Genomic DNA, 57,671 nt, shown 5'->3' on the forward strand with positions numbered 1-57,671 from the left:
GAGAAAAAAGTAGATTTCAGGTTAGATTTCGATAAATTCTAAAAATAAAAACGTTGATATATCAAGGTTTATAAAACCAAGATAATCAACGTTTTTTGTAATTTAAGAGTTTTTTCCAGACTCTTTTCTTAAATAAAAAAATGTTATTACTAAATTAAAGACAATTTTTCAAAAGCGTGCTGCAGCCCGTCATCCATAACGCTATCTGTAACCAAATCTGCCTGTTCTTGGGCTTTTTGACCACCGTTACCCATACATACTCCAACCTTGCAAAGCTCAAACATTGGGATATCAACTTGAGCATCACCAAAAGCAATTGTATCTGTTAATGACATATTCAAATATTGCAACAATTTCTTAATAGCATTTGCTTTACTAATTCCCTTGGGACGTAAATCACCAAAAAGAGGTTGTTCATCTTTTCCACCCCAAGTTCCAAATTCAAGATGTGGAAATTGACTTTTAACTATCTCAGGTTGAACTTGTTTAGTCAAAATAAAGCTTATTTTATTTACATCATCTCGAATTAGCTGCTTACCATATTGCATTGCCGGAAAGGCTGTTTCAACAGTTACATGACTTACATCTTCCTGACCCTCGCCTTGAACATAGGCTCGGACAACTGGTAACCCTTGCTCTTTAAAATGCTCACTGGCAAATAAACCATTGTTACTTTCTAAGAAAAACTCGCTATGTTGCTCCCCAAGCCACTTAACTATTTTTGCTTCAATATTTTCAGGTAGTGGCTGATGTAAAATTACTTTCTGTTCTACTTCAACATAGTTTCCATTTCCACAAATCATGCCATCAAAACCAATATTGAGTAAATCATCATCCATTTCCGCCTTACTGCGTCCAGTATTTAAGAAAATTAAATGCCCATTTTTTCTAGCTAACCGAACAGCTTGTTTAGCCGATCTAGGAATAACACCGTTATAATCGCACAGCGTTCCATCGATATCTAAGAAAACGACTTTTTTATCACTTTTGTCGAGCATAGGCTTCATATCTCCTAAAAAACTTATCTTCATTACGTTCAATCTGACTAATATGATGTAAACTCCAGATCCCAATAGCCAAGCCTAAAAGTAAAAGCATAAAGAGAAAACTAAAAGCAGCAGAATCTACAAAAGGATAAAAAAAGCTAAAGGCTGGTGTAAAGTAACAAATTCCCAATAAAATATTTATTACTACTTGAAACAAATAATAATGCTTAGTTTGCGGTAATTCATTATCTTCTCCTTGATCAAATTTTTTCTTTTGTTCCCAAATGGCTGGTATACAAAGCAATAAGAGTGCTAGTGGCAATAAAACGACTTCACTACCACCCATTGCAAGTACAATTAACCACCAAAAATTAACAAAGAAATATCCTGCTGTTAAATACCGTAAACTAAAATAACGATTATAATATAAACTTTTCTCTTTGAATTCTTTTTTACTTTCTGCTTTAGCCATTGTCTTTATCCTTTTTTTAACCTGAAACAATATCATAGGAGTTAACAATTTTTACACTTCTACAATAAAATTATTTTACATTTGCAGCTGGTTCATAAATATTTATTAATTGTAGTCTTTTATTTTCTTCTTTAACTTCAACTACACAGCAATTTCCCATACCTTTAAGATCTTCACCACCTAAAAGGCTACGAGTAAAAACTGCTAGAAAATTACCATGACTAGAAACTAATATTGTATCGTCATCTTTTGTTTCTTCAAAAATAGTTTTTAAAGCTGAATTCATTCTTTTTAGCATAGAATCATATGTTTCAATAGTAGGATCTACTTTATCATGCCCTAATCCATGTCCCCAAGGAAGTAAGTCATCAGCTCTAGCTTCAAATACTCCATAACTTCTTTCTCTTAAATCCTTTAATCTTTTATATGGAAAATTATGTCCTACAATTAACTCTAATGTGTCACAAGCACGTTCTTGAGTGGAACTAAAAGCCGCATTTAATCTAATATTCTTATCTTCAAAAAATTTTTTTACTGCTTTAGCCTGTCTAATACCTAAATCCGTTAAAGGAGAATCTACTCGCCCTTGTGCACGATGCTGCGTATTAAAAAGCGTTTCACCATGACGCACAAAATAAATAGTTCTTGCCACTTTATCTTACTTCTTTCTTAAATTCCAGATACTTAGTATTTTTATAGACTTTTACTTATTATTCGATTTCTGCACCATTTGATCTAATGACTTTTTGATACCAGAAAAATGAATCTTTTCTTGAACGAGCTAAGGTACCTTCACCTTTGTCATTTTTATCGACATAAATAAAGCCATAACGCTTATCCATTTGACCTGTTCCTGCGGAAACCAAGTCAATGCAGCCCCAAGGAGTATAACCCATTAGGTTAACACCATCTAAGGCAACGGCTTTTTCCATTTCGCTAATATGTTTACGCAAATAGTCAATGCGATACTCATCATGAATTGAGCCATCTGCTTCAACCTTGTCATAAGCTCCCATACCATTTTCAACAATGAATAATGGTTTGTGATAGCGATCAGTTAGCCAATTAAGACCATAGCGTAGCCCTTCTGGATCAATCTCCCAATGCCATGCAGTAGTTGGTAAATATTCATTGTGAACTTTAGCGGCATCTAAATCAGTCACACTGTCGGCATCTACTTTGCCACTACCGACCGTCATTGAAGCATAGTAGCTAAAGCCAATATAATCAACTGTACCTTCTCGTAAAATTTGACGATCTTCTTCCGTAATATCTTGACGATATCCTTTACGCTTCAAGTACATCTCAATTTCTTCTGGATATTCACCATTAACATGAACATCACTAAACCAATAACGTCTATCAGCCACTCTTTGAGCTAATAAACAATCGCTTGGCTTGCAAGTTGCTGGATAAACTGAAGCATAGTTAATCATGCATCCAATCTTAAAATCAGGATTAATTTCATGACCTATCTTCACAGCTAAAGCACTAGCAACTAATTCATAATGCGCTGCTTGATACATTGCCGCTTCACGATTTTGGCCATCTTTAAAGACAATACCTGAATTAGTACACATCAAAAATTGATTATTAAATGCTGCTTGATTATCAATTTCATTAAAAGTCATCCAGTACTTAACTTTATTTTTGTAGTGCTTAAAACAAACTCTTGCAAAACGAGTAAAGAAGTCTATTAACTTTCTATTTTCCCAACCACCATATTCATTTACCAAATGTAGCGGTATTTCAAAGTGGTGGAGTGTTATTACAGGTTCAATACCGTATTTATGACATTCATCAAATAAGTCATCATAAAACTTTAAACCTGCTTCGTTAGGTTCATCTTCATCACCATTAGGAAAAATTCTCGTCCATGCAATGGATGTTCTAAAACATTTAAATCCCATTTCAGCAAATAATTTAATATCTTCCTTGTAATGATGATAAAAATCAATTGCCTCATGATTAGGATAATTCTCACCAGGTAAAACTTTCCCTGTAAATTCTCGATCTTTTTCAGTTGATCCTACAGTCATCACATCTGCAACTGAAGGACCCTTTCCATCAATATTCCATGCACCTTCTAATTGATGAGCAGCAACTGCGCCACCCCAAAGAAAACCATTAGGCATTTTCGTTTCAAACATATCATTGACCTCGTATTTCTAATGGTAAGCGTTTACATTTTAAATATAATTTGTTGGTACAAATTAGTCAAGTGCTTACAAATAAAAAAGGAAGTAAGTAAAATACTTACTTCCTATATTGCCCGGGAAATGATAGTAGATTCAACTACTCTAATGGTTGTTTAGAAGGTTGCAATCGTAAAATCAAACAAATAGAGCGTACTGCTCTTATGGTTACTCAAATTACATTAACTTACTAACAAGAATTAGATTAGAAGAAAACAAGGTTAAAGAAAAGAACCAAGCAATTTATATACTGCTTGATTCTTTAAATCACTCCTTATCAACAGGATTTGACAAAGAGCCATTTATTTAGCATCTGAACTCTTACCAGGCCAGGCACTAAATTCAGATACAGCATTCTCGCCATTACCCGCTTGTAAAGATATGTGATACCACTTTTTATTTTTAGGAGAATATACATTATATTTTCCATCATTATCCAATATGGTACCATTCTCATCTTCTTTATCATTACCATATTTTAGATGCTCATCATGTAATATTCTTTCAGACAAATAACCTTGAACTGTAACGAAATTACCACCATCTCTTAGTACAACTTTGATTGCAGTTATTTTATTATCACTATCTACAAAATATCTAATTCTACTATCGGTTTTATCTTCATAATAAAAGCCATTAGATTCTTCTTTTACTAAATGCTTAATAAGTTGCTTTCCTAGAGTATTATCATCATCACTATCTTTATCATCTGAATCATTAGTATCACTATCTGAATCGGTATCGGAATCCGAGTCAGATGAATTATCTTCCATCTCGTTATTGAATTCTACATAAGTTTTCTTACCATCAGGATCAACTATCACAAGTTCAATCTCAACATAGTCACTATTTTTCATAGCAAATGATAATGTTTTTGTTTCACCTGCACGTAATTCGATTTTTCGTGTTTTAACTGATTGATCGGTATCTTTATCAAAATCTGGGGAATTTTTGATAGTAACTGTACAATCTCTCAAACCTTTTAGTTTCAGAGATACTTTACCTTTAGAATTAGTATCAATTGAAAACATTTTATTTTCAGTATCCCAATTATCTTTAGAAGTTAACACTTCGAAGTATTTTGAATTGGTATGATTACCTTTATCTTTTGCTATTACTTCATCAGTATGCAACATAAAATCCTTAGGTGAAGATATTCCCATGACTGCAAACAGTAAAGCAAGTATAGTTATTGCAAATATAGTCTTATTATATCTAGGCTTTTTACCTTTTTTATTCAAAAGAACTAAATATGCAAATATACCTAAAGCTCCAAGTGTTGTTACACCCATAATTACTTGAAACAACAAAATATTAGTAATATCTGCTGTAAACCCTAAAAAACAACAAAGAGCAAAAATCAAACACAATAAAAACCATATATATTTTTTCTTACTATAAAAAAGGCTAGATAACAAACCTGATACTACTAATAAAACTATCCCTACTATCATAAATTCCTCCAAATAAATTAAAAGTCATACAAGGCGCATTTTACCCCCCCCGATTTATTCCTTGTCAAGATTACCTATATGTGAAATAAAACAAAAAATCCTCAACTTATGTTGAGGATTACTAACTATTATTCAAAAAAGTTCAAAATAATATTCTTATATGCTTCTATTACTGCTAAATATGAAGAAATCGTCGTATATTCATTTATTTGATGCGCTAATTTCCACTTATCAGGACCTAAAATAAAGACTGGCAAATCTGGTCTACGTTTAACAAAAACAGACGCATCTGTTGCTCCATTAATAATTCTGAGCTTGGGCTTTCTTAGATTGGCAAAGGCGTCGGTAGTAGCGGCTAACCCCTTCTTAACAAATGCATCATCGGGGCTAGTAACCACTGGATAAAAGTTATGAATCAATTCAAATTCTAAGTGAGTAGCTTCAGCTTGATTTAGCTTTGAAACTAATGCTTTCAATGATTTAATCACTTCTTCATTGCTGAAAGCCTTGGTTGGTCTAATATTGCCTTCTAACTTAGCTTCAGCGGGAATAATATTAACCTGCTTTCCACCTTCAATGACCGTAATGCTGTGCTTAATTTCGCCTAAATATGGATCTTTTGGTGCATTATTAAATAACTCTTGTTCAGCTACATAAAACTTAACTAAACCAGTGATTGCATTCTTTCCTTCTTCCGGTCTAGATGAGTGAACAGCTTGACCATGACTTTTAATGCGATAGTTCAAACTACCAGAATGAGCATATACAATGTCACCACCAGTTGGTTCACCAACTATTAAGGCCGCTAAATCTGCCGCATAACTCTGTTCTTCTAACCGATTAGCACCCGGAGTTCCATATTCTTCTCCAGCCGTAGCTAAAAAGCGTACATGCCCTTTTATCCGCCCGGATTCAACAAGTTCAATCAAAGCAATAACTTCTGCTGCCAGCCCACTTTTCATATCTGCACTGCCGCGACCATAAAGCTTATCACCGTCAAGTTTAGGTTCAAACGGATTGCTCTGCCACTTGGCTTCATTTACTAAGTCAACGGTGTCCATATGCCCAGTAAGACCTAAAATCGGCCCTGAAGCTTGCGGATTTAGTTCCATAATTAGATTCGCCCTCTTATCGCCAAAAGCATCAATCGCAGCTTCAATATTGTGTTTAGCAAATAATGCTTTCAAATAAGTTGCTACCTCAAGTTCATTGCCATTGATGGAGTTAATTTTAATTAAATCGGTTAAAACCTGAATTCGTTCCTGTTTATTCATAGTTTGCATCTCTTTTTAATTTTTATTTCATATTCTACAGTGGTAGAAGTGCAGATTGCAAATAATAAGGATACTGAATCACCGATAAATCATTTATTACACCGAAAATTAGCAAATGGATTTAGATTTTTTTGAATTTCTCATATAAGTGTAGGCAATAAAAAAGGCGGTTCTAACGAACCACCCGCAAAACGTCGACGACGGATTGAGTAACCAGCTCATCCTTTGCACGTCAATCATATTCTTCATTACATCACTATTATATCATGATCAAATAGCTTAAAATGACACCAGTTTAATCCTGTGCTTTTCTCATTGCATATAACTTTAGACAACAAAAAAGACACCGAACGTATCGGTGTCCCAACTTCATTCATTCCAATGCTGACTAAAGGGTTCGAACCTTCGACCTCCTCATTACTAGTGAGGTGCTCTGCCAACTGAGCTAAGTCAGCAACTTTTCGTGTTGCCTTAACACAATTAATAATTTAACCATAAAAATTAGGTTTGTGCAAGCTTTTATTTGAAATTTTTTTCTGTTTTTTGCCTAATTTTATATTAGAATGGAAGTTGTATTGATTTACTACAAATATAAGGGGAGTATCAAAATGACAATTTTGGCTATTGCCGGTTTTACCACTCAAGTTGAATGGTTAATTAGAATTATCGTTGCTGCACTTTGTGGTGCAGTAATTGGTTATGAACGTGCTATCCAGCGTAAAAGCGCTGGTGTAAGAACTCATATTGTTGTCGCTGTTGCTTCTGCTTTATTTATGATAGTTTCTAAATATGGCTTTTACGACTTATTGACAACAAATGAGATTGCTCTAGACCCTTCAAGAATTGCAGCTCAGATTGTTACAGGTATTTCCTTCATCGGTGCCGGAACTATTTTAGTTCGCCGTGAACAAATTTCTGGTTTAACAACCGCTGCTGGTGTCTGGGCTACTTCTGCTATTGGTATGGCCGTTGGGTCCGGTTTATACACCATTGGAGTTTTAGCAACAATTTTCATCTTCTTTATTCAAATGCTATTTCATGATGATTCAATTATTTCCAGAATTATTATCCATGTTCGTTTTAACGTTCAAATTGTTTGTGTTAATACGCCTAATATTCTTAACGAAATTCAAAATGAACTCGAAAATAATCATGTTGAATCTATCGCTATTAAGATTTTAGATGTCGATGATGAACAAATTGTTTTTAATGCTGATGGAATTATTAATAATAAAATTGATGAAAATAATATCATCATGCATTTGCGCAAATATCCAGATATCAAACGAATCATTTACACCCGTGGTGGTAAATAAGATTAAGGAAGAGTCAAGTTTTGGCTCTTTTTTTCTTTATTAAAAAATAAAGTATTAAAATATAGCTATTATACTTTGAGAGGATGGATAAAATGGCAGGTCCACTTGATTATTTGCGTTGGCGCGGTGATTTATCATTTAAGCAAAGGCAATATAATAGCGTTGATGGGGCTATTTTAGCTTCTATTGCTTATTTACCTTTTGATGAGTCAATTGTAGGCCATAGCCTAAAAGAAGCATGTGAACGTATTTTAGCGCTTTACAGTGGCTCTTTGGATTTGCACCGAAAAACAGAAACTAGACTTTTAGTAAAAAGCCCTCGTTTTGCAGATTTAAAAATTCTAGATTGGACATCCCGTTTAGAGGCTGAACCAGCTCCTTTACAATTTGCTGCTTTAACTTTGCAATTAGATAAAAATACTATTTTAATTTCCTTCCGAGGAACTGATAGTTCTGTCGTTGGATGGAATGAAGATATGATTATGAATTACAGTTATCAGATTTATGGTCAAACTGTAGCACGTGATTACCTTGAAGCAATGGCAGATAAATTTAAAAATTGTAAAATTTATATCACAGGTCATTCAAAAGGTGGCCACTATGCAATTCATTCACTAGCTGCTGCACGCTACGATGTTCAAGATCGAGTAATAAATGCTTTAAATTTTGATGGACCAGGTTATCGTTCAGTATTTGCAGAAAGTGCGGGCTTTAAACGCGCAATTGATAAAATGCGGACCTACGTACCTGAAAGTTCTGTTTTTGGAATTATGCTCGATCACCCCGAAAGGACATTAGTAGTAAAAAGTGTCTATCCGATGATGCACCAGCATACTCCACTCAATTGGAGTGTGGGACGTAATAGTTTTGTATTAGCAGAAGGATTAACGACTTCAGCCCGTATAATTCGGCACGCCTTAATTCAATTCAATCAATCTATTCCAGCAGAAAAACGTGGTCAACTCTGGTCAGCTATCTTTTTAGCATTCGAAAATATGGATATTACAGATATGAATGTATTTACTGAGCATCGTATTCGCGGTACTTGGACTTTAGGAAAGGTTGTAATGGGCATGGATCCTGAAGTGCGCCAAGTAGCAACTGAAATGATTAAGCTTATTTATCAAAGTGCCAAAAATAATTACTTACCATTTTCTGAAGGTGATTTCAGTGCTTGCCCTAAGAGTAATGACTCAAGCAAGGCTCCAATCTTTTTTGAAAGTTATAATTTTAAAGACTAAAAAGGATGTTTCATGAGAAACATCCTTTTATCTTACTCATCATGAGCATAATCCAAATTTGAAAAACGGTTATACGGTTTTGAAAACATTAACTTAACTGTACCACGACTACCAGAACGGTTCTTTTCAATGATAACTTCAACTTCTCCATTATCATCATCCCCCTGCTGGTCGTTATCTTCGCTACCTTCTTCATCACGGTAATAATCATCCCGATATAAGAAAGCAACAATATCCGCATCCTGTTCAATTGAACCTGATTCACGAATATCTGATAATACAGGCCGTTTATCCTGGCGCTGTTCAACTGACCGTGATAACTGTGATAAAGCTATTACTGGTACGTGCAATTCTTTAGCTAATTTTTTTAATTGCCGCGAAATCGCAGAAACTTCTTGCTGACGTGATTCACTCTTAGGACCTTCAATTAGTTGCAAGTAGTCAATTACTATTAAACCTAAATTGCCATCCTCTTTAGCTAATTTTCTAGCTTTTGCACGAATCTCACTCATCTTAATACCTGGAGTATCATCAATAAAAATCGATGCTGTAGCTAACGCTCCTGCTGCAACAACTAATTTATTCCACTCTTCATTATTTAATTGCCCAGTTCTTAAATGCATAGAATCAATTAAGCCTTCTGATGCTAACATTCTTTGGACAAGCTGTTCGCCACTCATTTCTAGTGAAAAAACAGCTACCGTCTTATGGTCATGAAGCCCCGCATATTGAGCAACATTCATTGCAAATGAAGTCTTACCCACACCAGGTCGTGCTGCTAAAATTATCAACTCATCTTCATGAAGACCTGTTGTCATTTTATCTAAATTAACAAAACCTGTAGATAATCCTGTTACATCTGTATCAGCGGCTGTTGCAGCATTGATTTCATCAAGAGCTTTTTGAACAACTTCTTTGATATTTCTAAACCCAGCTGAATTAGTATCAGATGACACATCCATGATTTGCTTTTCAGCATCATCCAAAATATTAGCAACATCATCGCTACCTTCCATAGCATTTTGAATGATTTTTTGACTAGCTGCAATTAAGCGACGCAATTGAGATTTACGGTGAACAATTTGAGCATAATAAGTAACGTGAGCACTCGTCGGTGTTGCTACCGCTACATCACTTATGTAAGCAATGCCACCTATATCTTCTAATTGTTTTCGCTTAGCTAATTCATCACGAATAGTCAAAGGATCAATAGCTTCGTCCCGATCTACTAAATCTTTCATAGCAGCAAACAAAATTCGATTAGCTCGCTCATAGAAATCATCTGCAGTGACTATAGCTTCTGCATCAGCAATTGCCTCAGGATCAATAAAAATCGCCCCAAGGACGGCTTTTTCAGCCTCTGAGTCATGAGGAATTTGTGGTGAAACTACGTTATCCATTTCTTATGTACTACCCTATTCTTCAGTAATATGTACTCTAATTGTTGATTCAACACCCTTGAATAATTTAACTTTTACGTTAGTATAACCAAGAGCTTTAACTGGTTCAGGTAATTCAAGTTTACGTTTATCAATCTTTAAACCAAATTGTTGTTCCAAGCCTTCAACAATCTTCTTTCCACTGATTGAACCAAATAAACGGCCATCTGTGCCTGCTTTAGACTTGAATTGGACAACTGTGTTATCACTCTCAAGTTGCTTCTTGATTTTGATTGCATCAGCTTTCTCAGCTTCATATGCTGCCTTTTCGTTAGCTTCAACTCGCTTCAAAGTATTAAGGTTACCCTTGTTAGCTTCTTTAGCTAAGCCTCTTTTGATTAAATAATTTTGTGCATAGCCATCTGGCACATTTTTAACTTCTCCACGTTTACCACGACCACGAACATCTTGTACAAAAATAACTTTCATAAGAAACCTCCTAAAATAATTATTCGTTTTCTTCTAGATAATCTTCTATTGCTTTTTCTAGTTTTTCTTTTGCTTCATCAATCGTAATATCTTTCAATTGGGTTGCTGCATTAGATAAGTGACCTCCACCTCCCAATTTTTCCATAATTACCTGGACATTGATATCTCCCATTGATCTAGCTGAAATACCAATTGTATCTTTTTTGCGCCTAGTAACCGCAAAGCTAGCATCAACGTGTTCTAGTGATAATGCCATATCAGCTGCCTGAGCTGTCACAATTGGGTCTATTATTTTATCGTCTGGCCCCAAAAGTAAGGCTATATCATCTTTATACATCTTTAAACTAGCTACTAACTTAGCCTTTTGGGTGAAACTTTCTATATCTTCTTTTAACAAATCTGACACAATTGCTGAATCTGCCCCAATTGACCGCAAATAACTTGCCGCATCAAAGGTTCTAGTACCAGTTCTAAGAGAAAATTCTTTAGAGTCAACGGTAATTCCGGCCAACATTGCTGTAGCTTCCAAATCTGTCAATAATTGTTCCCCACGCTGTGGCTGATATTCTATCATCTCAGTAACTAATTCACATGTAGATGAAGCATATGGCTCAATATAAATAAGCATTGGATTTTCAGGGAATTCTTCCCCTCGACGGTGGTGATCAATAATTACTAAACGATTCTTTAATTTATCATATAATTTTGCATCATATGTAATTGAATATTTAGAGTGATCCGCCATTACCAATAAAGATTGATCTGTTGCTTGTGCTAGCGCATCTTCAGGACTAATAAATAAATCTAAGTCCTTTTCTTTTTCTAATCGTGCAACCAAACGTCCTACATCATAGTTAGTATGATTAGTATCTAAGACTACATGCGCTTTTACACCATGTGCACGAGCAATTTTGACAATCCCTATACCACCACCAATGGCATCCATATCTGGGCGTTGGTGTCCTACAACAAAAATTTGATCTGCATCTTTAAAAATTTCTTGTAAGGCTTGAGAAACCATTCTTGCACGAACTCGAGTCCGTTTTTCCATTGGATTAGATTTTCCACCAAAGAAACGAGCTTCTTTACCAGGTTCACGTAAGACCACCTGATCTCCGCCTCGTCCCAAAGCAAGGTCCAAATTAGACTGTGCTTGATCTGCTACTTCATTTAATGAGTCGCTACCATAAGCTAATCCAATAGAAAGCGTCAATGGAGTATTATTACGACTAGTTTCTAACCGTACTTTATCAAGTACAGAAAACTTATCACCCTCCAATTTCTTTAAATCTTGCATATGCGTAAGCAACAAGAAATGGTCTTCATCTATTCTCTTTAAATATGCATGGAACTTAGCCGCATATTCACTCAAGGTATTTTGAACATATGAACTCATTAAGGCTAACTCTTGATCATGCATCCCTTGACTCAATTCATCATAATTATCAATGAATATTAAACCAATTGCCAATCTTTCAGCTTCATATTTTTCTTCAATTTGGGCATAGCGTGTAATATCTAACAAATAAATAACGCCTAAATTATCTTGAACAATCATTTCAAATTGTCGACTGCCCCATTTTACGAGCTGATTTTGAGATGTTTTTTTATTAGATAAAATAGTTTCAAAAATTTTACCCAATTCCGGATCAACTGATGAAATAGAACGTCCTAAAACATCCTCATCTTCCAAATACATTTGTAAATATGGGTTTACCCACTGAATATGATGATCAGAATCATAAAGCAAAATGCCTAATGGCATTTTTATCATAGCTTCTTGTTCACTACGCTTAATACGATACGATAAATTAGCTGCAAAATTACTTGCATTACCGGCTAAAATATATGCCCCATAGACTGTAAAAGCTACAATTAAAACGAAAATTAATACCATCGCTAGTCCAAAGAAAGGACTAATCATAACTCCCACTACAGCACTAAAGAGTGACAAAAAGATAACGATTAGAACTGAAGAACTTAATCGTGAGTCTTTTATAAACTCCGGTAATTCTAGTTTTCTAAAAAAATCTTTCATGAAGATCCTCTCTAGTTTGAAAATAAACTACATCAAGTTTATTATACCGTATCTTTACTTATAGACCACTTATCAAGACATAAAAAAATCGCAGTTAGCGATAAAAGCTAACTGCGACAGTTAATATCTGTTTTAGTCTTCTGCTACGAATGGCAATAAGCCCATAATACGAGCTCTCTTAATTGCAATAGTCAACTTACGTTGGTTCTTTGCACTAGTGCCAGTGACACGACGTGGTAAGATTTTACCTCTTTCAGAGATAAAACGTTTCAACAGATCAACATCTTTGTAATCGACGTAGTCGATGTGGTTTGCGGCAATGAAGTCAACCTTACGGTGACGACGGCCGCCTCTTCTTTGTTGAGGCATGTCTCTAGATCCTTTCTATAAATTTAGAATGGAAGATCATCATCCGAAATATCAATTGTTGAACCTGAATCAGCAAATGGATCCTGTGGTGCAGCATTATTGGTATTTGGAGCACTATTATTCGCTTGGAAATTAGTATTTTGATTACTATTTCCAGCATATGAACTTCCGTTATTTTGTGGCGCATAGCCACCATTTTGGGAACGAGCTTCACGATCTTTACGTGATTCAAGTAGTGAGAAATTATCAACAATAACTTCAGTCACATAAACTCTTTGCCCATCCTTATTATCGTAGCTTCTGGTTTGGATTCGGCCATCAATACCAACTAATGAACCTTTATTAGTGAAATTGCAGAAATTTTCTGCAGCCTTTCTCCAGATTACACAGCTAATAAAATCAGCCCCGCGTTCACCTTGTGCATTAGCATATTGACGATCAACTGCCAATGTAAAAGTAGCAACGCTAATCCCACTACCAGTAGTGCGTAAATCAGGATCACGTGTTAAACGGCCAACAAGTACAACTCTATTAATCATACCTATTTCCTCCTCTTCCTAATTCACGAAAACAAACTACTTATCTAACTTAACGGTCATTGAACGTAAAACTTGGTTGTCGATTCTTGAAAGACGACCAAATTCATCGACTGCTTTAGCATCTTCTGCAGTGAAAGTCATAATGTGGTAAGTACCTTCACGATACTTGTTGATTTCGTATGCAAAACGACGCTTGCCCCAGTCTTTTGATTCAACCATTGTAGCACCGTTATCAGCGATAACTTTATCGTATTTATCAACAACGGCTTTCTTTGCTTCATCATCAATATCAGGCTTGATAATGTAAGTTACTTCATACTTGGTTGTCATTGACTATTGCACCTCCTTCTGGACTAAATGGTTCTTACTAAATGTTTAAGAACAAGGAGTAATCGAAAAAATATTACTCACAGTTCATCATTCTAGCACAGAACAAAAAAATTACCAAACTTTTTATACGTGATCCTGATAGTTTTTTCTATCACTAATTAGATACACCAAAAAGTTGGTAATTTTATTTTTTATTCAAAAATTTTATTCTTCAGATTTAGAATTTTCGTCTTGATCTTCTGTATCATCATCTTCATTAGGAACTGCGGTCAAACTTGCGACACTATCGCCTTCGCCTAACTTAATCAAGCGTACACCCATAGTTGCTCTACCAGTTTGTGAGACATCCTCAGTCTTAAATCTGATCATAATTCCATCAGTGGTAATTAGCATGATATCAGTTGTACCATCAACCACAGTCATCCCGGCAAGTGGGCCATTCTTCTTACCTAACTTGGTCGTTAAAATACCTTTACCGCCACGACCCTTAATTGGGTATTCACTAACAGCCGTCCGCTTACCATAACCATTTTCAGAGATTACTAAGACTTCTGCACCTGGCTTAAGCACTTCACTGCCGACAACATAGTCATTTTCACGCAAGTTAATTCCGCGAACTCCGGCAGCTGATCGTCCCATTACACGAACATCACTTTCTTTGAAGCTAGCTGCATAACCCATGTGAGTGCCAATAATAATATTTTGCTTGCCATCAGTAGTTAAAACGTTACTTAATTCGTCCCCATCGCGTAAAGTCAAAGCAATTAACCCTGAATTACGGATATTGCTAAATTCTTCAACACTAGTCCGCTTAACAACACCCATCTTAGTAATAAAGAACAAGTTTCCATCTTCATGCCCTTCAGGAACATTAATCATAGCTTGAATCTTTTCACCTTTATCAAGTTGAAGCAAGTTAATAATTGGTAATCCTTTAGCGGTTCTGCTATATTCAGGAATCTCATAAGCTTTCTTAGAATATACTTTACCCTTATTAGTAAAGAACAATAAGTAATCATGCGTACTTGAGTATGTTAAGCGTTCAATAAAGTCATCATCTTGCACACCCATACCCTTAATTCCACGACCACCACGATTTTGAGTTCTAAATTCACTAACTGGCATCCGCTTAATATAGCCATTATGAGTTAAAGTCAAAAGCACATTTTGCTTTTCAATTAAATCTTCATCTTCAATTGAAACAACTTCACTAGCTGTAATCTCAGTTCTTCTATCATCACCAAAACGTTTTTGAATATCAAGTAATTCAGTATAGATAATATGATCAATTCGTTCAGGCTTGGCCAAAATATCCTTGTAGTCAGCAATTTTGACTAATAAGTCTTGATATTCTTGTTCTACTTTATCACGTTCTAATCCTGTCAAACGAACTAGTCGCATATCCAAGATAGCTTGCGCTTGCTTATCATCTAGTTCAAAGCGTGAAATCAAAGTTGCCTTAGCAATATCGCTTGATTCAGAATTACGAATAATATTAACAATTTCATCAATATGATCTAAGGCAATTCTTAATCCTTCTAGAATATGAGCACGAGCTTCTGCCTTATCTAATTCAAACTTAGTTCTACGTCTTACAACGTCTTCTTGGTGATCAAGATAGTATTGGAGCATTTGTTTCAAAGTTAAGAAGTGTGGTGCTCCGTTAACAATTGCTACCATGTTCATTCCGAAGTTAGTTTGCATTTGGGTTTCTTTAAATAGATTGTTCAAAACCACGCTAGCACTAGCATCACGACGAATATCAATTGTAATTCTCATCCCATGACGGTCTGATTCATCACGGACTCCAGTAATTCCATCAATTACTTTGTCCCGTGCTAATTCTGCAATTTTTTGTACCAACATTGCCTTATTAACCATAAATGGAATTTCGGTAACGATAATTCTTTCACGGCCACTCTTTTCTTCTTCAATGTTAGTTTTTGCACGTACAACAACATTGCCTTTTCCGCTTTCATAAGCGTGCAAGATTCCACTTCGGCCCATAATTACCCCACCAGTTGGGAAGTCAGGTCCTGGTATTACCTTCATCAAATCCATTGTAGTTGCGTCTGGATTTTTCATTAAAAGATGTAGGCCTGAAATAACTTCAGACAAGTTATGAGGTGGAATATTAGTTGTCATACCAACAGCGATACCACTAGCACCATTAACTAATAAACTAGGAATTCTAGCAGGCAATACTAATGGTTCGTTTTCAGTATCATCATAGTTTCTTTGCCAATCAATTGTATTTTTATTAATATCACGGAGCATTTCTAGAGCAATTTTACTCATTCTAGCTTCGGTATAACGCATAGCTGCTGGGCGGTCACCATCGACTGACCCAAAGTTACCGTGACCGTCAATTAACATATAACGGTAACTAAAATCTTGCGCCATGTGTGCCATTGCTTCATAAATTGAGGAGTCACCGTGTGGGTGGAACTTACCCATAACTTCCCCAACAATTCTGGCACTCTTTTTGTATGGCTTATCAGGAGTAACTCCTAATTCATTCATTCCATAAAGAATCCGCCGTTGCACAGGTTTCATTCCATCGCGAACATCAGGTAAAGCCCGAGCAACAATAACACTCATTGCGTAGTCAAGGAAAGAGCTACGCATAGTATGAGTTAAATCGACATTTCTAATTCTGCGATCTTGACCTTGATTATCCATCTAGCTCCTCCTTATGCATCCAAGTTTTCAACATATTTAGCATTCTTAGTAATAAAGTCACGTCGTGGTCCAACTTCATTACCCATTAACATTTCAAAAACTGCATCAGCATCTTCAGCATACGCTGGATCAACACGGTCAAGTCTTCTGTTTTCAGGGTCCATAGTGGTTTCCCACAATTGATCAGCTGACATCTCACCTAACCCCTTGTAACGTTGAACAGTTGGCTTAGGACTTGGTTGAAGAGAACCTAAGTAATCGTGTAATTCTTCGTCACTATCAAGATACTTTATAATTTTGCCTTGTTTTACTTGGTAAAGAGGTGGACGAGCAATATAAACATATCCTGCCTTAATCATTGGCTTCATGTAGCGGTAGAACAATGTTAAAAGCAAAGTTCTAATGTGGGCACCATCGACATCGGCATCAGTCATAATAATTAACTTATGATAACGCGCTTTTTTAACATCAAAATCAGCTCCAAATCCTGTTCCTAAGGCCGTGAACAAGGTTCTAATTTCTTGGTTAGCTAAAATTCGATCCATTGAGGCCTTTTCAACGTTCAAAATCTTACCTCTGATTGGCAAAATAGCTTGCGTCAATCTTGAACGTCCCTGCTTTGCAGAACCACCAGCAGAGTCCCCTTCGACGATAAATAATTCTGAAATTTCTGGATCGTTACTAGTATTATCGGCCAATTTTCCAGGTAAGTTAGCAATTTCAAGGCCTGACTTCTTCCGAGTGACTTCACGAGCACGTTTAGCTGCTATTCTAGCTTTTTCAGCTAATTGCCCTTTTTCAACTATTTTTCGACCAACACTAGGGTTTTCTAGTAAGAATTTACTAAAAGCTTCAGAAAAAGCCTTATCTACCGCAGCTCTTGCATCTGAATTACCTAATTTGGTTTTTGTTTGACCTTCAAACTGTGGGTTAGGGTGCTTAATTGAAATAACTGCAGTCATTCCTTCACGAATATCTTCACCAGATAGGTTAGTATCGCTATCTTTAAAGATTTTGGCCTTACGTGCATAATCATTAATTACCCTAGTCAAAGCAGTCTTAAAACCAGCTTCATGCATCCCACCTTCGTAGGTATGAATATTGTTGGCAAAAGTCATCATAGTGGTTTTATAACCAGTAGTATATTGCAAAGCGACTTCAACATTAATACCATCATAGTCACCTTCAACATAAACTGGTGTATCAAACAACTTTTCTTCTTTTTTATCTAAAAAGGCTACGTACTCTTTAATTCCGCCTTCGTAATGGTAGACATCTGTTTCAGCTGAGCTTTTACGTTTATCGGTAAAAGTTAACTTGAGCCCTTTATTCAAGAAGGCCAATTCTTGAATTCTCTTTTTCAAAATTTTGTCGTCAAAAACAATAGTTTCAGTAAAGATATCGGGATCTGGGTAAAAATGCACTATTGTTCCGTGTTGTCCTGGATCAACAGTACCAATTTGCTTCAATTCATGTTTTACTCGGCCGTGATCAAAATCAATAAAGTATTTTTTGCCATCACGCATAACCGTTACTTCAACTTTAGTGGATAAGGCGTTTACTACTGAAGCACCTACACCGTGTAACCCACCAGATACCTTGTATCCGCCACCGCCAAATTTACCACCAGCGTGCAAAACAGTATAAACAGTTTCAACTGCAGGACGGCCTGTTTTTTCTTGAATATCAACTGGAATACCACGACCATCATCTTGTACAGTTACACTGCCATCTTCTTCAACAGTAACCTCAATTTTAGTCGCAAAGCCGGCTAAACATTCATCGATACCGTTATCAATGATTTCCCAAACTAAGTGGTGTAAACCTTGAGAACTGGTAGATCCGATATACATCCCTGGTCTTTTTCTTACGGCTTCTAGTCCACCAAGAACTTGGATTTGACTGGCATTATACTTATCTGCTTCTTTTTCGTATTCTTTGACATCTTTCATTTTGTCATCTGCCATTATTAATCGTCTCCTTCACTGATAACTCCGGCTTTTAATCTAAAAATCTTAGGCGTTTTTACTATTTCCCAGGAAATACCTTCTAAATCTGTAGTGGTAATAAAAGTTTGAGTCTTTCCATGGATGTAATTTAGTAAAGCTGACTGTCTTGTGTGGTCAAGCTCACTCATTACATCATCCAAAAGTAATGTAGGGTATTCTCCTGTAATTTGATGAATTAGCTGAATTTCAGCCAATTTTAAGCTTAAAGCAATTGTTCTTTGTTGGCCTTGTGAGGCATATAAATGGGCATCTTTTTTATCTAACAAAAATTGCAAGTCATCACGATGTGGCCCGGCTAATGTTGTACCAGTTCTAATTTCTCCAGCTTCATTTTTCTTAAAGCATGCTAACACTTCATGATAAATACTTTCACTTGATGTTTGCCCAGAAGTCAAAGTAACTGATGGGTTATAAACCACTTCTAACCGCTCTTTTTCATTACTAATAGCTGCATAAGCCTCTTTGGCATACTCACTTAAATAAGCTAAGTATTTTAACCGTCTAGAAATTATTTCGGCTGCAAGACCAGCTAATTGATCTGATAAAACTTCTAAAAAAACTTTATCCTTACTTTTTCCATTTGCTAACTGCTTCAAATAATTATTTTTTTGTTGCAAAACTTGTCGATATTGACTTGAAAAATATAAATACTCTGGATTTATCTGTCCAAATTCTAAATCCATAAACCTTCTTCGCAAGCTAGGCGCTCCTTTTACCAAGGCTAAATCTTCTGGTGAAAATAAAATTGCGTTTAATTGACCAACATAGCGTGATAGCTTACTTTGTTCAATTCTATTTATCCAAGCTTTTTTTCCTTTAGTATTGATTCGAACCTGTAAATCAGTTTCTACCTGACTTTTAACCACATGTCCTGATAAAATTGCGGCTTTTTGACCAAAGCGAATCAACTCTTTATCACTATTAGTTCTATGTGATCTAGTCAATGCTAAAAAATAAACGGCTTCTAATAAATTCGTTTTTCCTTGAGCATTTTGTCCGATAAATATATTTACATTTGGAGAAAAATCCGTTTCAAGTTCTTCAAAATTACGCCAATTTTGCAATTTGAGTTGTTTTAAATACATCTCTATTCAAACTTATAAATCTGCCCTTGTACTTCTACTTCATCACCAACATGAATTTTTTTACCACGTCGATTTTCTTCTTGACCATTCAATATTACAGGGCTTTCTGCCAGAAACCATTTTGCTTGACCACCAGAGCCAACATAGGTTTCCTCTTTTAGAAACTGTCCTAGAGTGATAAATTCACCTTTTATTTTGAAAATTTTTATTTTACTCACCTCAAACCTTACTATTACTTATATATTATAAGCGTTTCACGATACAAAAACAAACCTCTTCGCCCATATAAGCCGTTTTAAGCTTAATTTTTTTATAGTGTGTAAGTTATATTCAAATCACTAAACAGCTTCTTATTCTCTTAAAAAAGGCGTAAAACACTAAATATAAAAAAAAGAACACTTAAAGTGCTCTTTTTTTATTCCACTTTTTTAATTTTTAATAGGTTCTTACCGGAGTGATTAACTGAATAAATTCAACATCTTCTTTTCCAGGTACTACAGTAAATGGACGAAGTGGTTCAGTAAAGTTCATGATAACTGTATCTGTAATTGAAGCACGTAAAGCAGCTTGCAAATAGTCTGGATTGAAAGAAATTTCCAAATTTTGACCCGTAATTTGCTTAGCCCAAGGCTTTTCTTCTACTGTACCAATTTCTGGTGAATCACCTTCTAATTGAGCTACTCCATTTTCAGTATCTAGTGTTAACTTCACAACGTTATTTCTACCTGCATGTGTCAACAAACTTACGCGATCAAGAGCTTGTGACAAACTAGCACGATCAAATTCAGCTGTGGTAGTGCTAGTAGTTGGCAACAAACGATCTGTATCAGGGTAAGTACCTTCAAGTAAACGTGAGTAAAATGATACATTTCCAATTACAAATAAAACTTGGTTATCTCCTGGATTTACAGTTACTTTTGGATCTTGATCTCCAATAATTCTAGATAATTCAACTAAACTTTTACCTGGGATAATTAAGTCAGCTTCTACTTGAGGTCCATTTTCTAAATCAATTATTCTTTGTGATAACCGATGTGAATCAGTTGCAACAGCCTTTATCTTGGCTTGGTTAAAGACAAAGTGAACCCCTGTTAAAATGGGGCGACTTTCTTGAGTGGATACTGCAAAATTAGTTTCGTTAATAATTTCTCTAAATGTTTTACCAGAAATTTCAAATGCTGTCTCAGATGCAATTTCAGGCAAACGTGGATAGTTATTAGCATCTAAACCATTAATAGTAAATTCACTATTTTCAGATGAAATTTGAGTTTGTAAACCTTCTTTTACTTCAAAACTAAAATCCTTACCAGGTAACTTTTTGATAATTTCGTTAAAAAAGCGTGCTGGTAAAACGATAGATCCAGTTGATTCTACTGTTAAATCAGCACTGACTGGTATTTTAATTTCAATTGAAATATCTGTATCACTACCAGTTAAAACAAGTTCTTCATTGGATAAATCAACTTTTATTCCGCTAAGAATTGGAATAGTTGCCCGTGAAGATATTGCTCGCATAACATTGTTTAAATTATCAAGAAACAAATTACGATTAATTGTAAATTTCATAATATCCTCCTGAGAGTTCTTTATATTCATATTTATATTTATAAATAGTAGTCGTAGTAGGGCCTGTTAATTTTGTTGAAAACTAACCTTAACCCTTAAAATAACGGAATCGGTGCGGTGAAAAAGCTGTGGAAAGTTTTTTGACTTATCCACATTTTATCAGCACTAGCGATCTAGAAGTTGTTTTAATTCATAGACGGCTGATTTTATTTCTGCATCAGTTCGAATATCTTTTTCAATTTTTTCGTAGGCATGCATAACTGTAGTATGATCCTTACCACCAAATTCTTGGCCTATTTTTGGCAAACTAGCATCTGTTAAATCACGGGATAAATACATTGCTATTTGCCGAGGTACAACAATTTGGCGAACACGCTTTTTACCCTTTAGCTCATTAACCGTTGTTTGGAAGTAATTGGCAACCACTTCTTGAATCTTTGATATTTGTAGTCCACGACTTTTTTGAACTAATTTTAAATCAGTCAGTGCGTCACGAGCTAAATTTACATTAATATCTGCTTTTTCAATTGTGGCATGAGCTTGAACTTTTACTAATGCTCCTTCAAGTTCACGAATATTAGTTGAAACTTGTGAAGCTATGTAATCAAGGGTGTCATCGTCAATTACTAAACCTTCAGATTCGGCTTTTTTCCTTAAAATAGCAATACGTGTTTCCAAATCTGGCGGTGTAATTTCTACTTGTAGGCCCCAAGCAAAGCGTGAAACCAAACGCTCAGAAAGATCTGGGATTTCTGTTGGTAAACGATCAGAAGTCATGACAATTTGCTTTTGATCGTTGTAGAGCGTTTCAAAGGTATGGAAGAATTCTTCCTGAATACCTTCTTTTTTAGCGAAAAATTGAATATCGTCAACTAACAGCAAGTCAGCGGTTCTGTATTTTTCGCGAAATTCATCTTGGGTTTTATTTTTTATTGAATTAATGAAATCATTAACGAAAGTTTCACTTTGAATGTACACTACTTTAGCATTAGGTCGCTCACAAAGCATTTGATGTCCAATAGCTTGCATTAAGTGAGTTTTCCCTAAACCTACGCCCCCAAAAATAAATAGTGGGTTGTAAAAACTACCTGGATTATCGGCAACGGCAAGAGCGGCCCCTTCAGCTAATTTGTTGCCTTCACCTTGAACGAAAGTATCAAAAGTATACTTTTCGTTTAATTGTAAATTTTTAGCAACAAAATCATCTTTTACAGGACTAACACTGCGTTCCGGTACTTTTTTTGGAGGTTGTGGTGCTTTAAAGCGTTCAGTAGGTTCATCGCCATCAACTTCAAAAATAGGTAAAACTTCAAAATTTCCATAAGCATAAGCTGTTTGGATTAACTTTGTAGAAAGGTTAGCTTCCCAATAACCTTTGGCAATAGGATTTTTAACGGCAATGACTAATTCATTTGTTTCTTTATTATAAGAAACAGGTTTTGTGTTTTTGAACCAGGCATTATATGCGACCTCGTTGTATTCTTGGCGCATTTGTTTGTTAAAGTAATCCCAAAATTTCTGTAAATCGAACACAAAAAATTCCTCACTTTAATTGTAAAAACATAACATATTGTAGCATTGCTTAGAGAAGTTTTCCACAAGTGAATAAAAGAAATTAAGAATTCACAGGTTGTGGAAAAATAAACAAAAAGTAATCCACATTTCTATCAAAAAAATAGATACTTTAAAGTTATTAACATACTAGACTGTGTATAACTTTTCTTTGAAGTACAAAGCTTAGATGGCAATTTAAAAAACGTTATTCACATGCTGTGGATTTGTTTTTTAACAACTTGTTATTTGTGGAAAAGTGTGAGAAAAAGAATGTTAATATAAAAAAAGGACAAAAAAATTAGTAAAAATTTTCCACAAAAAAGATTTTTACTTTGAAAAAAATACTCCTTTTTATAAAAAGAACTTGGTTTTTCGCGCTAAACATGCTATCCTTAATAATAAATTGTGCTGTTAGCATTATAAAAAAATGGAGGTGCTAGACTAATGACAACTAAGAGAACTTACCAACCTAAGAAACGTCACCGTCAACGTGTACATGGTTTCATGAAACGGATGAGCACATCAAACGGCCGTAAGGTTTTAGCAAGACGCCGTGCAAAAGGTAGAAAAGTCTTATCTGCTTAAACCACTGAATTTTCCAGTGGTTTTTTTAATGTTTGGATGGAATGTGAAGCACTTTGAAAAAGTCTTATCGAGTAAAATCTGAAAAAGATTTTCAAACTGTTTTTAATAAGGGCGATTCAGTTGCTAATCGCGCCTTTGTTGTCTATAAGTTAATTCGCCCAGAAAACAAACATTTTCGGGTAGGAATATCTGTAGGCAAGAAAGTAGGACATACGGCAGTAGTTAGAAATCGACTTAAACGTTACATCCGTGCGACACTTACTGAGGTAAAGGATGAAGTTGATGTAAAAGCTGATTTTTTAGTAATTACTCGTCCTTATGCTCGTAAGTTTACGATGGCTGAAGTTAAAAAGAATTTAATACATGCAATGACTTTGGCTAAGTTGATTAATCAGGATTCTGAAGAAAATGAAGGAATATAGGATGAAAGACATTTTAACGAAGAAAAATGTCAAGCGATTCATAGCCTTTTTGGCAGTGTTAACTATTGCAGTAGTGTTAACAGGTTGTGCTAATAATACAGGCAATGTGTCACATACAAGTGGTAGTTGGTGGGATCGCTACGTCATTTATTACTTTTCGCAATTTTTGCTTTGGTTAGCTGATTTATTAGGGAAGAATTATGGTTGGACAATTATCGTATTTACGATATTAGTTAGATTATTACTCTTCCCACTTAATGCAATTTCAATTAAAAGTACGACTAAGCAACAACAGTTGCAACCAGAAATTGATAAATTGCGTGCTAAGTACCCAGGCAATGATGCTGAAAGTAGACAATTATTAAATGCCGAAACGCAAAAGCTCTATAAAGAGGCAGGAATTAATCCATATTTGGGTTGTTTTCCTATGCTTTTGCAATTGCCATTCATGTTTGCCTTGTACCAAGCAATTTATTCAACTAAACAATTGCAAGATGGTACATTTCTTTGGATGAACTTAAGCAAGGCAGATCCATATTACGTTATGCCGATTTTAGCAGCTGTATTTACATTTATGTCTTCTTATGTGGCACAAATGTCAGCCCCTGAATCATCTAGTCAAAGTATGACTAAAGCGATGATGTGGATTACACCATTGATTGTTGCTGTACCAGCTATTAGCTTCCCAACTGCGATTACACTTTATTGGGTAGTTTCAAGTATTTTCTCGGTAGTACAAACGTTTATTTTACAAAATCCGTTTAAGTATGCTCGAGAACAAGAAGCTAAAAAGCAAGCTGAAAAAGAACGTCAACGTAAGATTAGACGCGCTTATAAGAAATTAAATCGAAAAAAATAAATCTAATTTTGGTTAGATAAAGTAGTGAAAGTGCTTTATCCATCACACAGTGGTGGAAATTGCGCTTTTTTTAATACAAAAAGGAAGATAATAATGCCGACATTAACTGAGTTTGATACGATTGCTGCAATCTCAACGCCAATTGGTGAAGGTGGAATTTCGATAGTTCGATTATCTGGTGAAGATGCAGTCAAAATTGCAAATAAGCTTTTTAAAGGAAAAGATTTGAGTAAAGTTGCTAGTCATACAATTAATTATGGGCATATCATTGATCCTGAAACCAGTAAAGTAGTTGATGAAGTAATGGTTTCAGTTTTACTTGCACCTAAGACTTTTACCAAAGAAGATATGGTAGAAATTAATTGTCATGGAGGAATTGTTGTAACTAATAAAATTCTGCAATTATTGTTAAAGCATGGTGCTCGAATGGCTGAAGCTGGTGAATTTACGAAACGAGCTTTTGTAAATGGACGAATTGACCTAACTCAAGCAGAAAGTGTGATGGATATTGTTCGTGCAAAAACTGATAAAGCGCGACAAGTTGCAATGAACCAACTTGAAGGTGGTTTGCTCGACAAGATTAGAAATATGCGCCAAGAAATTTTAGATACTTTAGCAAATGTAGAAGTGAATATTGATTATCCAGAATATGATGCTGATCAAGTTACAGCAACTCAGATGCAAGAAACTTCAAAAAAAGTAATTGAAGCAATTAATCGACTATTAAAAACAGCTAATCAAGGAAAAATTATGCGTAATGGTCTTGCAACAGCAATTGTAGGTCGCCCCAATGTTGGAAAAAGTTCTTTACTCAATTATTTGACACAAGATGACAAGGCAATTGTTACTGATGTGGCTGGTACTACGCGTGACACCCTTGAAGAATATGTTTCAATTAGGGGTGTACCTTTAAAACTAATTGATACAGCAGGGATTCATCATACAGAAGACAAAGTTGAGAAAATTGGGGTAGAGCGTTCCAAAAAAGCAATTGAGCAAGCTGATTTAGTTTTACTGTTGCTTAATGCGAGTGAAGCCTTGACTACTGAAGATGAAAAATTAATAGACTACACCAAAAATAAAAAAAGAATAGTTGTTTTAAACAAGGCTGATTTAGGGATAAAACTAAATAAAGAGGACCTTAAAGTCCAAACGCAAGCTTCAATTGTTGTAACTTCAATTCTTAAAGAAGAGAACTTGAATGAATTAGAGGAAGCTATCAGTAAGTTGTTCTTTAGTGGTATTCACAACTCAAATGATGAAGTTTTAGTAACTAATCAGCGCCAAGCAGGCTTGCTTGAAAAAGCTAAAGACCAACTAACAGATGTAGTAGATGCAGTTGATAATGATGTTCCACTAGATATTGCTCAAATTGATTTTACAGGTGCTTGGGATACCTTAGGAGAAATAACTGGAGATAGCGCACCTGATGAATTAATAACGCAACTATTTAGTCAATTCTGTTTAGGTAAATAGGAGAAAAAAATGCTGAAAACATATAGTTCAAATGAATACGATGTAATTGTCGTAGGAGCTGGGCATGCAGGTTGTGAAGCAGCTCTTGCTAGTGCAAAGATGGGGCAAAAAACTTTATTAATTACAATTAGTTTGGACATGGTTGCTTTTATGCCATGTAATCCATCTGTTGGTGGGCCTGCTAAAGGAACGGTTGTTAGAGAAATTGATGCTTTAGGTGGCCAAATGGGAAAAAATATTGATGCCACTTATATTCAAATGCGTATGCTTAATACTGGTAAAGGACCGGCTGTTAGAGCTTTAAGGGCCCAAGCAGATAAGGTTCAATACCATGAAACGATGAAGCGGACAATTGAAGATACTCCTAACTTGACTTTGCGCCAAGCAACAGTTGATGAATTAATTGTTGAAGATGGTGTGTGTCACGGCGTTGTCACTAATACTGGTGCAAAATATTTAGCTAAAAGTGTTGTTTTAACTACTGGTACTTCTGCTCGTGGACGAATTATTATCGGGGAACTTACTTACTCATCAGGTCCTAATAACACAATTGCGGCGATTAAACTCTCAGAAAATCTTGAAAAGTTAGGCTTTAAATTGCGTCGTTTTAAGACCGGTACTCCACCGAGAGTTAATGGAAATACAATTGATTTTTCAAAAACAGAAGAAGAACCTGGCGATAGTGAACCAAGACATTTCTCATTTGAAACAAAAGATGAAGATTACTTGAAAGATCAACTATCTTGCTGGATGACATACACAAATGAAACTACTCATAAAATTATTCGCGACAATCTAGACCGAGCTCCAATGTATACTGGGGTAATTGAAGGAATTGGACCGAGATATTGTCCATCAATTGAAACTAAGATTGTGCGTTTTGCAGATAAGCCACGCCATCAAATCTTTTTAGAACCTGAAGGCAAGCATACTGATGAATATTATGTTGGTGATTTCTCAACCTCAATGCCAGAAGAAGTTCAACAAGATATGGTTCATTCAATTGCTGGACTTGAAAATGCTGAAATGATGCGCCCAGGCTATGCAATTGAATATGATGTAATTGAACCATGGCAACTGAAACATACGCTTGAAACTAAGAATATCAAGAATTTATTTACTGCTGGCCAAATGAACGGAACTAGTGGTTATGAAGAAGCTGGTGGGCAAGGAATTGTTGCAGGAATTAATGCAGCTTTACGTGCTCAAGGGAAACCAGGCTTTACTTTAGGTAGGGATGAAGCTTACATTGGCGTCTTGATTGATGATTTGGTTACTAAGGGTACTAATGAGCCATACCGTTTGCTTACAAGTCGAGCAGAATATCGGCTACTTTTGCGTAATGATAATGCAGATTTACGGTTAACTGAATATGGTCATAAACTGGGGTTAATTAGTGATGAACGTTATCAAAAATTTGAAGAAAAAAAGGCAGCAATTAAGCAAACTTTAGCAGAACTCTATGATATTACTATCCATCCAAATGATGAGGTACAAGAATATTTAGAATCAATTGGGCAATCACCGTTAAATGCCGGATTAAAGGCCAGTGCTTTTTTGCGTCGTCCGGGTGTGACAATTGCAGCTATTGAAAAACTTTCAGGTACCAAGCTTAATAGTGACCGTTATGTGCGTGAACAAGTTGAAATTGATGTAAAATATGCCGGTTATATTAAGAAGCAAGAATTACAAGTTCAAAAATTGCGCCGTTTAGAATCAAAAAAGATTCCAGAAGGAATTGACTATAGTAAGATTGCCGGTTTAGCTACGGAAGCACGTCAAAAGTTTGAAAAGATTCGACCTGAGTCAATTGCTCAAGCCGAAAGAATTTCAGGAGTAAATCCAGCAGATATTGCAATTTTAACGGTCTATATTCAACAAGGAAAATATTCAAAAGTTGAAGATAAAGGTTAAGAAAAAGAGGAGAAATCCTCTTTTTTGTTATAAACCTTATGAAATGTTTAAATTTAAAAAATAATAAGTTAGGCGCTTACAATTTAAATTTTGAAAAAAGTTGGCTTAAATAGTATCTTTGATAAAGCAATCACAAATGTAAATCTTATTTTAGCAATAAGTAAATAATAAATAGCTTCACTTTGTGAATTTATTATCTTTAAAAAGCGCTTACATGTGCGGTATAATGGCGATAGCAATCACTTGCAATTGTGAAAAAAAGTGCTTTAATACAAGTGTAAGTATATTTTTAAGGAGATGCACAATATGGCAAAAATTAATGGCTCAGACGCTATGTTTAAAGTTTTATACGACTGGCATATTGATCACATTTACGGTTTTCCTGGCGGTTCATTTGACTCAAGTATGAATGCCATTCACAACTGGAAAGATAGAATTAAGTTTATTGAAGTTCGTCATGAAGAAGCTGGTGCTTTAGCTGCTTCTGCAGAATACAAATTGACTGGTAAAGTTGGTGTATGTTTTGGTTCAGCTGGACCTGGTGCAGCACACTTATTCAACGGTTTGTACGATGCTAAATTTGACAAGACTCCTATGGTAGCAATTGTCGCTAACGTTCCAGAAGGTCGTCAAGACATCGACTTCTTCCAAGCATTCGACGAAGATAAGTGGTTCTTGAACGCTAGTGTATTCTGCCGTCAACCTAAGACCGCAGCACAAATTCCTGTAGTAATGGATGAATGTATTCGTCAAGCTTACGCAAGAAAAGGTCCTGCAGTAATGATTATTTCTAAGGACTTAGGTTGGGAAAAGATTGATGACAATTTCCGTGTAAATTACGATGCACGTGTTGAAGATAATTACGCAGCACCAACTAAGTCATCAGTTGAAGAAGCAGTAAAACTTCTTAAAGAAGCTAAGAATCCTGTTATGTACTATGGTAATGGTGCAAAGGGATGTGGTGAAGAAATTAAGGAATTTGCTGAAAAATTCAAGACACCACTTCTTACTTCATACCTTGGTAAGGGTATCGTAGAAGATGAATTCCCTGCATACATGGGTACTATTGGTCGTATTGGACCAAAGCCAGCTAACGAAATTCAAGGTCACACTGACTTAGTAGTTTGGGTTGGTAACAATTCACCATTCTCAGTATTATGGTTCCCAAAGGATGCTAAGGTAATCCAAATTGATGTTGATCCTGCTAAGTTTGGTAAGCGTCACAAGGTTGATGTATCAATGCTTGCAGATGCCAAGAAATCACTTCGTGCCATCATTGATGCTGGTGAAGCACGTGATGAATCTCCATTATACAAGGCAGCTATTGCCGACCGTCAAAACTGGGATGAATGGCTTGATAGCTTTAAAGATTCTAAGGAAAGCCCAGTTCGTCAAGAACCAATCTGGGATGTAATCAACAAAGAAGCTGCAGATAACGCAGTATTTGCTATTGATGTTGGTAACGTGAACATGGACCACACCCGTCTTCTTAAGATGCACGGTGACCAAAAGTGGACTACTTCAGGTCTTCACGCAACTATGGGATATGGTGCCCCAGCAGCTCTTACTGCAGCAACAGTTTACCCAGACCGTGAAGTATGGCAATTAGCTGGTGATGGTGGCTTCGCAATGATGTGTGAAGAATTATTAACTATGGCCCGTTACAACATGCACGTATTAAACGTTGTCTTCACTAACGAAACTCTTGGCTACATTCAAGCAGAACAAGAAGACGAATCACACCAACCATTATCAGGTGTTATTATTCCAGATAATGATTGGGCTAAAGTTGCTGAAGGTATGAATGTTAAAGGCGTAACTGTTCGTACCAAAGAAGAATTTGAAGCAGCAGTTAAGGAATGGAAGAAGATGGATGGCCCAATGTTAATTGACATTAAGTACACCCATGATATGCATTACTCAACTGAACTTAATACTCTTGATGATCCTGCATTTGTTGCTAAGTATCAAGCAGAACCATTGAAGCCATTTTCATACTTTGCTGAAAAATTCGGATTAGATACTGATTCAGCAACTGGTGCTTCAGCTCATGAAGAAGAAGTTGAAGAAGAACCAGAAGAAGATGCAACTTCAGGTGCATCAGCACATTAGAATATAGAATAATAAAGAGACTAGTATTATCAGTAATGGATAAATACTAGTCTTTTTTACACTTGTATATACCATTGTGTATTAACTATTATGGATAGTAATAGTTAAAAATATAATATATTTATTGATATTCAAAAAAGTGAGAGTAAAATTGACAGTGTACATAAGAATAAGTAGTTTTTTATTCTTGGAGGAGAAAAATGCAAGAATAAAATAATAAACAACGTGTACAGCGTTTTAGTATTCGTAAATTAACAATTGGTGTTACTTCTGTTTTGTTATCCACTTTATTTTTAGCAGGAAATAAAGCGCTTGCGACAAATGCTGATAGTCACGCATCTAATCAAACTTCTGAAAGCGCAAGTAGCGAATCAAGTGCAGCCAAAGAAAGTACAACAAGCAGTGCAAGTAGCGAATCAAGTACAGCCAAAGAAAGCACAACAAGCAGCGCAAGTAGCGAATCAAGTGCAGCCAAAGAAAGCACAACAAGCAGTGCAAGTAGCGAATCAAGTGCAGCCAAAGAAAGTACAACAAGCAGTGCAAGTAGCGAATCAAGTGCAGCCAAAGAAAGTACAACAAGCAGTGCAAGTAGCGAATCAAGTATAGCCAAAGAAAGCACAACAAGCAGCGCAAGTAGCGAATCAAGTGTAGCCAAAGAAAGCACAACAAGCAGTGCAAGTAGCGAATCAAGTACAGCCAAAGAAAGCACAACAAGCAGTAGCACAGAAAAAGAAGAAGTTACTGGTGTAGTATATGCTCCAGTAATTAATAACAATCCAGGTTGGATGATTGCATTATTAGATGGAGAAGGCCATTATACGGGTAAATATATCCCAACTAATACTAGTTGGAAAGTATTTGCTAAGAAAACTATTTCAAATAGAGAAATGTATCGCTTAGGAAGTGACCAACAATGGGTACCAGCTGAATACGTTACTGTTAAGAATTTGGAAGTTGTAAGTAAAACAACGACTGAACCTAAGAAGAGTGATTCTAAAGAAGAAGCATTATCAGGTGTAGCATATGTTCCAACTCTTAAAGATCATCCAACATGGCAAGTAGCTTTGCTAGATGGGGACGGCCATTATACAGGTAAATACATTCCAACCAATAGCAATTGGAAGGTGTTTGCTAAGAAGACAATTAATAATAGATTGATGTACCGTTTAGGTAGTGATCAACAATGGGTACCAGCCGAATATGCAACATTGAAGTCAACGGTTGCAGAAAAGACAAGTGAATCTGTACCAACTAAGGTTACAAGCAATGAAGAAGCATTATCAGGTGTAGCGTATGTTCCAACTCTTAAAGATCATCCAACATGGCAAGTAGCTTTGTTAGATGGGGAAGGTCACTATACAGGTAAATATATTTCAACTAATAGCAATTGGAGAGTGTTTGCTAAGAAGACAATTAATAATAGATTGATGTACCGTTTAGGTAGTGATCAACAATGGGTACCAGCTGAATATGCAACATTGAAGTCAACGGTTGCAGAAAAGACAAGTGAATCTGTACCAGCTAAGGCTACAAGCAATGAAGAAGCAATGTCAGGTGTAGCATATGCTCCAGTAATTAATAATAATCCAGGCTGGATGATTGCTTTGTTAGATGGAGAAGGCCACTATACAGGTAAATACATTCCAACCAATAGCAATTGGAAAGTATTAGCCAAAAAGACAATTTCTGGCGTTGAATATTATCGTTTAGGTAATGATCAACAATGGGTAGCGGCAAGATATTTAAAATTAAAGTAATATAGTTTTTTAATAATATAAAAAGGCGAAACTTGAAGTTTCGCTTTTTTGTTGTCTTAAAAGTATAATATATTTAGATGTTAATTGGAGGTATATATATGCAAGAATTCGGTGTTATCGGACTTAGCGTTATGGGCAAAAACTTGGCCCTTAACATCCATAGTAAAGGATATTCTGTTTCAGGCTTTAGTATTGATAAGCCAGAAGTTGATGCCTTGGCAAAATATGCAGATGATAAATTAAAGCCAACTTATACTTGGGAAGAATTTGTAAATTCACTTGAAAAACCCCGTAAGATTTTAATTATGATTAGAGCAGGTAAGCCAGTTGATTTAACTTTAGAAAAATTAACACAATTGCTTGAACCAGGCGATATTGTAATTGATGGTGGTAACTCTAACTTCCACGATACTCGTAGACGTTTCCATGAATTAGAAAAATTCGGCTTACACTTTATCGGTATGGGTGTATCTGGTGGTGAAGAAGGAGCCCTTCATGGACCTGCCTTGATGCCAGGTGGAGATGAAGCAGCATTTGAAAAGGTAAGACCTATCTTGGAAGCTATTGCCGCTAAGACTCCAGAAGGCCGTCCTTGTGTAAGCTACATTGGCCCTGAAGCTAGTGGTCACTATGTTAAGATGGTTCACAACGGAATTGAATATGGAATTATGCAACTCTTCTCTGAAGCTTATGACATGCTTAGAAAGGCTTGTGGACTTTCTAATGACGAAATGAGTGACTTATTTGATAAGTGGAACCATGAAGACTTACAATGCTACTTAGCAGAAATTACAGCAGAAGTTTTGAAGAAAGATGACGATTTAACTGATGATAAGGTAATTGACCATATCTTGAACGAAGCTTCTTATAAGGGTACTGGTAACTGGACATTAGAAGATGCGATTGTTTTAGGTGCTCCTATCAGTGTGATTGCTGAAGCAGTACTAGCTAGATTTATGTCTAAAGCTACTACTAGAACTGGTAAAGAAATTACTGTTGATCAAAGTAAAATTGATGCTAACTTGCCAGAAGTTATTGCTAGTGCGCTTTACTTAGGTCAAGCTGTTTGTTACGCTCAAGGATTTATGCAACTTAAGATGGCAGCTAAGGCGTATGATTGGACTTTACGTTACCCTGGCATTGCCCAAAATTGGGAAGCTGGCTGTATTATTCGATCAAAGACTTTGAAGGATATTGAAGATGCCTTCGAAAAGCATCCTGATATCAATAACTTATTCGAAGCACCATTCTTTGCTAAGATGATGCAAGACCGCTTGCCTGATTTGAGAAAAGTGGTTAGTGTTGCAGCTGAAAATGGTATTCCAACTCCTACTTTGAGTGCAGCTCTTAACTACTTGGAATCAATCTTTAACCCAAGCTTACCTGCTAACTTGATTCAAGGACAACGTGATTACTTTGGTGCTCATACTTACTTCAGAAATGATCGTGAAGGGGTCTTCCATACAGAATGGTATGATGAAAAATAATACTTAATAATTAAAGTATTTGCTATTTACTAGCAAGTGCTTTTTTTCATATAAAAAATTTTTATTACATGTGCTTCGTTTGACTATAACTATATAAGTCGATATTGTTATTAATATAGATTTTAGTAGAAAGAGGATGAAAGAATGACAACGTTTATATCATCAATTTCAAGCGTGGTTGTTGTAATTTTGATAATAGCTTTGGGCTTCATTTTACGACAAAAAAAGTGGTTTGCTGATACTTTTGCAGGAAATATTTCTAAATTAATTATGCAAATAGCCCTACCTGCTTCTATTTTTATCAGTGTTCAAACTCATTTGACTAGATCAAGCCTCTTGAACTTGTTTGAAGGGCTTTTAGTACCAGCAATTGGTGTATTTTTAAGTTACTTAATAGCTTTTATCTTGATAGCTGTTTTCAAGATACCAGCAGGACGGCGTGGGACGTTTATTAATACCCTTGCTAACGCAAATACAATCTTTATTGGTATGCCTTTAAACATAGCTTTATTTGGTGAAAATGCTATGTCATATTTCCTTATTTATTATGTAATTAATACTGTTTCTACTTGGGCAATTGGAATTTTCTTTATGCAAAGTGATAGCTTACCAGGTAAGAAAAAAGAAGAAGCACACTTTAATTGGAAGAAATTATTGCCAATGCCTTTACTTGGTTTTATTGTAGCTATTTTATGGCTACTTACTGGAATTAGCTTACCAAGCTTTGTAAGTTCTACCTTTACTTATGTTGGTAATTTAGTGACCCCATTATCATTAATTTATATTGGGATTATGTTAGCTGATATTGGGCTTAAAAATATTAAATTGGATAAAGATACTATTTTGGCAGTTTTAGGTAGATTGGTTATTGCACCGATAATTATGCTGGGTTTAGTTGAATGGCTAATGCCAAGCATGGGTGTCCATATGGCAAACTTAATGAAGGATACATTCATTATTCAATCTGCAACTCCAGCATTATCAGTATTACCAATTTTAGCAGATCAAGGCCATGGTGACGTTGAATATGCTACAAATGTTGTTGCGATAACCACAATCTTCTTTGTAGTAGTAGTACCTGTTTTGATGCTAGTAGCTTCATAAATTATTGATATATATATAAAGTGCATCTTTAAGGATGCACTTTTTGCGTTACAATAAGACAGTGACTTTAAAGGAGATTAGTATGGAAAAAAATAAGTTAAATAATCTAAAACTAATGGCAATTTCGCTATTAGTAGGTTTAGTTTCTGGCTTAGTTGTGGGCGCATTCAGATGGTTGATAGGACTGCTACAAAGTTATTGGTTATATAGTTTTAGACTTGTACATGGCAATTACGGTTATTGGATTCTTATTATATTAGGTCTGTTGTTAACTGGTTTAATAGCCGGATATTTGGTAAAAAATGAACCTCATGCAGGAGGTAGTGGAATACCGGAAGTTGAGCTACAATTACAAGGAAAATTACAGCTAAATTGGTGGAACATTCTTTGGCGGAAATTTATTGGCGGAATTTTAGCAATTGGCTCAGGACTTTTTCTAGGTAGAGAAGGCCCCTCTATACAATTAGGAGCAGCTGTGGGGCAAGGCATTTCTAATAAGTGCAGTAAGACTAACCAAAGGGTATTACTTGCTGCAGGGGCAGCTAGTGGGCTTAGTGCAGCTTTTGGAGCGCCACTTGGTGGTACAATGTTTGTTTTAGAAGAAGTGTTTCATAATTTTTCTCCACGGGTTTGGCTTAATTCTCTAACGGCAGCTTTGGCGGCTAATTTTTTAGTAAGTAACTTATTTGGGCAACGTCCTGTTTTAGCGATTCCATATAATCATTCTTTTTCAGTAGACTTGTATTGGCACTTATTGGTATTGGGTGTTTTACTAGGAATAATTGGCCGAATTTATCAATGGGGCTTGCTAAATGGAAAGAAAATCTATACTAAGATTCCACTACCTAGATGGTTACATGGATTGATACCATTGGGGATGTTGATACCAATTGCTTATTTTGTTCCTCAAGTTATTGGTGGCGGAAATCAGTTGATTTTAAATTGGCATGGCTTTAACGCAATTGAAATATTATTCTTGGTTTTTCTGTTAAGAATTAGTTTTTCAATTATTTCATATGACTCAGGATTACCAGGAGGTATTTTTTTGCCAATCCTAACAATGGGAGCCTTGTTAGGAGCCTTATATGGAATGATTATGGTCAATTTAGGCTTGTTACCACGAGTATTAATTGTAAATTTGGTCATTTTTTCAATGGCTGGTTTATTTAGTGCAATTGTCCGTTCACCCTTTACAGCAATTTTATTAATTACAGAAATGGTTGGCTCTCTCTTACATTTAATGCCATTAGCTGTTCTAGCTTTGGTTGCTTATCTTGTTAATGATCTTTTAGGTGGTAAGCCAATTTATGAAAGTTTAGCTGATCGGATGGAACATAGTAATATTGCAGATTATGCTGATAATGTGGATCAATTGACTGTAAGTATTTTTGAAAATAGTAAATTAGCCGATAAAGAAATTAAAGATATTGCTTGGCCGTCCAAGACCTTGGTTCGGTTAATTCACCGCGGAGCACATGATATTATTCCAACAGGAAAAACAAAATTACTAGCTGGTGATTTGGTTGTTTTAGAAATAGATAGTAATGCACGTGGGTGTATATATGACCAAATAAAAGATATGCAAAAATAAAAAAAGACAGTTTCACGTGAAACTGTCTTTTTTGTTTTAAATGTTAATAATCCAAAGATAAATAATAAAAATGAAGAATAATCCATACATAATTGGTGAAACTTCTTTACCTCTTTTAGAAGCTAGCATAGTAATAGGATAAGTAATCATACCTAGAGCTAAACCATCAGAGATTGAATAAGTAAGTGGCATACCTAAGACGATTAAGAATGCAGGTAAAGCAACTTCGAACTTATCCCAATTGATTTTAGCTAAATTACTTGCCATTAAAACACCAACAATGATTAAAGCAGGGGCGGTAACAGTAGTTGGAATTACTGTTAACAATGGACTGAAAAACATAGCGATTAAGAACCAAAATCCCACAAAGACTGCAGTTAAACCAGTTTTACCGCCCATAGCAATCCCTGAACTTGATTCAACAACAGTTCCAAGAGGTGAAACACCGAAAATAGAGCTAATAATCATTCCAATAGAATCACTCATTAAAGCTTTACCGATTCTAGGAATTTTACCATCTTTATTTGCTAAACCAGCTTGTTGAGTCATACCAATTAAAGTACCAGCAGTATCAAAGAAGGTAACTAATAAGAAGGTAATAACAACAATAGCCATTTGAACGGTATTAACATTACCTAAATGAGTAACTGCTTGACCAAAACTAGGAGCGATTGAAGGTGGCATAGAAATAAATTCTTTAGGTAAAGGAATTTGGCCAATTAAAATTCCAAAGATTGCGGTAACAACCATCCCAATAAAAATAGAACCAGGCACCCCAAGACACATTAAAACAATGGTAACCAATAGTCCGAATACAGCAATCCAAACGGCCGGATTAGAAAAACTACCCAAACCAACTAATGATGAATCAGAGTTAACAATTAATTTACCGTTTTGTAGACCGATAAAAGCAATAAAAATCCCAATTCCAGCACTGATAGCATATTTTAAATCTTGGGGGATGGCATTAATAACGATTTCTCTTAATTTGAAAATAGTTATTAAAACAAATAATAGTGAAGCAACTAACACACCAGCTAAAGCTGTTTCCCAAGATATTTTCATTCCTTGGCATACAGTATAAGCAAAAAATGAAGCACTTCCTAAAGTAGGTGCTAACGCAATAGGGTAATTAGCAACAAGCCCCATTACTATACTACCTAAGGCACTTGCGAGAACTAAAGCGGTAAACACAGTACCTTTTCCCATGCCACTAGCAGTTAAAATATTGGGTACAACAAATAACATATAACTCAAGCTAACGAAGGTAGTTAAACTGGCAATTAGTTCAGTTTTAAAACTAGTACCTTGTTCAGTTAGCTTAAAGAAACGATTAATATTTTTCATGATTCCCTCCATATGAAAAAAACTAATGTATCTAGTATACATTAGTTTAACATAAAGACGAACCTAAATTTATTTACTGAATATATATGTTCAGATTAAGCGTTAAGTACCCACATAAAAATAATGAAAATAAAGAATAGTACCCACATCATTGGGCTAATTTCTTTACCACGTTTTGCGGCAATCATAGTAATAGGGTAAGTAATCATTCCCCATGAAAGACCGTCAGAGATTGAATAAGTAAGTGGCATACCAATTACGATTAAGAAGGCAGGAACGGCAATTTCTAGTTTAGTCCAATCAACCTTAGCTAAATTTTGTGCCATTAAAACACCAACAATAATCAATGCTGGAGCAGTAACTTGAGTAGTAATTACGCTAAGTAAAGGACTAAAAATCATTGAAATTAAGAAAAATATTCCAACAAAGACTGCTGTTAAACCACTCTTACCACCAACGGCAATCCCAGCACTTGATTCAACATATGCACCAACTGGTGAGGTACCTAAAATAGAACCGGCCATCATTGCCCCAGAATCTGCAGCAAGTGCTCGACCAACACGAGGCATTTTATTATCTTTCATTAAGCCAGCTTGACTAGCTAAACCAATCAAAGTACCAGTAGTATCAAAGAAGGTAACTAACAAGAAAGTTAAAACAATTACCCACATTTGCATCGTGTTGATATCACCAATATGCTTAAATGCTTGACCAAAAGTAGGTGCAATACTTGGAGCAGAAGAAACAACTGCTGTAGGCAATTTGATTTGTCCTGTCAAAATACCAAAAATAGCAGCTAAAACCATTCCAATGAAAATTGCGCCGGGTACGTTCATAATCATTAAAACGATAGTAACTAATAGCCCAAAAATAGCAATCCAGACAGTAGGATTTTTAAGACTACCCACTGTTACAAAAGTAGACTTACTTGCTTCAACTAAGCCAGCATTTGCTAAACCTAAAAAAGCGATAAATAGTCCGATTCCGGCACTAATAGCATGCTTTAAATCAACTGGAATTGCATCAATAATCTTCTCTCTTAACTTAAACATAGTAATTAAAATGAAAATAAATGATGCAACAAAAACTGCAGCTAAAGCAGTTTGCCATTTAACATGCATACCTAAACAAGCTGTATATGCAAAAAATGCATTAATCCCAAGTGCTGGGGCAGTAGCGATTGGATAATTGGAAGCTAGTCCCATAATAAAACAACCTAAAGCACTAGCTAAGGCAGTAGCTGTAAAGACCGCGCCTTTATCCATACCACTAACACCTAAAACATTTGGATTAACAAAAAGAATATAAGACATACTTACAAAAGTTGTAAGTCCGGCCAAAAATTCAATTTTAATATTGGTGCCGAGCTTGTCTAAATCGAAGTACTTTCTAATTATGTTCATTTTTATCTCCCAAGTGATTAAAATTCGGATATTTACTTAAATAACCTGACTATTAAACTTTAACATTCTTGATAATTAATGTAAATACGAATATTAATAAAAGAACATATACAAATATTAACATTGCTCAGTAAATAACAATAGTAAATCGTTGAAAGCGCTTAATATGGGGTCTATAATTATAGGTAAGCTGTTACTAATTTATATTGAAAGGGTCAAATACAATGACTGTATATTACAAAGGTTTTCCGCAAAGTGATCGTAATGAAGCTATAAAGATGGTAAACGTTGATGAGCTTGAAGATAGAGTAAGGAAAGTAATGCCAGAAGCAGCTTACTACTATATCGCATCAGGTTCCGAAAATGAATGGACTTGGCGTAACAATACCACTGCCTTTAACCATTTTCAAATCGTTCCACGTTCATTAACAAATATGGATAGTCCATCGACTGCAACGCAATTTATGGGGATGGATTTAAAGAAACCTATTATGATTTGCCCAATTGCATGTCATGGTATTGCTCATAAAGATGCAGAAGTAGCAACTGCTCAAGGAGCAAAAGCTGCTGGAGCATTGTTTTCATCAAGCACATATGCCAACAAGAGTGTTGAAGATATTGCAGCTGCCACTGGAGATTCTCCTAAGTTTTTCCAACTTTATTTAAGTAAAGATTGGGACTTTAACAAGATGGTCTTTGATGCAGTAAAATCAGCTGGTTATAAAGGTATTATGTTAACAGTTGATGCACTCGTTTCAGGATATCGTGAAGCTAATTTAAGAACTAACTTTACATTCCCAGTACCATTAGATTTCTTCACTAGATATGTTGGTGCAGAAGGGGAAGGTATGAGTGTTGCACAAATGTATGCAAATTCAGCTCAAAAAATAGGACCAGCAGATGTTGCAAAAATTAAAGAAATGTCAGGCTTACCTGTTTTTGTTAAAGGTATTATGAATGCTGAAGATGCATATATGGCAATAGGAGCAGGTGCAGATGGTATTGTAGTTTCTAACCATGGTGGTCGTGAAATTGATACCGCTCCAGCAACAATTGACATGCTTCCAGAAATTACTGCCGCAGTTAACGGCAGAGTTCCAATTATTCTTGACTCTGGTGTTCGTCGTGGCTCACATGTCTTTAAGGCTTTAGCCTTAGGTGCTGATTTAGTTGGAATTGGTCGACCATTCTTATACGGCTTAGCACTTGGTGGTGCAAAGGGCGTTGAAAGTGTAATTAACCAAATTAACAACGAATTTAAGATATTGATGCAATTAACAGGTTGCAAGACAGTAGAAGATGTTAAGCATGCAGATATTCGACAAATTAACTATACTGCTGACAACTTGCCTTCAAATACTGATCCTTCAGTTCGCAGAGCATATCCTGTAACTAAAGAAAATCAAATGGAAGGCATACAAGATGCCGCAACTGGTGCATCAAAGCATTAGAAAAATATTATAATAAACAACTCAAACAAACTATCTACTCAAAGAGCTTTACATGTTGCATGTAAGGCTCTTTTTGTTTGTTAGGTATTACTGTGATTTATATTAGTAAATTGTTTTTTTGTGATAAAATTAAAAATAAATAAAAACAATAAATTCTGGGGGGAGAGGTCATGTCATTTTTGAAACTTTTAAAGATCAATTTGATTAGAGCCATTACTTTGATACTTGCTACCGTATTAGGGGCAGTATTAGTTGCAGTTGGTAACTCATATTTGACAAATATTGGTAATTCCTTGCAGAAGCAAGATATCAATACTTTTTTAAGATACATGCTTTTATTTTTTGTTGTATTAGTAGGTGGAGAAAGCATAGAATTTATTGCTAGTTATTTATTTGCTAAGCAAGTGCAAGAGTATTTACATGAAGTTAGAGAGCGCATAACTAGAAAACTATTTTTGCAAAAGGAAACTACCAAAATAACTGATGTTCAAAACTCATTAACTAATGATTTAAATATGATGAACGATAATTTCTTAACTCCGCTATACAAAATTATCAGTTCAATTTTTAATATTGTATTTTCAATTGCCATTGTTTTTACTTATAGCTGGATATTAGTGGTTTTAATTTTAATCTTGGCAGTAGTGATGTTTGTCTTGCCACAGCTTATCTCAAAGCCACTTGAAAAAGCGACTGTTGCTGTTTCTGAAAATAATCAAGCATACCTTGATACGATTGAAAAGTGGTTTAAGGGAATCGCAATTTTGAAACGTTATAATGTTAAGTCAAAATTGTTTCAGGTTTTAGCTAAGAGCTCGAATAGGCTGGAAAAGGCAAACGTTAATCGTTCAAAAAAGGTTAGTCAAACTTCAATCTTTAATAATTTAGTTAATGGTTCAGCTCAAGTATTAATTATTTTTACAGCTGGATTATTGATAATAACTAAAAGTATGCCATTTGGTGCCTTCTTTAGCATTGGTAATTTTTCAGGTGTTATTTTTACTGGTTTATTTACTGTTGTTAGTCAGATTACTTTAATTCAATCTAGCAAGCAATTAAACAAAAAAATTACTGCTAATATGGCAACAGTAGATACTGAAGTTGCTAGTGATAGCTTGGCTGATTTTGCTACTGTTTCTGGTCAAAATTTGACTCTTAACTTCCCTAATGGTGAACAACTGCGCTTTCCAGATTTTGAAGTTAAACAAGGAGAGAAGATTCTCTTAACGGGTGAAAGTGGGGCAGGGAAGTCAACACTATTTAAGCTGATTTTAGATGAACTAACGCCAAGTAGTGGACAAATTACCTTCAAAGATAAAAATGGTAAGTTCCTCAAGCCTAACCTAAATCAAATAGGTTATATTCCACAAGATCCAGTCTTATTCCCTGGGACAATTCAAGAAAATATTACGCTTTTTAATGATTCTTTGAATGAAAAAGCAAAATATTGGGCTGAAAAAGTTCAATTAGGTACTGATTTAACTAAGTTCCCTCAAGGAATTAAAACTAAGGTTGATTTAGATAAAAATAACTTATCAGGTGGGCAAAAACAAAAGGTGGTCTTGGCCCGGACCCAAGTTTATGAAAGTAAGTTAGTCTTAATTGATGAAGGGACTAGTGCAATTGATTCTAAGAATACGCAAATTATTTTGCAGAATTTATTGCAAAGTTCGGCTACTGTCATCTTTATTGCCCATAATTTAACTCCTGAAATGCATAAGTTATTCGACCGCGAATTGAAGTTAACTAAGGTATAAAAAATAGCATCCACATGGATGCTATTTTTTTGCAAACTAACTAGTTAACTTTATCTTTTTATCGGCAACTTGCTCGATGAAATACTTATCATGCTCAATTAAAAGCATAGCAGGCCTAGTTTGCTTGAGTAGCTTAATCAATTGATCTTGATTAAAAACATCTAGATAATTTGCTGGCTCGTCCCACAAATAAAAGTCAGCTTCTTCAACTAGTGATTTTGCAAGAGCTACTCTTTTTTGTTGGCCCATACTCATGTCTTCAATTTTTAAAGTGAAGTCATCTCGTGGGAAACCCATTTTTTTCAAATTATTCAGTAAATCAGAATATGGAATACGCTCTTTTTCAGAAAACTCCTTTAAGGTGCCTGTATAAGTTGAAAAAGTTTGTGGCAAATAAGAAATTTTTAATCCATTCGCTAAGATTATTTTTCCACTAGCTTCAGCTTTAGACTTATTCAAAATAAATTTTAATAGTGTAGACTTACCGGAGCCATTTTTTCCTTCTAAGGCAACAATACCATGATTTTTAATGATTAAATTTAAATCATGAAATAAAGACTTATTGGCAATCTTTAAACTTAAGTGTTGCAATTCTAAGAGAGTTTGGTGGTAATTAGGACTAAAGTTCATTAATAAGTCTGGAGCTTGTTCAATATTAGTTAAAAGGCCTTCTTTTTCAGTTATTTTTTTATTTACTCGTTGCTGCATAGTTATCGAGCGTTTCATTATTTTGGCCGCTTTATGGCCATAAAAGCCCTTATTGATATCGGCATGGATTTCATTTTTGTGGGCAGCGGCGGTTTTGTTTTTTTCTGATTTTTCAGAAAAATTCTTAATCTGACTAGCACTCTTTTTAAGTGAAGCAATCTCGCTTTTTAGTTTGATATTTTTGTCTTGATTATATTTATCACGCTTGTCTTTAGTCGCTTCATAACTAGCATAGTTACCCTGGTATAAATGAATTTCATTATTTTCAATTGCTAGAACGTGATTTACAACCTCATTTAAGAAGTCACGGTCATGGCTGACAATAATATATCCTTCCTTATGCTTTTTTAGGTAATTAGCAACTTGCCTTCTATTAGCTGCATCTAAGTGATTAGTTGGCTCATCAATTAAGGCAAAAGAATTTTGATTAACAAATGATACTGCTAATAAAATCATAGTCTGTTCGCCACCACTTAAAGTATTAAATGGTTGCCAAATCAAATCTGGATTGAGTTGCATTAAGTTCAATTCTCGCTCTAATTGCCAGACCTCAAAGTTAATTTGACTTTGAAGCTCATATAAAACTAGATTGCTAGGATTAGCAATTTGAGCAGGAAAGTAGGAAAAAGTTATGCTAGTTAAAATTTCTCCGCGTCCTTGAAGCTCATTACGTAATAAATTTAGGAATGTTGTTTTTCCACGACCATTTCTCCCAACTAACCCAAGTTTCCAAGAACTGTCTAAATTAAGATTTAAATTAGAAAAAATAACTTTATCGCTATTATCATAGCTAAATGATAGGTTGTTAACTTTAATAATACTCATTAAATCACCTCTAATAAAAGGCTAGATGATGGGCTAAGTTATAAATATATTATCATAATAAAAATAAATATGCAATGCTATTTGATAAGAGAATTAAAGAGTTATTTGTTGCTAAAACTGAATAAATAAAAAGCTGATATATCCTCAAGCAGAAGATAATATCAGCTTTTTCTATTAGTTATGACTAGGTGTCCAATCTTCAGGTAATTTATCCATTTCTTTAAGTTTTGCAATAATTGTATCCAAAACTTCTTGGCGATCCTTTTCACTTGCCATAAAGTCTAACTTGTCACCATCAATTTTGATTTTTGGTGAGTAATCATAGTTTTCATACCAAGGTTCATAGTAGCTTAATAAGCGCTTATAGTAATCCTCTAAAGTTGGATCATAATCAAGTTGTTCAAACTCGCGACCACGCTTTTGGATACGCTTAATCATTGTTTCATATGATACATCAATATGAACTAATAAGTCTGGATGCTTCTTTGGCATGTGTTCAAGTTCTTTCATCATTGAATCTAGTAATTCATCATAAGTTGCAACTTCTTCTTTGGTTGCACGACCAATATCTGCATTCATATGAAAGAATAGTGAATCTTCATAAATTGAGCGATCCAAAACATTATTGTCGTCAGTTAATGCGGCTTTAATACTATGAAAACGCGTATTTAAAAAGAAAATTTGTAGTAAAAATGCGTATTTCTTTGGATCTTTATAGAATAAAGGCAAAACTGGATTATTATCAACACTTTCATAGAAAGGTTGAGTGCCTAAATATTTAGATAAGATAGAGGTTAAACTGGATTTACCGGCTCCAATTGGCCCGCTTAATACAATAACTGTCATCACGTTCCTTCTTTGTTAGATAAATTATAAATTACCCAATTCTTTTAACTTATTATCGATTAATTCTAAAACAGCCTTGCGGTCATCTTCATTATCGACAAAATTATATTTATCGCCATCAATTACCATTTTTGGTGATTCTGAATAGTTTTCATACCAAGGTTCGTAGTAATTACGCAAACGTGCATAGTATTCTTTTAAACTTGGATCTGTTTCAAGCTGTTCAAATTCACGACCACGACGTTTAATACGGCTTAGCATGGTATCTAACGATACATTAATATAAATAAGTAAATCTGGCTTTTTATGAGGATTTCCGGGGACATCTTCCATCATGTTATGTACTAAATCAACGTAAATATCACATTCAGTTGGATCAGCAATACCACTGTCAGCATTCATCTTGAAGAACAATGCATCTTCATAAATGGAACGATCTAAAACAACATTAGGGTTGTTTTCGGATAAAGCTTCATTAATTTGTGCTAAACGCTTATTGAGCAGATAGGTATTAAGCAAAAAAGTATAGCGTTTCATATCCTTGTAGTACAAAGGCAAAACAGGATTTTTTGAAACATCTTCGTAAAAAGCATTACTCCCTAAATGCTCTGCTAAAATAGAGGTTAAACTGGATTTACCGGCTCCAATTGGCCCACTTAATACAATAACTGTCATCACGCTCTTTCTTTAATATCACAAGATATAGTTTGCTTTCTATAGTGTAATTCAAGATATGGGGAGCTACAAGCATTTTTTTTATTTAATAACAATCAAAAAAGTCAAGCAGAAAAAACAGCCTGCTTGACTCAATTTTGTTATTTAATTTTACTAAGCTAAATATTTTTTATCTAGATCTTGGGCTGCTGCTTCATCACAAATAATAGTTACATCAGGGTGCTTTTGAAGAATAGAAGCTGGCATTTCTTCTGTAATTGGCCCTTCAATCATGTTTTTAATTGCCCAACGCTTTTTTTCGCCATAAGCTAATAAAACAATTTTTTTAGCTGACATGATTGAAGCAATTCCCATACAGATGGCAGATTTAGGCACATCATCAATGTTATCAAAGAAGCGAGCATTAGCCTCGATTGTACTTTGTGTTAACTTGACTTCATGAGTTGTACTGTCAAAAGAAGTTCCAGGTTCGTTAAAGGCAATATGTCCGTTACGACCAATTCCTAAAAGTTGAATATCAATTGGATTTTCCTTGATTATTTGGTTGTAATGTTCAACTTCAGCTGCAATATTGTTAGTTTGACCATCAGGTAGATATGAGTGCTTGAATGGCTTAGCTTTAAAAAGATGTTCATTCATAAAGTACCAATAACTCTGTTTATTTTGTGGACTTAAACCAACATATTCATCTAAATTAATACTAGTTAAATTGGAGAAGTTCAAATCGCTGTTAACCATATTTTGGTATAGTTCAATTGGAGATGAGCCGGTTGCTAAGCCTAATACTTTTGCTCCAGCTTTTATTTCTCGGGAAAATATTTCAAAAGCTTTTGCAGCACCAGTGATTTTATCTTTAGTTACAATGATTTTCATAAATATTACTCCTCTCACATTGGTATAGTCCATTATAGACTGGTATAGCCCAAAAGTCAAAAAAGAAGCTTTCGAAAATCGAAAACTTCTTTTGATATTATTTAGACTTAATGTAAGTTTGTCCATCTGCAGCAGGAGCAACACTTTTACCAAAGAATGCTACTAAAACAACTATAGTAATTACATAAGGTGCAATCTGTAAGTAAACAGATGGTACGTGAGAGATGAAAGGTAATTGACTTCCGATAATACTCAAGCTTTGTGCAAAGCCAAAGAATAAGGAGCTAAGCATTGCCCCAATTGGATCCCACTTACCGAAAATCATAGCAGCTAGAGCCATGAAACCTTGTCCAACAATTGTTGAAACACTAAAGTTACCAGAAATGGCTTGGGCAAAGACCCCACCACCGATACCACCGAGTAAACCGGAGATTAAAACACCAGCATAACGCATTTTATAAACGTTAACCCCCATTGTATCGGCAGCTTGTGGATTTTCACCTGCTGAACGAAGTCGCAAACCGAATGGTGTTTTATAAAGTACCCACCAAAGAACAATGGAAAGAATAATTGCTACCCAAGCTGGAGCGGAAGTGTTCTTGAAGAAAATATCACCGATAACGGGGATATTAGAAAGAACAGGAACATTGTAATAACCGAAGTTAGCAGAAATATTTTCTGTTTGCCCCTTGTCATACATTGCCTTGATCAAAAATACTCCAAGTGGTGGTGCCATTAAATTAAGAACAGTACCAGAAATAATGTGATCAGCACGCCAATTAACTGTTGCTACGGCATGTAGTAGTGAAAAAATCAAGCCACAAATACCGGCCACGATAACCCCTAACCATGGAGTGGCACTCTTAAAGGTAGATGCAAAGGTTAAGTTGAAGACGATACTTGAAAAGGCCCCAATTGTCATAATACCTTCAAGACCAACGTTAACAATTCCACTATGTTCGCTGTATGCTCCACCTAAAGCTGTAAAGATAAGAGGAGCGGAATAAACTAGGGTTGATGAAACAATCAAAGCTAGCATAGTTGTAATATTCATTAAACTTCTCCTCCTTTTCCGACTTTAACTGCCGGACCATCTACACTGTTATTTGAGACTTTTGCAATAGTTTCGGGTTGATTGTAGTTTTTCTTTTTCTTTTCGAATAAAAGGCCAATTACGTAATTAATTGCAACGAAGAAAATAATAGCTGCAATAACGATTGAAACAATTTCATATGGAATACCGGCTAGAGTCTGCATTCCCAGACCTCCAATTTTAAGAATAGAGAAAAGGAGGGCAGCGAGTAGAATACCCAAGGCAGTACCACCACCAAGTAATGAAACGCTCATACCGTCAAAACCAATATCAACACTAGTAGTTTGAGTAAAGTAGTTTTGGTATGTCCCTAATCCTTGAACTACACCACCTAAACCAGCAAATGCACCAGATAGTAACATTGATACAATGATATTTTTCTTGGCACTCATTCCGGCATAACGTGAAGCGAACGGATTAAGGCCAACTGCTTTAATTTCAAAGCCGGTAACCGTCTTTTTCATAATAAACCAAAAGACTACTAGAGCAATTAAAGCTAGGAAGATGCCAGCATTAATTCTTGAACCCCCAAACATGTTGCTTAACCAATCCAATCGTAAACTACCATTATCAGTTACAGTTTTAGTTGCATCAGTAGAAACACGTAAACGGTCACTCATAACATTTTGCATCAAATACTGGCATGAATACAAAACTATATAGTTAACCATAATAGTTACGATAACTTCATTTGTTCCAAAGTAAGCTCTTAAAACCCCTGCAATACCTGCGATAGCTGCACCGACTAAGGTACCAACGATGATTGCGTATGGTAAAAGAATATATTTAGGCATGTGTGGATTAGCAAGAGCAATCCAAATCGCAGCTAACCAGCCACCTTGTGCTTGCCCAGATAGCCCGATATTGAAGAAACCTGCACTACTTGCAATTGAAAAACCAATTGCTGTAAATATAAGTGGGGTAGCTTCTCTAATTGTTTCACCTAGACCATTCATATTACCTAAAGCACTTGAAAACATTGAAGTGTAAGCAAGGATAGGATTGTAGCTCCAAAGTAGCATGATAACTGCACCAACTAAAAAGCCGGCTACGATGGAAATAAGGGGCACTAAAATCTTTTTGGTTTCAGCGTTAACCTTAAACATTAATTGGTACCTTCTTTCTTGTGGGCTCCTGTCATTAATAAACCTAATTCTCTTTCAGAAGTCTTTTCTGGGAGGACTTCTCCAGATTCTTGACCGTTATGTAAAACGATAATTCTGTCAGATAATTGCATAATTTCGTCTAATTCATATGAAATTAACAAGACAGCTTTACCAGCGTCCCGTTGTGCTAATAATTGCTTATGAATGTATTCGATAGCTCCAACATCAAGTCCTCGAGTAGGTTGGAATACAATGATTAAATCGCTATTGCGATCCAACTCACGAGCGATAATTGCTTTTTGTTGGTTACCACCAGATAATTCACCAGCTTTAAGGTTTTCATCTTTAGTTCGAACGTCGAACTTTTTAATAAGCTTTTTAGCATGTTCTGTAATAGCTTTGTGATTAATAATACCGTGATTTGAATATGGTTTTTGGTAGTAAGTCTGCAAAGCAATATTATCAGCTAAAGACATTTCTAAGATTAAACCGAATTTTTGACGGTCAGCTGGAACATGAGAAACTCCCAATTCAGTAATTTTTCGTGGTCGCTTATTGGTCATATCAGTACCTTTAATAGTAAAATGGCCTGCTTTAACATGACGTAAACCAGTCAAAGCTTCTACAAGTTCATCTTGACCATTGCCATCAATACCAGCTAAACCCAAGATTTCTCCAGCATGAACATCAAAAGTTAGACCTTTAACAGCGAGCGTACCACGATCTTCATTAACTTTTAAATCTTTAACTGATAAAACAGTTTTACCAACTTTAGCTTCTTTTTTAGGTAAGTTAAAGTTAACGTGACGACCCACCATCATTTCAGCCAAGCTTTCATCAGTAGCTCCTTCAACATCAACTGTTCCAATACTCTTACCGTGGCGAATAACGGTAACACGATCAGCTGATTGCTTAATTTCATTAAGCTTGTGGGTGATTAAGATGATAGATTTTCCCTCATTGCGGAGATTTTTCATAATATTGATAAATTCGGTGATTTCCTGAGGTGTTAAAACAGCTGTAGGTTCATCAAAGATTAAAATATCAGCTCCACGGTAGAGAATCTTTAAAATTTCAACACGTTGTTGTTGAGCAACTGTAATATTAGCAATTTTTGCATCTGGATCAATTGCTAAACCATATTTCTCGGAAAGAGCCATGATTTGCTTACGAGCAGTTTTAAAATCAAGCTTAATTCCTCTTTTTGTTTCATGGCCTAAAATGATGTTTTCTAAAACGGTAAAAGCTTTGGCCAACATAAAGTGTTGGTGAACCATACCAATTTTTAAATCTTTAGCAGCATTTGGACCATCAATTACAACTTTTTTCCCTCTGACATAGATTTCCCCAGAGGTTGGTTTAAGCAGGCCAGATAAAATACTCATTAATGTAGATTTACCAGCTCCGTTTTCACCTAGAAGCGCCAGGATTTCGCCCTTTCTGAGCGTGAGGTTGATATCGTTGTTAGCTTTAAAACCATTAAAGTCTTTAACGATATGGCGCATCTCAATAATGTTTGTGTTCTCTTTTTCCATGGCTTTCCTTCCCTATATGATATTTATAAAAAAACACCTCGTATCATCACGAAGTGCTTTAGAAATGACACACTATATATTGTGCTACTTACTTGGAGAAGTTGCAACCTTAATCTTTCCATCGATGATGTCTTGACGCGCTTGCTGTACGGCTTTCCAAGCTTTTGAATTTAAATTACCCTTGGTAAGTGATACACCATCATGTTGTAGTCCGTAAACTAAGTGCTTTACACCAGGGAATTTACCATCATATGCTTTATTAGCAATATCTTTAACGGCAAAATTCAAACCTTTAAGAACAGAAGTTAAAGTAAAGTTTGATTTTTGACCACCTTTAGCAGTGTATTTTCCTTGAGAAGCTTGGTCAATATCAACACCGATGACCCAAACTTTATCATTAACTGCTTTTTCTGAGTTTAAATCTTTAGCTTCTTGGAAAACACCATTTCCAGCACTGCCGGCAGCTTGATAGACGATATCTGCTTTTTTAGCGTACATTGATTGTGCTATGGATTTTGCCTTATCTGTAGAAGTGAAATCACCAATATATTGATCTAAAATAGTGATCTTTTTACCTAATTTCTTAGCAGTATCCTTTACACCTTGAATGTAGCCAGCTTCAAATAAGTCAATTACAGAAGACTTAGCACCACCAATAAAACCTACAGTATTAGTTTTAGTAGTGTAGGCAGCAGCTACACCAGCAAGGTATGATGAATCATTAGATTTGAATGTTGCAGAAACAACGTTCTTCTTGCCAGTAATTACATCATCAATAATTACAAAGTTTTTCTTAGGATATTTGGCAGCTGCAGTTTTAACGGAATCAGAAAGCATGTAACCAACACCATAAATTGTTTGGTAACCAGCATTAACAGCTTGGGTAAAGTTAGGTTCATAATCTGAAGCACTACTTGATTGGAAGTATTGGTATCCACCTTTGCCTTGAGATAAACCGTGTTCTTTACCATAAGCTTGGAATCCACTCCATGCAGCTTGGTTGAATGAGTGATCGTCAACCCCATTGGAGTCAGTGATTAAGGCAATAGAATGATTAGCTTTAGAGCTAGATGAGGTTTTTGCACCTTTACCTTGACACGCTGTTAAAACTAAACCAGTTGTAGCAATTACTAAACCAGTTCCCATAACTTTTTTCAATTTAGTGTTAATCAATGTTAACATCCTCCATAAATAAATATACGAACAATATAGAGATAATGTAACAATTTGTTTGACATATGTCAAGAGTATAGAACTTTTAAATTTGGAACGGTCCAATATATTAACTAAATACGAATTATATAAAAACAAAAAGGGCTAAAAAGCCCTTTTTGTTAAATCGAATGTTGTATAGAAAATATAGATGAGTGAGTTATGAGATTATTTGCTTGGGTACTTAGGAACTGAAATTTTACCATCAATGATAGCAGTTCTAGCAGTTCTTGAAGCCTTCCAAGCCTTGCTTGAAATTTGACCCTTAGTGATTGAAACACCATTAGTATCTAAACCGTAAATTAAATCTTTGCCACTTGGGAATTTGCCTTCGTATGTACGGTCTGCAATATCCTTAACAGCAACATTAACACCAGTAATAACAGAAGTTAATACAAAGTTAGACTTCTTACCATCTTTTGACTTGTAGTTACCTAAGTTAGATTGGTCAGTGTCAACACCAATAGCCCATACTTTATCACTAGCTTTTCTAGTTTGGTTAATAGCTTTAGCTTCTTCAAATAATCCATCGCCTGCACCACCTGCAGCGTGCATTACGATATCTGCTTTTTTAGCATACATAGTTTGAGCAATAGCTTTAGCTTTATCGCTAGAATTGAAGTCACCAATGTATTGGTTTAAAATAGTAATCTTTTTACCTAATTTTTTAGCAGTATCGTTAACGCCTTTGGTAAAACCAGCATCAAATAAGTCAACAATATCACCATGTGCACCACCAATAAAACCAACTACATTAGTCTTAGTTTCGTATGCAGCAGCTACACCAGCTAAATAAGATGCTTGATTTGATAAGAAGTTTGCAGAAACAACATTCTTTTGTCCCTTAATGGTTTCATCAATAATAGCAAACTTTTTATTAGGATTCTTTTTAGCGATAGATGATACAGCGTCTTTTAATTCATAACCAACGCCAAACACTAAGTCATAGTTTTTTGAGGCTTCTTGAAGACTTGTTTCGTAATTAGCAGCTGAACCAGTAACAAAATATTGATAGCCGTTTGTTCCGCGTTTTAAATTATGTTCTTTACTGTATGATAAAATACCAGTCCATGCAGATTGTTGGAATGAGTGATCATCAACACCATGACCATCAGTAACTAATGCAACAGTTCCTTTGTTCTTTTTACCATTAGAATTAGTAGTAGTTTTGTTTGAGCATGCAGTCATTGCAACTGCTGAAAGAGTAGCAACACCCAAAATAGCAACTTTTTTCAAATTCATTAAAAATCCAATCTCCTTATTTATATATTGTTTATTGTTCGTTTATTAAATTTGTTTACTTAGTTAGAAGGTGTAGTAGGAACTTTAACCTTACCATCAATAACATTTTGCTTAGCCTTGTTAACAGCAGCCCATGCAGAATCACTCATATTGCCCTTTACTACATAAGTACCGTTACCTTTTAAGCCATAAACAAAGTGCTTACCTCCAGGAAATTCGCCGTCATAAGCCTTGTTGGCGATGTCTTCTACAGCCTTACCAATACCTTTAATTGTACTTGTAAGAGTGAAGTTAGATTTTTTACCATCTTTATCTTTATATACACCAAGACTTGATTGATCTGAGTCAACACCGATAACCCATACTTTATCATTAGCTGCTTTTTTAGTATTGATGTCTTTAGCTTCTTGGAAAACACCTTCACCGGCAGTAGCAGCTACTTGATAAATAACATCTGCTTTATTAGCGTACATAGCTTTAGCGATAGCCTTAGCTTTATCTACACTTGAAAAGTCCCCAACATAAGCATTGATGATTTTGATCTTTTTATTTTGTTCTTTTGCTGCATCAGCAACACCTTTTGCAAAACCGGCATCAAATAAGTTAAGGATTACTCCGTGTGCACCACCAACAAAACCAACAACATTTGTTTTAGTGGTGTATGCAGCTGCATATCCTGCTAAGTATGATGCATCATTAGATTTAAATGTGGCAGAAGCAACATTTTTACGATTGATAACATTATCAATCATGATGAAGTTGTTTTTAGGATGCTTTTTGGATTCGGTGTTAATAGCATCACCTAATTCATAACCAACTCCAACAATGGTTTTATATTTAGCGTTAATAGCTTGTTCGATGTTTGGAATGTGGTCACTAGCTGAACTTGATTCAAAGTAGTTGTAACCGCCATTTCCTTTGAGTAGGTCGTGAGCCTTACCATAACGTTTAAGACCTTCCCAAGCTGATTGGTTAAATGAATGATCATCAACCCCAGTGTTGTTAGTGACTAAAGCAATACTGTGATTAGCATTTTTAGCATTGCTGCTTGAAGATTTGTTTGAACAAGCTGCCATACTCAAGCCAACTGCTGATAGAAGGATACTTATTGATAAAACTTTTTTAATTTTCAATTGCATCTACATTCTCCCCAAATAATTTTCTTAACGTCAATCAACATTAACAGTCTTTTGATTAGCTGTCAAAGTAAGCTAAATTCGCTAAAAGCTTGATATATCAACGTTTATAAAATGTGATAAATCTCGCTAAGCTTTGAGTCTGTAAGGATCAGACACGATATATAGATTTTTTTCAAAAATAACACAATATCTTGTGGATAAAAATGTTGAAAAGTGGAAAAGCACAACATATAGAAAAATAAAAAGCGGATACACTATAAAATGTATCTGCTTTGCGGGCTTATTCACTAGCTTTATTAGCGTCCTTTTGATATTTTCTAACAATATCAAAGTCACTATCTTTTGCATTAACATAGCCTAAATGGTTATAGATGTTGTATAAAACATTTTTACCTTCTTTGGTTTTAATAATATTTTTAAAAGCTGCACTTAGCTTTTTTCTGAAAGTTTTTGACATATCAGAACGAACTGAGATTGTGTCATTGGGTAACCATTTAGTGAAATAGATTGGCTTAGTATCTGTCATTACTTTTGGCTCATCTTTGGCAGCAATATTTCTTGCATCAGCGAAGACGCAAGCGGCGTCAACGTCACCGTTGTAAACAGATAATATGGCTTGATCATGTCCTTGAATTTGAACCATGCGTGTTTGCTTGGGAATACTTAACCCCTTTTCGTAAAGTTCTCCAATAGGTGCAACATAACCTGAAGTAGAAGATGGAGATTGAACGGCAATCTTTTTACCCTTTAAATCTTTCCAAGTTTTAATTTTAGAACCTTTTTTAACAACAATCATTGAGCGATAATGACTCATTTTCTTGTTATTTGGCTTACCAGATGGTTCATCATAGCCTTCATTCATAGCCCTTAGTAAGACGTCTGCCGCTTTCTTTTTATGTGCTAATACATAAGTATCTCCACCGATAAAACCGACGTCTACTTTTTTAGAAGACATTGCTTCAACCAATGCAGTATTGCTGGTTGATACGGATACGTGAACAGGAATGTCGAGCTGCTTTTTTAGCAATTTTTCAAGTGGCTTAACTCGATCTTGTAGTTTGCTACCCTGGACACTGGGAACAAATTGGACATTTAATTCCTTAGGAGTGTAATTAGTGGCATTATTACTTTTACTGGTAGAGCATGCGCACATTAATCCTGCAATTGATATAGTAACTAGAGCAATAACTGCTTTTTTTAAATTCATTTTTTCATCCTCCAATAAAAATGTAACGTTCAAAACATTAGCAGGAGAAAAAGAGATTGTCAAAATAGTAGCCAAGCTCAAAATACTGATAAATAAGCCTTTTAAAAATTGGCTTGGTACTAAAGAGCCTAGAGTTATTAACTGATTTGGGCGGTTTGAAAAATAAAAAAATAAAATAACAAAAAAGCCATCGATTTCTCGATAGCTTTAGAGACAAATTATGTATACGAATCGGATTTTTAATTATTACTTAGTAACTTTTTCAATAGTTTTTTCATAGTCACGAATTACGTCAAAGTTAGAATCTTTTGAATCTTTATAACCCATGTGTGAGTAGATGCTTGACATAATCTTTTTACCTTTTTCAGTCTTCATTAAGTTCTTGAAAGCCTTTTTAAGCTTTGTACGGTAAGCTTGTGACATATCAGAACGAACTGAAATGGTATCGTTCGGAATCCACTTGGTAAAGTAGATAGGAACTACATCTTTCATGACTTGAGGAGTATCTTTGGCAGCGATGTTTCTTGCGTCAGCAAAAACGAATGCAGCATCAACATCACCGTTATATACTGCTAAAACGGCTTGGTCATGACCTTGAACTTGTGTCAAAGTTGAGTCTTTAACTACGTTTAATCCCTTTTTGTAAAGTTCAGCAACTGGATATACATAGCCAGAAGTTGAAGATGATTCTTGAACAGCAATCTTCTTGCCCTTAAGGTCTTTCCAAGATTTAATCTTAGAACCTTTCTTTACGACAATCATAGCACGATACTTGTCCATCAAAGTTTTGTTCATCTTACCAGATGGTTCATCATAGCCATAACGTTCAGCTTGTAATAAAACATCAGCAATCTTACGTTTATGTGCAAGTACATATGCATCAGGGGGTAAGAAACCAACATCAACTTGGTGTGAACTCATAGCTTCTACTAAGGCGTTATTACTTGTAGAAACAGTAACTTTAACGGGAATACCTAATTCCTTCTTGAGCAAACTTTCAAGTGGCTTAGCCTTAGCTTCCAAAGTGCTAGCTTGTGAACTAGGTACAAATTGAACATTAAGTACTTTCTTTGGTGTATAATCAGTACTTGAGCTACCCTTTGAACTATTATTACTTGAACAAGCAGTAGCTACAGCAGCTGTAAGAAGAGCCAATGCCCCAACAACAATCTTCTTAAACTTCATATTTACCTCCAACTTCACTCAAATGCTTTTTGAGCTTATGTATTAGTTTTACCAAGAAAAAAATAGTTCGTCAACCAAAAAACAAACTATTTTGTAAATTTATTTAAAAAATGACAATTTATTTAACTAAATACGAACATTATAAGAGCTAAAACAATTTAAAAAGTACACTTAATATGCCAATCAAGGTTATAAGACTGATGGTTATTATGTGGCGCTTTTTATTTAAAACAAAGATGCCTGCAAACTCACGTAATAATGCATTGGGTAAGTAGTATAACCGAGTTGGAGCTCCAACACCATTGGCATTTAATTTTGCTTTCTTTGCTAAGAGAGCAGCTCTAAAAATATGGTAATTATTACTAAAAAATTTGCATGTGTATGGTTTGTTTTTAGTGTCTTTTTCAATTATTTTTTTAGAAAAGGTCATGTTTTCTAAGGTTGTTGTAGATTGGTTTTCTAAGATAATTATTTCCCGGGGAATGCCTGCTTTAATTGCGTATTCAGCCATTGCAGCAGCTTCTGGCAATTCTTCATCAGGACCTTGTCCACCAGACATTATTATTTTTGGCCAATTTCCCGTTTTCTTTTTAACTTTTTTAGCATATTTAATAGCTGTATTAATTCTATTTGCTAGCAAAGTTGAAATTTTAGTACCATTAATCAGTCCAGCCCCTAATACAATGAGATAATTTTCACGATGGTTTTTAGGATAAAATTGATATAGAAAAACATTAATAATAAAGCTCAACATTACAATTGTTAAATAAGTTGCAATAGTTGGTGCTAATCCTAAAATAGGGGCTAGGTAAGGTGGAAGATGAAGCCAATGCGTGAATTTTTGATAAATCCATAGACCTATTAATGCAAAACCTAAAAATAGCGTTAACATGTTAGGTAAGGTGTGACTTTCGTATTTCCAGACAAAATACGCATTCCATAGTAAGAATAACCAGGCAAATGATGATAATAATAAGACTAATAAAATACCAGCTACAAATGCTAATGACCAAAGATAATGAATAGCTGGAGGAGTTAGCTTAAAAATTAAAATACTTAACCAAAAGCCCGAAATTAAGACAACTAATGCAAAAATATTGCCAGTAATTAATCTCCGAGGTTCTTTAATCCATAAATAAAGAAAAAGAGTAGATATAATAACTAAAATAACGGAAGTAAAAACGAAGGCGGGGTTATTATTAAGCTTGTCTACTAATTGATCTACGATAGACATATAAATTTCCTCCTATATATCTTATTAAGATTAAGATAGCAGAAAATGAATAAAAGTGTATGAAAAAAGCAACTAAACAGTTGCTTTTTGTTTTAAATAATTGTTTAAGATAAATGGTGATAAAACAGTAGTAACGATTATCACTAAGATTAAGCTTGAGTAAATATCTTCAGGGAAAAGATGATGTGCAATGCCGATTTGAGCTACAATCAAAGCTACTTCCCCACGTGAAATCATACCTGCGCCTACTATATTGGCATCAATTTTATTAAATCCGAATAATTCGCAGGTATATTTTCCAGCCCAAAACTTAGATAATAGTGCTAAAACAGTCATTACTATAATAAAGATTAAATCTTGTGTGAAACTTGAAAAAGTCATTGAAAGTCCAATATCTGCAAAAAATACAGGAATGAATACAGAATATCCAATCGCACTAACTGCTGAATTGACTTCTTTATATTGTGGCGTTTGTCGAATTGCTAAGCCACCAAAAAAAGCTCCTACTACTGCGCTGAGACCAGTAAAATCGGCTGCCCAAGCTAATC

Annotated in this window: 47 protein-coding genes, 1 tRNA gene and 2 pseudogenes (1 of these 50 only partly in view); 15 read left to right on the forward strand and 35 right to left on the reverse strand. The window is 35.2% G+C overall.

Annotation, left to right across the window (positions count from 1 at the left end):
- Nucleotides 1–149: 149 nt before the first annotated feature.
- The 4 genes from ETI37_RS01095 to ETI37_RS01110 all read right to left on the reverse strand — a co-directional run bounded on the left by ETI37_RS01095 (nt 150) and on the right by ETI37_RS01110 (nt 3,608).
- Complete coding sequence (locus ETI37_RS01095; RefSeq protein WP_006586064.1) at nt 150–1,031, reverse strand: HAD family hydrolase; 882 nt, start codon at nt 1,029–1,031, stop codon at nt 150–152.
- Entirely contained in the window at nt 982–1,458 is a 477-nt protein-coding gene (locus ETI37_RS01100) for a hypothetical protein (protein WP_034535731.1), read from the reverse strand. The genes ETI37_RS01095 and ETI37_RS01100 overlap by 50 nt, the downstream gene beginning before the upstream one ends.
- A 70-nt stretch (nt 1,459–1,528) precedes the next feature.
- On the reverse strand, nt 1,529–2,110 hold the full coding sequence (locus ETI37_RS01105; protein WP_006586062.1) for a histidine phosphatase family protein: 582 nt from the start codon (nt 2,108–2,110) through the stop codon (nt 1,529–1,531).
- A 58-nt stretch (nt 2,111–2,168) separates the two neighbouring features.
- Nucleotides 2,169–3,608 (reverse strand): 6-phospho-beta-glucosidase, encoded by a 1,440-nt coding sequence (locus ETI37_RS01110; RefSeq protein WP_006586061.1) that lies wholly within the window; start codon nt 3,606–3,608, stop codon nt 2,169–2,171.
- Between the two features lie 143 nt (nt 3,609–3,751).
- On the opposite strand from ETI37_RS01110, the pseudogene ETI37_RS01115 reads away from it, so the two are divergent.
- Nucleotides 3,752–3,963, forward strand: a pseudogene (locus ETI37_RS01115) (transposase); the annotation flags it as partial.
- On the opposite strand, the gene ETI37_RS01120 reads toward ETI37_RS01115, so the two are convergent.
- The 3 genes from ETI37_RS01120 to ETI37_RS01130 form a co-directional block, all read right to left on the reverse strand.
- Nucleotides 3,956–5,107: an oligosaccharide repeat unit polymerase gene (locus ETI37_RS01120; RefSeq protein ID WP_006586060.1), complete on the reverse strand. Its 1,152-nt coding sequence runs from the start codon at nt 5,105–5,107 to the stop codon at nt 3,956–3,958. The pseudogene ETI37_RS01115 and the gene ETI37_RS01120 overlap by 8 nt on opposite strands.
- A gap of 128 nt (nt 5,108–5,235) precedes the next feature.
- Nucleotides 5,236–6,381 (reverse strand): ArgE/DapE family deacylase, encoded by a 1,146-nt coding sequence (locus ETI37_RS01125; RefSeq protein WP_006587528.1) that lies wholly within the window; start codon nt 6,379–6,381, stop codon nt 5,236–5,238.
- A 382-nt stretch (nt 6,382–6,763) separates the two neighbouring features.
- A tRNA-Thr gene (locus ETI37_RS01130) sits at nt 6,764–6,836 on the reverse strand.
- A gap of 153 nt (nt 6,837–6,989) precedes the next feature.
- Between ETI37_RS01130 and ETI37_RS01135 the strand changes: the two genes are divergently transcribed.
- Nucleotides 6,990–7,697, forward strand: coding sequence for an MgtC/SapB family protein (locus ETI37_RS01135; RefSeq protein WP_006587527.1), 708 nt, complete (start codon nt 6,990–6,992; stop codon nt 7,695–7,697).
- Between the two features lie 83 nt (nt 7,698–7,780).
- Entirely contained in the window at nt 7,781–8,938 is a 1,158-nt protein-coding gene (locus tag ETI37_RS01140; RefSeq protein WP_006586057.1) for an Mbeg1-like protein, read from the forward strand.
- A 32-nt stretch (nt 8,939–8,970) separates the two neighbouring features.
- Here the strand turns inward: ETI37_RS01140 and dnaB are convergent, their stop codons facing one another.
- The 12 genes from dnaB to dnaA all read right to left on the reverse strand — a co-directional run bounded on the left by dnaB (nt 8,971) and on the right by dnaA (nt 22,957).
- Nucleotides 8,971–10,338: a replicative DNA helicase gene (dnaB, locus tag ETI37_RS01145; RefSeq protein WP_006586056.1), complete on the reverse strand. Its 1,368-nt coding sequence runs from the start codon at nt 10,336–10,338 to the stop codon at nt 8,971–8,973.
- Nucleotides 10,339–10,353: 15 nt separating this feature from the next.
- Entirely contained in the window at nt 10,354–10,806 is a 453-nt protein-coding gene (rplI, locus tag ETI37_RS01150; protein ID WP_006586055.1) for a 50S ribosomal protein L9, read from the reverse strand.
- A gap of 19 nt (nt 10,807–10,825) precedes the next feature.
- Nucleotides 10,826–12,844 carry a DHH family phosphoesterase gene (locus ETI37_RS01155; RefSeq protein ID WP_006586054.1) on the reverse strand — a complete coding sequence of 673 codons (2,019 nt, stop codon included), beginning with the start codon at nt 12,842–12,844 and terminating at the stop codon, nt 10,826–10,828.
- A 132-nt stretch (nt 12,845–12,976) separates the two neighbouring features.
- Entirely contained in the window at nt 12,977–13,213 is a 237-nt protein-coding gene (rpsR, locus tag ETI37_RS01160; RefSeq protein WP_006585377.1) for a 30S ribosomal protein S18, read from the reverse strand.
- A gap of 23 nt (nt 13,214–13,236) precedes the next feature.
- Nucleotides 13,237–13,752: a single-stranded DNA-binding protein gene (ssb, locus tag ETI37_RS01165; RefSeq protein WP_006586053.1), complete on the reverse strand. Its 516-nt coding sequence runs from the start codon at nt 13,750–13,752 to the stop codon at nt 13,237–13,239.
- Between the two features lie 36 nt (nt 13,753–13,788).
- On the reverse strand, nt 13,789–14,082 hold the full coding sequence (gene rpsF / locus ETI37_RS01170; RefSeq protein ID WP_006586052.1) for a 30S ribosomal protein S6: 294 nt from the start codon (nt 14,080–14,082) through the stop codon (nt 13,789–13,791).
- Between the two features lie 204 nt (nt 14,083–14,286).
- Complete coding sequence (gene gyrA / locus ETI37_RS01175; protein WP_006586051.1) at nt 14,287–16,764, reverse strand: DNA gyrase subunit A; 2,478 nt, start codon at nt 16,762–16,764, stop codon at nt 14,287–14,289.
- 11 nt (nt 16,765–16,775) lie between these two features.
- Entirely contained in the window at nt 16,776–18,731 is a 1,956-nt protein-coding gene (gyrB, locus tag ETI37_RS01180) for a DNA topoisomerase (ATP-hydrolyzing) subunit B (RefSeq protein WP_006586050.1), read from the reverse strand.
- A 2-nt stretch (nt 18,732–18,733) separates the two neighbouring features.
- Nucleotides 18,734–19,858 (reverse strand): DNA replication/repair protein RecF, encoded by a 1,125-nt coding sequence (gene recF / locus ETI37_RS01185; RefSeq protein ID WP_006586049.1) that lies wholly within the window; start codon nt 19,856–19,858, stop codon nt 18,734–18,736.
- A gap of 2 nt (nt 19,859–19,860) precedes the next feature.
- The gene (gene yaaA, locus ETI37_RS01190) at nt 19,861–20,076 is read right to left on the reverse strand and encodes a S4 domain-containing protein YaaA (RefSeq protein WP_006586048.1); all 216 of its coding nucleotides are present in this window, start codon (nt 20,074–20,076) and stop codon (nt 19,861–19,863) included.
- 217 nt (nt 20,077–20,293) lie between these two features.
- On the reverse strand, nt 20,294–21,424 hold the full coding sequence (gene dnaN, locus ETI37_RS01195; protein WP_006587525.1) for a DNA polymerase III subunit beta: 1,131 nt from the start codon (nt 21,422–21,424) through the stop codon (nt 20,294–20,296).
- Between the two features lie 165 nt (nt 21,425–21,589).
- Nucleotides 21,590–22,957, reverse strand: coding sequence for a chromosomal replication initiator protein DnaA (gene dnaA / locus ETI37_RS01200; protein ID WP_006586046.1), 1,368 nt, complete (start codon nt 22,955–22,957; stop codon nt 21,590–21,592).
- Nucleotides 22,958–23,422: 465 nt separating this feature from the next.
- Between dnaA and rpmH the strand changes: the two genes are divergently transcribed.
- From rpmH to ETI37_RS01250, 10 genes and pseudogenes are all read left to right on the forward strand, one after another.
- Entirely contained in the window at nt 23,423–23,563 is a 141-nt protein-coding gene (rpmH, locus tag ETI37_RS01205) for a 50S ribosomal protein L34 (protein ID WP_006585370.1), read from the forward strand.
- Nucleotides 23,564–23,616: 53 nt separating this feature from the next.
- The gene (gene rnpA / locus ETI37_RS01210; protein ID WP_006586045.1) at nt 23,617–23,985 is read left to right on the forward strand and encodes a ribonuclease P protein component; all 369 of its coding nucleotides are present in this window, start codon (nt 23,617–23,619) and stop codon (nt 23,983–23,985) included.
- A 1-nt stretch (nt 23,986) separates the two neighbouring features.
- Nucleotides 23,987–24,844 carry a YidC/Oxa1 family membrane protein insertase gene (locus ETI37_RS01215; protein WP_022091365.1) on the forward strand — a complete coding sequence of 286 codons (858 nt, stop codon included), beginning with the start codon at nt 23,987–23,989 and terminating at the stop codon, nt 24,842–24,844.
- A gap of 90 nt (nt 24,845–24,934) precedes the next feature.
- A complete protein-coding gene (mnmE, locus tag ETI37_RS01220) occupies nt 24,935–26,320 on the forward strand; it encodes a tRNA uridine-5-carboxymethylaminomethyl(34) synthesis GTPase MnmE (protein ID WP_143435188.1) in 1,386 nt (461 codons plus the stop codon).
- A 9-nt stretch (nt 26,321–26,329) separates the two neighbouring features.
- Nucleotides 26,330–28,234, forward strand: a complete 1,905-nt coding sequence (gene mnmG / locus ETI37_RS01225) for a tRNA uridine-5-carboxymethylaminomethyl(34) synthesis enzyme MnmG (protein ID WP_006586042.1) — start codon at nt 26,330–26,332, stop codon at nt 28,232–28,234.
- A 306-nt stretch (nt 28,235–28,540) separates the two neighbouring features.
- Nucleotides 28,541–30,346 (forward strand): pyruvate oxidase, encoded by a 1,806-nt coding sequence (spxB, locus tag ETI37_RS01230; protein ID WP_022091363.1) that lies wholly within the window; start codon nt 28,541–28,543, stop codon nt 30,344–30,346.
- 227 nt (nt 30,347–30,573) lie between these two features.
- Nucleotides 30,574–32,103 (forward strand): annotated as a pseudogene (locus ETI37_RS07990) (YSIRK-type signal peptide-containing protein); the annotation flags it as partial.
- 98 nt (nt 32,104–32,201) lie between these two features.
- Nucleotides 32,202–33,590 (forward strand): NADP-dependent phosphogluconate dehydrogenase, encoded by a 1,389-nt coding sequence (gndA, locus tag ETI37_RS01240; protein ID WP_006587521.1) that lies wholly within the window; start codon nt 32,202–32,204, stop codon nt 33,588–33,590.
- A gap of 144 nt (nt 33,591–33,734) precedes the next feature.
- A complete protein-coding gene (locus tag ETI37_RS01245) occupies nt 33,735–34,694 on the forward strand; it encodes an AEC family transporter (RefSeq protein ID WP_006586037.1) in 960 nt (319 codons plus the stop codon).
- 82 nt (nt 34,695–34,776) lie between these two features.
- On the forward strand, nt 34,777–36,285 hold the full coding sequence (locus tag ETI37_RS01250) for a ClC family H(+)/Cl(-) exchange transporter (protein WP_034530429.1): 1,509 nt from the start codon (nt 34,777–34,779) through the stop codon (nt 36,283–36,285).
- 36 nt (nt 36,286–36,321) lie between these two features.
- Here ETI37_RS01250 and ETI37_RS01255 read toward each other — a convergent pair whose 3' ends face one another.
- Together ETI37_RS01255 and ETI37_RS01260 are read right to left on the reverse strand one after the other, a co-directional pair.
- Nucleotides 36,322–37,632, reverse strand: coding sequence for an NCS2 family permease (locus ETI37_RS01255; RefSeq protein WP_006587520.1), 1,311 nt, complete (start codon nt 37,630–37,632; stop codon nt 36,322–36,324).
- Between the two features lie 95 nt (nt 37,633–37,727).
- Nucleotides 37,728–39,035 (reverse strand): NCS2 family permease, encoded by a 1,308-nt coding sequence (locus ETI37_RS01260; protein ID WP_006586034.1) that lies wholly within the window; start codon nt 39,033–39,035, stop codon nt 37,728–37,730.
- A gap of 224 nt (nt 39,036–39,259) precedes the next feature.
- Here ETI37_RS01260 and ETI37_RS01265 point away from each other — a divergent pair, with 224 nt between their 5' ends.
- Together ETI37_RS01265 and ETI37_RS01270 are read left to right on the forward strand one after the other, a co-directional pair.
- Nucleotides 39,260–40,486 carry a lactate oxidase gene (locus ETI37_RS01265; protein WP_143458360.1) on the forward strand — a complete coding sequence of 409 codons (1,227 nt, stop codon included), beginning with the start codon at nt 39,260–39,262 and terminating at the stop codon, nt 40,484–40,486.
- A gap of 170 nt (nt 40,487–40,656) precedes the next feature.
- Complete coding sequence (locus tag ETI37_RS01270; protein WP_006586032.1) at nt 40,657–42,243, forward strand: ATP-binding cassette domain-containing protein; 1,587 nt, start codon at nt 40,657–40,659, stop codon at nt 42,241–42,243.
- Between the two features lie 36 nt (nt 42,244–42,279).
- Here the strand turns inward: ETI37_RS01270 and abc-f are convergent, their stop codons facing one another.
- The 14 genes from abc-f to ETI37_RS01340 all read right to left on the reverse strand — a co-directional run.
- Nucleotides 42,280–43,776 carry a ribosomal protection-like ABC-F family protein gene (abc-f, locus tag ETI37_RS01275; protein ID WP_006586031.1) on the reverse strand — a complete coding sequence of 499 codons (1,497 nt, stop codon included), beginning with the start codon at nt 43,774–43,776 and terminating at the stop codon, nt 42,280–42,282.
- Nucleotides 43,777–43,950: 174 nt separating this feature from the next.
- Nucleotides 43,951–44,622 carry a deoxynucleoside kinase gene (locus ETI37_RS01280; protein ID WP_006586030.1) on the reverse strand — a complete coding sequence of 224 codons (672 nt, stop codon included), beginning with the start codon at nt 44,620–44,622 and terminating at the stop codon, nt 43,951–43,953.
- Between the two features lie 24 nt (nt 44,623–44,646).
- A complete protein-coding gene (locus ETI37_RS01285; protein ID WP_006587516.1) occupies nt 44,647–45,300 on the reverse strand; it encodes a deoxynucleoside kinase in 654 nt (217 codons plus the stop codon).
- A gap of 150 nt (nt 45,301–45,450) precedes the next feature.
- Nucleotides 45,451–46,170 carry a glucosamine-6-phosphate deaminase gene (gene nagB, locus ETI37_RS01290; RefSeq protein WP_006587515.1) on the reverse strand — a complete coding sequence of 240 codons (720 nt, stop codon included), beginning with the start codon at nt 46,168–46,170 and terminating at the stop codon, nt 45,451–45,453.
- 97 nt (nt 46,171–46,267) lie between these two features.
- Entirely contained in the window at nt 46,268–47,224 is a 957-nt protein-coding gene (locus tag ETI37_RS01295) for an ABC transporter permease (protein WP_006586027.1), read from the reverse strand.
- Nucleotides 47,224–48,369 carry an ABC transporter permease gene (locus ETI37_RS01300; RefSeq protein WP_006586026.1) on the reverse strand — a complete coding sequence of 382 codons (1,146 nt, stop codon included), beginning with the start codon at nt 48,367–48,369 and terminating at the stop codon, nt 47,224–47,226. The genes ETI37_RS01295 and ETI37_RS01300 overlap by 1 nt, the downstream gene beginning before the upstream one ends.
- Complete coding sequence (locus tag ETI37_RS01305) at nt 48,369–49,904, reverse strand: ABC transporter ATP-binding protein (RefSeq protein ID WP_006586025.1); 1,536 nt, start codon at nt 49,902–49,904, stop codon at nt 48,369–48,371. Before ETI37_RS01305 ends, ETI37_RS01300 begins: the two co-directional genes overlap by 1 nt.
- An 84-nt stretch (nt 49,905–49,988) precedes the next feature.
- Nucleotides 49,989–51,050: a BMP family lipoprotein gene (locus ETI37_RS01310; RefSeq protein ID WP_162501144.1), complete on the reverse strand. Its 1,062-nt coding sequence runs from the start codon at nt 51,048–51,050 to the stop codon at nt 49,989–49,991.
- Between the two features lie 234 nt (nt 51,051–51,284).
- Entirely contained in the window at nt 51,285–52,358 is a 1,074-nt protein-coding gene (locus ETI37_RS01315) for a BMP family lipoprotein (protein WP_006586023.1), read from the reverse strand.
- A 59-nt stretch (nt 52,359–52,417) separates the two neighbouring features.
- Nucleotides 52,418–53,497 (reverse strand): BMP family lipoprotein, encoded by a 1,080-nt coding sequence (locus ETI37_RS01320; protein WP_143458362.1) that lies wholly within the window; start codon nt 53,495–53,497, stop codon nt 52,418–52,420.
- Nucleotides 53,498–53,777: 280 nt separating this feature from the next.
- A complete protein-coding gene (gene phnD, locus ETI37_RS01325; RefSeq protein ID WP_022091356.1) occupies nt 53,778–54,704 on the reverse strand; it encodes a phosphate/phosphite/phosphonate ABC transporter substrate-binding protein in 927 nt (308 codons plus the stop codon).
- Nucleotides 54,705–54,950: 246 nt separating this feature from the next.
- Nucleotides 54,951–55,889: a phosphate/phosphite/phosphonate ABC transporter substrate-binding protein gene (locus ETI37_RS01330; RefSeq protein WP_006586020.1), complete on the reverse strand. Its 939-nt coding sequence runs from the start codon at nt 55,887–55,889 to the stop codon at nt 54,951–54,953.
- Between the two features lie 148 nt (nt 55,890–56,037).
- The gene (locus tag ETI37_RS01335; protein WP_006586019.1) at nt 56,038–57,123 is read right to left on the reverse strand and encodes a YdcF family protein; all 1,086 of its coding nucleotides are present in this window, start codon (nt 57,121–57,123) and stop codon (nt 56,038–56,040) included.
- Between the two features lie 72 nt (nt 57,124–57,195).
- On the reverse strand, nt 57,196–57,671 hold the end of the coding sequence (locus ETI37_RS01340; RefSeq protein WP_006586018.1) for a cation:proton antiporter. The gene runs 682 nt beyond the window's last position; only the last 476 of its 1,158 coding nucleotides appear in the window; its start codon lies off the right edge, out of view — the gene reads right to left on this strand; its stop codon occupies nt 57,196–57,198.

It is taken from the genome of Lactobacillus mulieris (assembly GCF_007095465.1).
Lineage (GTDB): Bacteria > Bacillota > Bacilli > Lactobacillales > Lactobacillaceae > Lactobacillus > Lactobacillus mulieris.

Coding starts and splice junctions, on each gene's coding strand:
- mnmG (WP_006586042.1), top strand. CDS start 26,330: ATGCTGAAAACATATAGTTCAAATGAATACGATGTAATTGTCGTAGGA.
- ETI37_RS01110 (WP_006586061.1), bottom strand. CDS start 3,608: ATGTTTGAAACGAAAATGCCTAATGGTTTTCTTTGGGGTGGCGCAGTT.
- ETI37_RS01255 (WP_006587520.1), bottom strand. CDS start 37,632: ATGAAAAATATTAATCGTTTCTTTAAGCTAACTGAACAAGGTACTAGT.
- rpsF (WP_006586052.1), bottom strand. CDS start 14,082: ATGACAACCAAGTATGAAGTAACTTACATTATCAAGCCTGATATTGAT.
- ETI37_RS01155 (WP_006586054.1), bottom strand. CDS start 12,844: ATGAAAGATTTTTTTAGAAAACTAGAATTACCGGAGTTTATAAAAGAC.
- ETI37_RS01300 (WP_006586026.1), bottom strand. CDS start 48,369: ATGTTTAAGGTTAACGCTGAAACCAAAAAGATTTTAGTGCCCCTTATT.
- rpsR (WP_006585377.1), bottom strand. CDS start 13,213: ATGCCTCAACAAAGAAGAGGCGGCCGTCGTCACCGTAAGGTTGACTTC.
- rpmH (WP_006585370.1), top strand. CDS start 23,423: ATGACAACTAAGAGAACTTACCAACCTAAGAAACGTCACCGTCAACGT.
- gndA (WP_006587521.1), top strand. CDS start 32,202: ATGCAAGAATTCGGTGTTATCGGACTTAGCGTTATGGGCAAAAACTTG.
- ETI37_RS01250 (WP_034530429.1), top strand. CDS start 34,777: ATGGAAAAAAATAAGTTAAATAATCTAAAACTAATGGCAATTTCGCTA.
- phnD (WP_022091356.1), bottom strand. CDS start 54,704: ATGAATTTAAAAAAAGCAGTTATTGCTCTAGTTACTATATCAATTGCA.
- ETI37_RS01265 (WP_143458360.1), top strand. CDS start 39,260: ATGACTGTATATTACAAAGGTTTTCCGCAAAGTGATCGTAATGAAGCT.
- gyrA (WP_006586051.1), bottom strand. CDS start 16,764: ATGGATAATCAAGGTCAAGATCGCAGAATTAGAAATGTCGATTTAACT.
- ETI37_RS01280 (WP_006586030.1), bottom strand. CDS start 44,622: ATGACAGTTATTGTATTAAGCGGGCCAATTGGAGCCGGTAAATCCAGT.
- nagB (WP_006587515.1), bottom strand. CDS start 46,170: ATGAAAATCATTGTAACTAAAGATAAAATCACTGGTGCTGCAAAAGCT.
- dnaN (WP_006587525.1), bottom strand. CDS start 21,424: ATGAAATTTACAATTAATCGTAATTTGTTTCTTGATAATTTAAACAAT.
- ETI37_RS01245 (WP_006586037.1), top strand. CDS start 33,735: ATGACAACGTTTATATCATCAATTTCAAGCGTGGTTGTTGTAATTTTG.
- ETI37_RS01310 (WP_162501144.1), bottom strand. CDS start 51,050: ATGGGAACTGGTTTAGTAATTGCTACAACTGGTTTAGTTTTAACAGCG.
- abc-f (WP_006586031.1), bottom strand. CDS start 43,776: ATGAGTATTATTAAAGTTAACAACCTATCATTTAGCTATGATAATAGC.
- ETI37_RS01095 (WP_006586064.1), bottom strand. CDS start 1,031: ATGAAGATAAGTTTTTTAGGAGATATGAAGCCTATGCTCGACAAAAGT.
- ETI37_RS01140 (WP_006586057.1), top strand. CDS start 7,781: ATGGATAAAATGGCAGGTCCACTTGATTATTTGCGTTGGCGCGGTGAT.
- ETI37_RS01125 (WP_006587528.1), bottom strand. CDS start 6,381: ATGAATAAACAGGAACGAATTCAGGTTTTAACCGATTTAATTAAAATT.
- ETI37_RS01135 (WP_006587527.1), top strand. CDS start 6,990: ATGACAATTTTGGCTATTGCCGGTTTTACCACTCAAGTTGAATGGTTA.
- ETI37_RS01270 (WP_006586032.1), top strand. CDS start 40,657: ATGTCATTTTTGAAACTTTTAAAGATCAATTTGATTAGAGCCATTACT.
- ETI37_RS01260 (WP_006586034.1), bottom strand. CDS start 39,035: ATGAACATAATTAGAAAGTACTTCGATTTAGACAAGCTCGGCACCAAT.
- ETI37_RS01330 (WP_006586020.1), bottom strand. CDS start 55,889: ATGAAGTTTAAGAAGATTGTTGTTGGGGCATTGGCTCTTCTTACAGCT.
- recF (WP_006586049.1), bottom strand. CDS start 19,858: ATGTATTTAAAACAACTCAAATTGCAAAATTGGCGTAATTTTGAAGAA.
- ETI37_RS01120 (WP_006586060.1), bottom strand. CDS start 5,107: ATGATAGTAGGGATAGTTTTATTAGTAGTATCAGGTTTGTTATCTAGC.
- ETI37_RS01215 (WP_022091365.1), top strand. CDS start 23,987: ATGAAAGACATTTTAACGAAGAAAAATGTCAAGCGATTCATAGCCTTT.
- rplI (WP_006586055.1), bottom strand. CDS start 10,806: ATGAAAGTTATTTTTGTACAAGATGTTCGTGGTCGTGGTAAACGTGGA.
- ETI37_RS01100 (WP_034535731.1), bottom strand. CDS start 1,458: ATGGCTAAAGCAGAAAGTAAAAAAGAATTCAAAGAGAAAAGTTTATAT.
- ssb (WP_006586053.1), bottom strand. CDS start 13,752: ATGATTAATAGAGTTGTACTTGTTGGCCGTTTAACACGTGATCCTGAT.
- ETI37_RS01335 (WP_006586019.1), bottom strand. CDS start 57,123: ATGTCTATCGTAGATCAATTAGTAGACAAGCTTAATAATAACCCCGCC.
- gyrB (WP_006586050.1), bottom strand. CDS start 18,731: ATGGCAGATGACAAAATGAAAGATGTCAAAGAATACGAAAAAGAAGCA.
- ETI37_RS01305 (WP_006586025.1), bottom strand. CDS start 49,904: ATGGAAAAAGAGAACACAAACATTATTGAGATGCGCCATATCGTTAAA.
- ETI37_RS01315 (WP_006586023.1), bottom strand. CDS start 52,358: ATGAATTTGAAAAAAGTTGCTATTTTGGGTGTTGCTACTCTTTCAGCA.
- ETI37_RS01320 (WP_143458362.1), bottom strand. CDS start 53,497: ATGCAATTGAAAATTAAAAAAGTTTTATCAATAAGTATCCTTCTATCA.
- spxB (WP_022091363.1), top strand. CDS start 28,541: ATGGCAAAAATTAATGGCTCAGACGCTATGTTTAAAGTTTTATACGAC.
- dnaB (WP_006586056.1), bottom strand. CDS start 10,338: ATGGATAACGTAGTTTCACCACAAATTCCTCATGACTCAGAGGCTGAA.
- ETI37_RS01295 (WP_006586027.1), bottom strand. CDS start 47,224: ATGAATATTACAACTATGCTAGCTTTGATTGTTTCATCAACCCTAGTT.